Source organism: Streptomyces sp. NPDC048419, from assembly GCF_043200415.1.
GTDB lineage: Bacteria > Actinomycetota > Actinomycetes > Streptomycetales > Streptomycetaceae > Streptomyces.
Map to the genome: position 1 here is coordinate 1 of NZ_JBICXT010000029.1, position 57342 is coordinate 57342.

Here is a 57342-nt window from a genome sequence, read left to right on the forward strand (position 1 = left end):
CGGTTCCAGCTTCGGGCCCCGACGGGGAACTGACGCACCAGCAGCAGAAGTCACACACCTACTAACGATCAACTACTGGCGCAGGACACTAGCACGACCACCGTTCACCCCTCCTTCATCACAACGACCCGACGGACGCTCCCCTTTCATCTGGCGGACTCATAACCTGGCGCGCGGCCCGGAACTCCCTCCGGGCCGACGTCCCGTCATCGAAAGGCGATCCACGCATGCGCCTTCAACGGCTGCGCGCAGCAAGACGATTCGGCGCCCGATCCGCGGCTGTACTCCTGACCACGGCCGTGGCTCTGAGCGTTCCGTTCCCGTCCGCGGGGGCCGACGCCGCCGAACGCCCCTCCTCGCTCGTCGACCCCCTGATCGGCTCCTCGGGCGGCGGCAACACCTATCCCGGTGCCACGCTCCCGTACGGGATGATCGCCTGGTCGCCGACGAGCACCACCGGCGACCAGACGAGCACCGGGGCCGCCAACGGCTACGAGTACAACGCCACCCGCGTCCGTGGTCTGAGCCTGACCCATGTCAACGGCGCCGGCTGCAATCCCGGCGCGGCGGGGGACGTCCCGATCATGCCGTTCGTGGGCGACGTGACGTCCTCGCCGTCCGCGGACACCAAGGACGCCGTCTACGCGGCGAACTTCTCGCACGCGGACGAGAAGGCGGTACCCGGCCGCTACACGCTGGGCCTCGCCTCCGGCGCGAAGGCCGACCTCGCCGTCAGCAAGCGTGCGGGCGTCGCCGACTTCACGTTCCCGGCCGACCGCCCGGCCAATCTGCTCTTCCGCGTCTCCAACTCCCTGAACGGCAGCGCGGACGCGCACGTCGACATCGACGCCGCACACCGCAAGGTGACCGGCTGGGTGCTCACGGGCGCCTTCTGCGGCCGGCGCGCCAACGGCGGCGTCAACAACCGGAAGAGCTACTACAAGCTGTACTTCAGCGCCTCCTTCGACCGCGCCTTCGCCTCGACCGGCACCTGGCAGGACGGCGCGGTCTCCCCCGGCGCGACGTCCGCCTCCGGCGGCGAGGGCTACGCGACGGGCGCGGACCGGGCCGGCCGAGGCTCCGGCGGCTGGGTCGGCTTCGACACCAGCGCTGACAACGATGTCCACATGCGGATCGGCATCTCCTACGTCAGCCGGAAGGGCGCCGAGGCCAACCTGCGCGAGGAGATCCCCGCCCGCGCGAGCGTCGGGCAGGTGGCCGAGGCGGGCGCACGGGCCTGGGACCGCGAGCTGGACGTCGTCCGGGTGCGGGGAGGCAGTGCCGCCCGCCGCCAGACCTTCTACACCGCGCTCTACCACGCCCTCATGCAGCCGAACCTGATCAGCGACACCGACGGCCGCTACTGGGGCATGGACCAGGCCGTGCACCGCCTCGCGCACGGGCAGCGCGCCCAGTACAGCAACTTCTCGGGCTGGGACCAGTACCGGGCCCAGATCCAGCTGCTCGCGCTGCTGAAACCCACGGTCGCGGGCGACTTCGCCCAGTCCCTCTACAACTTCGCGCAGCAGAACGGCGGAGTCTGGGACCGCTGGGTGCACATCAGTGGTGCCACGCATGTCATGACCGGCGACCCCTCGGCGGCGACGCTGGCGACCTTCTACGCCATGGGCGTCCGCAACTTCGACTACCGGGGCGCCTTCGACTCCCTGGTCCGTCAGGCCACCGTGCCCAGCGCCGACGGGCTCTCGGACGCCGGCTGCCCCGGCCAGTGCGTCGGCCAACGCCCCAACCTCGCCCAGTACTTGAGCTCCCATTACGCCGCCCAGGACGTGTGCCACTGCTGGGGCGGGGCCGCCGAGACCCTGGAGGACGCCGTCGCCGACTCCGCGCTCGCCCAGTGGGCGAAGCTGCTCGGCCGGGACACCGAGACCAAGATCTTCACCGAGCGCGGCGCCTACTGGCGCAACGTCTTCAACCCCGGCACCGGGTACATCCAGGCACGGAGGCTCGACGGTTCGTGGGTGACGCCCTTCAGCCCGGGCAGCGACCTCGGATTCGCGCAGGGCACGAGCGCCACGTACACCTGGATGGTGCCGCAGGACGTCCAAGGCCTGGCCGACGCGATGGGTGGCCGCGAGGTGGCGGCCAACCGCCTCGACGGCTTCTTCCACAAGGCCGACGGCTCCTGGTCGGTGCGCGGCGGCGACGCACTGCGCTACGACCCCACCAACGAGCCCGGAATTCACGCCCCTTGGCTCTACAACGCCCTGGGGCAGCCCTGGAAGACGCAGGCGACCGTGCGGCAGATCGTCGACACCGTGTACGGCACGGGCCCCTCGGGCCTGCCCGGCAACGACGACCTGGGCACCATGTCCGCCTGGTACGTCTTCTCCGCGCTCGGCGTCTATCCGCAGGCACCGGGCACCGCACGGCTGCTGCTCGGTGCCCCGGTCTTCCCCTCCGCGGTGATCGACCGGCCCGGCCGCAAGGACATCGTGATCACCGCGCCGGACGCCGACGACACGCACATCTACGTCGACGCCGTACGCCTCGGCGGCCGGCCCCTGGACCGGTCGTGGACCGGACCGGGCCTGACGCTGTCCGGCGGCCGGCTCGACTTCCGGCTCGCTCAGCAGCCGAACACCCGATGGGCGACCGCCCCCGGCACCCTGCCCGCGTAGGAGACGCCAACGGCGCGGCCCCGATGATCGGGGTCGCGCCCGGCCCGTACGGGCGTTCCCTACGATGACCCGGTGACGAGTGACACCCCCACCCGGTCCGGCGTCGACGAGGACGCCCGCACGGCGGCCCGGCCCGGCCCCGCTCCCTGGGCGCAGCGGCTGCGCCGGTTCGGCCACACCGCAGGTGCCCGGACCGACACCCGCGCCAGGCTGGTCCCGCCGTTCCCCGAACCGGACACGTGGCTGTGGGAGTGGCTGGGCCTCGGTCCACGGCCCGCCCGGCGCCTCGCACGGTCCATGGGCCGGCTGGGACCACTGCTCGTGGCCGTTTTCGCCGGGGCGCTCCGCTTCTGGAACCTGGGCAGCCCGCGGGCGCTCGTCTTCGACGAGACGTTCTACGCCAAGGACTCCTGGTCGATGCTGCGGCTCGGCTACGAGGGCACCTGGCCGGACCGCAAGATCGCCGACCCGCAGATCCTGGCGCACCCCCAGGTGATCCCGCTCTCCGACGCCGGCAGCTTCGTCGCGCATCCGCCGATGGGCAAGTGGGTCATCGCCGTAGGGGAAGGACTGTTCGGCCTGGACCCGTTCGGCTGGCGGTTCATGACCGCACTGCTCGGCACCCTCTCGGTGCTCATGCTGTGCCGAATAGGGCGCCGCCTGTTCCGCTCGACCCTGCTGGGCTGCCTCGCCGGCGCGCTTCTGGCGGTGGACGGCCTGCACTTCGTGATGAGCCGCACCGCGCTGCTCGACCTCGTGGTCATGTTCTTCGTACTGGCGGCGTTCGCCTGTCTCCTCGTCGACCGGGACAGGGCACGGGCCCGGCTGGCGGCGGCCCTGCCCGTCGACGAGGACGGCTTCGCACGCCCCGACGCGCACACCGGCGAACACGCCGGAACGGGCCTGCGCCCGTGGCGCCTCGCGGCCGGCGTCCTGCTCGGGCTGGCCGCCGCGAGCAAGTGGAACGGCCTGTACTTCGTCGTCTTCTTCACGGCCCTGACCGTCCTGTGGGACGTGGGCTCCCGCCGCGTCGCCGGGGCCCACGGTCCCTACCGGGCGGTGCTGCGCAAGGACTTCGGCTGGTCGGTGCTGTCCATGGTCCCCGTCGCCGTACTGACGTACCTGGCGACCTGGACCGGATGGTTCCTGTCCGACAAGGCCTACGACCGTCACTGGGCGGACGGCCGGGGCGGCACCTGGTCCTGGATCCCGGCCCCGCTGCGCAGCCTGTGGCACTACGAACACGCCGTCTACCAGTTCAACATCGGCCTGCACACCCCGCACCGCTATCAGTCCAACCCCTGGAGCTGGCTGGTCCAGGGGCGGCCCGTCGCGTTCTACTACGAGTCGCCGAAGCCGGGGCAGGAGGGCTGCCACGCCGCCGCCGGCTGCTCGCAGGAGATCCTGGGCCTGGGCACCCCGCTGCTGTGGTGGGCGGGCTGTGCCGCGCTGGTCTACCTGCTGTTCCGGTGGGCGCTGCGCCGGGACTGGCGGGCGGGTGCCCTGCTGTGCGCGGTCGGCGCGGGATACCTCCCCTGGTTCAACTACCAGGACCGCACGATCTTCTCCTTCTACGCCGTGGTGTTCGTGCCGTTCCTGTGTCTGGCCGTGGCCATGATGGCGGGCGCCCTGCTGGGGCCGCCCGGGGCGGACGAGCGGCGCCGGCTGATCGGCGCGGTGGGCGCGGGCGCGCTGGTGCTGCTCATCGCCTGGAACTTCATCTACTTCTTCCCGATCTACACCGGCCAGACGATCCCGTACGCGGACTGGCACGCCCGGATGTGGCTGGACACCTGGATCTGAGGCCCGTCACACCAACTCCCCGGTCGCGCGGCCCAGATACGTGACCGGGCCGGGGTCCGGCACGTCGATCTCGTGGAAGCCGAGACGGTCGTAGAAGGCCCTGGCCGGGGTGTTGGCGGTGACCATGGTGAGGTGCACGGCCATGACGCCGCGGTCGTGCAGCGCCCGTAGGAAGGTCCGCATCAGTCCACGGCCGTGACCGCGTCCCTGCCAGGCGGGGAGCAGGTCGATGTGCAGGTGGGCCGGGTACGCGGCGACTTCGGGGACGATCATCCGCTCGGGGTGGTGCAGCAGCGGGATCATCGCCTCGTCCGGGGTGCGTGGGGGCCCGGCGGGCTCCGGGTAGCGGTCGGCGACCAGCGGCAGCCACTTCTCGCGGAAGGCCTCGACGAATCGGGGAGTGTCGGCGGTGCCGAGGATGTAGCCGACCGCATCGCCCTGCCCGTCGTCCAGCACGAAGGCCAGCTCCGGCTCCAGGTGGGCGTACGGGGCCGCGAAGGTCACCGGGAAGATGGTGGGGTCGGCGTAAAAGGGGCGGCTGTCCTGGCCGTTGTGGGCGGTACGGACGCAGATGTCGTCCAGGGCGTCGCGGTCGTCGGGGCGGTAGGGACGGATGGCGGGAGTCGTCATCGCAGCATCCTGCCCCGTTTGGGAGCGCTCCCACAAGAAGCTGGGAACCGGCGGGCCTCCCCGTGCGGGGGCCGTTCCATCGACCCCTCAGTCGGCCGGGTCCGAAGGGAACTCCATGGCCAGGGCGTCGGGTTCGACCGAGATGACGGCCTGGGCACGCGGTGGACGGGAGGTCACCTTGAACCGGGGCCAGACCTGGAGGCCGTGGGTTTGGGGATGGTTGCCGTGGGGGCGCTCATCGGGCGATCGAGGTCCGCGTGCCGTATTGCGCCGCGCAGGTGCGCTGCAGCCCCGTGGTGGCGCATTCTTGCTGTGTCGCCTCTGGGCGGCGTACGGACGAGGTAGGGCCGATGACTCGGAGTGCGGAGGACGCACAGCGAAGCCCCGGGCAGCTGGCCTCACTGCTGATCGACGTCTCGACCGAGGCGGTCGGTGCGGCAGAGGGTCACGCGGGAGGGGTCTATCTGCGCTCCGGCACGCCCGGGCTGCTGCGGCTGGCGGTGCTGACGGGGCTGCCGGGGCCGCTGTTCCGGCCGTGGTGGCGGATGCATGTGGACCGGCCGTTCCCGGTGGCGGACGCGTACCGGCTCGGTGTGCAGGTGGTGCTGCCGAACGCGACGGAGACGATGCGGCGGTATCCCCAGTTCGCCGCGGGCCTGCCGTTCCAGTTCGGGTCGCTGTACGTGCCGATCGTCGGCGGCACCACGACCTTCGGTGTGCTGACCGTGCTGTGTCCCTCCGCGACGGACGCGACCGAGCTGCTGCACCACCGCGACCGCATGGTGCGGCTCGCCGATGACCTGGGCGCCTCCATGCGGCGTCTGGAGGACGGCGGCAAGCCGTCGGTCGCCTGGGACGCCGAGCCCATGTGCGTACGGCCGCCCGGCACCCGCCCGCCCGCGGGGCGCGCCGGTGGCTTCGCCTGGGACCCGGTGACGGACGTCGTGACGGCGGACGAGCGGCTGCCCGCGCTGCTGGGGATGCCGGCCGACGACTTCGCCACCTCCGTGCAGGCGCTCGCGGACGCCGTGGCCCCGGCCGAGACGGAGCGGGTCCTGACCGCGCTCAGGGAGACGGCCACCGGTCGGCCACCGCCGCTGCCGCTGTATGTGCGGTCCGAGGACGGCGCGCTGCGGCTGGTGGAGCTGTGGAGCCCGTACGGCTCCCCCTCCCCGCCCGGCACCCCGTCCGGCGCGCACCCCGTCCGCGGCTTCGTCGTCGACCCCGGCCCCGGCGCGGCCGCCGACGCGGCGGCCGACCTGCTGCCCGAGGGCGTGCTCTGCCTGGACCGGCTGGGGCTGATCCTCTACGCCAACCCGCGCGCGGGACAGCTGCTGCGCCGGTCGCGGACGCAGCTGCTCAGCCGTCCGCTGTGGGAGGGCGTGCCCTGGATGAACCAGCCGGCCGTCGAGGACCATCTGCGCAGCGCGCTGCTCTCCCCGGGCCCGGTGCGCTTCCGTCTGGAACGGCCCGGCAAGGGCGGCGGGGAGGGCCATCCGGCCCCGTACGAGAGCGATTCGGCGTCGTACGAAGGCCCCTGGCTGGATGTGTGTGTCTATCCGGGCCGTGACGTGCTGACGTGCACATTCCGTCCGGCGAACCGGGTGGCGGACGGCGCCGCGGGGCTCGCGCCGCAGCCGGAACCGGTCGGGACCGCGTCCTCGGAGGCGCCGGCGAGCCCGTCGATGGCTCCGCTGTACCAGCCCATCGTGCTCGCCATCGCGCTGTCCGAGGCGGTCACCGCGCGTCAGGTGGCAGCGGTGGTGATGCGTGAGGTGCTGCCCGCGTTCGGCGGCCGCCGGCTCGCCATCTACCTGGTGCAGGAGCGCCACCTGTACCTGTCCTGGGAGAACGGCTTCCCCAAGGGGTTCCTCGAGCCCTTCGAGGGCGTGGGCCTGGACGCCCGGCTCCCCGGTGTGGAGACGCTGACCACGGGCCGGCCGATCTTCTTCGACTCGATGGAGCAGCTGGCGGCGGCCTATCCGGGAATCGCGCTGGACGCGGACGAGGGCGCTCGCGCCTTCCTGCCGCTGATCGCCTCGGGCCGGCCGGTCGGCTCCTGCATCCTGGGCTTCGACCGCCCCCGCAGCTTCAGCACCGAGGAGCGTACGGTGCTCACCGCGCTCGCCGGGCTGATCGCGCACGCGATGGAGAAGGCGCAGCGCTACGAGAGCGAGGCGGCGCTCGCGCGCGGGCTGCAGCAGGCCCTGCTCCCCCGCCGGCTGTCGGCCCACCCGCAGATGGAGACCACCGGGCGCTATCTGCCCGGCACCCAGGGGATGGAGGTGGGCGGCGACTGGTACGACGTCGTCGAGGCGGGGGACGGTCTGGCGCTGGTCATCGGCGACGTCCAGGGGCACGGCGTGCAGGCCGCGGCCACCATGGGGCAACTGCGCAGCGCGGTGCGGGCGTTCGCGCTCGGCGACCGTCCGCCCGACGAGGTGATGAGCGGTACCAACCATCTGCTCATCGACCTCGACCCCGGCCAGTTCGCGAGCTGCTGCTACATCAGGCTGGACCCGGCGTCGGGCCTGGCGCGCGTCGCCCGCGCGGGACACCCGCCTCCGCTGCTGCGTCACCCGGACGGCCACACCGAGGTGCTGGATCTGCCGGGCGGGGTCGTGCTCGGGGTGGATCAGCAGGCCCACTACCCCGTCTCCGAGCTGCAGATCGAACCGGGCTCCGTCCTCGCGCTCTACACGGACGGACTCGTGGAACGCCCCGGTGTCGACATCGACGACGGCATCACGGCCCTGCGCGTGGCCCTGTCGAAGGCCGGCGCCCCCGCCAACCGCCCGAGCCGCCGCACCCTGACCGGAATCGCCGACCGCCTCACGGCCATGGCCCGGCACACCCGGGACCGTCCGGACGACATCGCCCTGCTCCTGGCGACGCGCCGGGCGGCGGAGCGAACCGGACGGTGAGGCCGGCGTCTGCGGACGATGCCTGAACATGAACCTCTCGCCTCATAGGGCGCGGCAGTGTAGACATGGCACATGGTCCGTCTTCCGGACCGCTCCGGGACCCGGTCGCACCGGCGTCCCGGCGGTCCCCGTGCCCGCCGCGCGAGCGTTCGTGCCCACGGAGCGCACGGGCAGCGATCGACGCGGCGGCCGGCAGGGGCGTTCCCCCACCGGAAGGACCACTCGGGTGAAACGGAGCCGGGGCGCGTCGCGGCCCTGCGGTCGGCCCTGACCGGACGCAGCATCGCCCGGCAGGTGTTCGTCCTGCAGGTGGTGATCGTGCTGCTGCTGGTGGTCGCCGCCGTGGTGGCGCTGTATCTGCAGGCCCGGCACGACAGCACGCAGGAGGCCCGCAACCGCTCGGTCGCCGTGGCCCAGGCGTTCGCCAACGCGCCCGGCACCCGCGCGGCCCTGAGCGCCCCCGATCCGACGGCCGTCCTGCAGCCCCGCGCGGAGGCCGCCCGCAAGGCGACCGGCGTGGACTTCATCGTCGTCATGAACACCGACGGCATCCGCTACACCCACCCCAAACCGGACCGCATCGGCAAGAAGTTCGTGGGCACCATCGCCCCCGCGCTGGCCGGCGGGACCGTGGTCGAGGAGATCAACGGCACCATCGGGCGGCTGGTCCAGGCGGTCGTACCGATCAAGGCCCCGGACGGAAAAGTCGTGGGCCTCGTGTCGGCGGGCATCACCACCAACAACGTGGGCGGCGCCGCCAATCGCCAGCTCCCGCTCGTCCTGATGGCCGCGGCCGTGGGCCTCGCCCTGGCGACGGCGGGCACGGCGCTGGTGAGCAGACGGCTGCTGCGGCAGACGCACGGCCTCGGCCCGGACGAGATGACCCGTATGTACGAGCACCACGACGCGGTGCTGCACGCGGTGCGCGAGGGCGTGCTCATCGTCAGCGGCGAGGGCTGTCTGCTGCTCGCCAACGACGAGGCGCACCGGCTGCTCGACCTGCCCGTGGACGCGGAGGGCCGGCACGCCCTCGACCTCGGCCTCGACCCCGACACCGCGGAGCTGCTGGCCTCGGGCCGCGTGGCCACGGACGAGGTGCACCTGGTCAAGGACCGGCTGCTGGCCGTCAACCAGCGGCCCACCGACGTCCAGGGCGGTCCGCCGGGCAGTGTCGCCACGCTCCGCGACTCCACCGAGCTGCGCGCCCTGTCCGGCCGGGCCGAGACCGCCCGCGAACGCCTCAACATGCTCTACGACGCCGGCGTGGGCATCGGCACGAGCCTGGACGTCACCCGTACCGCGGAGGAGCTGGCCGAGCTCGCCGTGCCCCGGTTCGCCGACTTCGCGACGGTCGACCTGTTCGACGCCGTGCTGGGCGGCGGCCAGCCGGAGGGTGCGACGGCCGTGCGCCGTACCGCCTCACGCGGGGTCCGCGAGGACGCCCCGCTGTACAAGGTGGGCCGGCAGATCAGATTCGTCGACACCTCGCCGCAGGCCCGCAGCCTGCGCACCGGTCAGGCGGTGCTGGAGCCGCACCTGGCCTCGGCGCCCGGCTGGCACGCGCAGGACCTGGAGCGCACCGCGCAGGTCGTGGACTACGGCATCCACTCGCTGATCACGGTGCCGCTGCGCGCCGGGACCCTGGTCCTGGGCGTGGTCAGCTTCTGGCGCTCGGAGAAGCCGAACCCCTTCGACGCCGAGGAACTGGCCCTCGCCGAGGAGCTGGTGACCCGGGCCGCGGTCTCCATCGACAACGCCCGCCGCTACACGCGCGAGCACAGCATGGCCGTGACCCTGCAGCGCAGCCTCCTGCCCCGCACGCTGCCCGAGCAGTCCGCCCTCGACATCGCCTACCGCTATCTGCCCGCGCAGGCCGGGGTCGGCGGCGACTGGTTCGACGTACTGCCGCTGTCGGGCACCCGCGTCGCACTCGTCGTCGGCGACGTCGTCGGGCACGGGCTGCACGCCGCGGCCACCATGGGACGGCTGCGCACGGCGGTCCACAACTTCTCCGCGCTCGACCTGCCGCCCGACGAACTCCTCGCACTGCTCGACGAGTTGGTCGGCCGTATCGACCAGGACGAGACCACGGACAGCGACAGCGCCCCGGTCACCGGCGCCACCTGCCTGTACGCGGTCTACGACCCGGTGTCGCGGGTGTGCACGATCGCCCGGGCCGGCCATCCGCCGCCCGCGCTGATCCGCCCCGATGGCGGTGTCGACTTCCCCGACGTGCCGGCCGGGCCACCGCTCGGCCTCGGCGGGCTGCCGTTCGAGACCGCCGACCTCACGCTGGAGGCGGGCAGCCGCCTCGTCCTCTACACGGACGGACTCGTCGAGGACCGCGGCCGGGACATCGACGAGGGGCTCGAACTCCTGCGGGGCGCGCTGGAACGCGCCGGTGACTCGCCGGAGGAGACCTGCCGGTCGGTGCTCGATTCGCAGCTGCCGGCCAAACCCAGTGACGACGTCGCCCTGATCGTCGCCCGCACCCGGGCCCTGCCCGCCGAGCACATCGCCGAATGGCAGGTGCCCAACGACCCGGCGGCCGTCGGCGAGGTACGGGCGTCGGTCAGCCGCCGGCTCACCACGTGGGGCCTTGAGGAGCTGACCTTCGGCACGGAGCTCATCCTGAGCGAGCTGGTCACCAACGCCATCCGCTACGGCGCCGACCCCATCAACGTCCGCGTGCTGCTGGACCGCACCCTGATCTGCGAGGTCTTCGACAGCAGCAGCACCTCACCGCATCTGCGGTACGCGGCGATGACGGACGAGGGCGGCCGCGGCCTGTTCCTGGTGGCGCAGCTCGCCGAGCGCTGGGGTACCCGCTACACCCCCGACGGCAAGGTGATCTGGGCCGAGCAGCCGCTGCCCTGACGCGTCCCTGCCCTGTCTCACCCCTTTTGGTCCGTACCTGCTTCGTGCGTCCCTACGAACTTCTTCCGCGACGGGTGTCCTCCCTCGGCCTCAGCTGATAGGAAACCTTCCTATCAGTGTCACGCACGGCCAACTCCCCACCCCCCACCACGATTTGGAGACCCCGTGACGCACCACTCCGGCGACCCCGCACGCTCCCACCGCATCGCGCGCCGCACCGTCCTCGCGGCGGCCGCCGCCTCCCTGGCCGCCGTCCCCCTGCTCCGGCCGTCGCACGCCTCCGCCTCCGCCTCCGCGGCCGCGGCCTGCACCCCGCTCGACGACGCGGCGAAGAAGGAGATCGCCATGAAGCTGGTGTCGAGCGCGGAGAACTCCTCGCTCGACTGGAAGGCGCAGTACAAGTACATCGAGGACATCGGCGACGGCCGCGGCTACACCGCCGGGATCATAGGCTTCTGCTCCGGCACCGGCGACATGCTCGACCTGGTCCAGCTCTACACCGACCGCAAGCCCGGCAACGTCCTGGCCAAGTACCTCCCGGCGCTGCGCTCGGTGAACGGCACCGACTCGCACGACGGCCTGGACCCCAACTTCCCCCGGGACTGGGCCAAGGCGGCCCAGGACGGCGCCTTTCAGCAGGCGCAGAACGACGAGCGTGACCGGGTGTACTTCAACCCGGCCGTGAGCCAGGGCAAGTCCGACGGGCTCGGCACGCTGGGCCAGTTCGCCTACTACGACGCCATCGTGATGCACGGCGACGGCGGCGACCCCACCAGCTTCCGCAACATCCGCAAGCGCGCACTGAACAAGGCCAAGCCGCCGGCGCAGGGCGGCGATGAGACGACGTATGTCAACGCCTTCCTCGACGCGCGGGTGTGGGCGATGAAGCAGGAGGAGGCCCACAGCGACACCAGCCGGGTGGACACGGAGCAGCGGGTGTTCCTGCGCAACGGCAACCTGTGCCTGAACACACCTCTGAACTGGAAGGTGTACGGCGACAGTTACCACATCGGCTGACGCCGAGCCGGGTCTGCCGTACCGCCCCCCGCGCGGTACGGCAGACCGGGTCTACGGGAGCTGGCCGATGCGGTCCACGACGCCCAGCTCCCGCAGGGCACTCATCTCGTGGTACCAGCCGTGGTGGGTGGCCTTGCGACCGCGGTAGGTCACGGTGCTGCCGGTCAGGCGCATGCCCAGGTAGGCGTACGTCTTCGCGTCGAAGACGAAGGCGAAGTCGAACTTCGGGTACGCCACCGCGATTCCACGACGCCCCAGAGCGTCCACCGCCTGGCGGTCGATCCGGATGCCGGGAATCCTCGCGACGGCCTCGAAGGTCGCCGCCTCCAGACCGGGCGGCATCACGCGCGGCACCACGAAGAACTGACACGCGTTCATGAACGCCTCCCGGTAACCCTGCTCCGTGTCCGTGCCCATCCGGAGCCACTTGAGCAACTCGTCCGGGTCCGTCGGCCACTTCGCCAGATCGGCGTACCTGGTCGGCGGCACCATCACCTCGTGCTCGCCCAGCGGGGGATCGTTGTGGACCGTGCCGTGCTCCTCGCGCCGGGAGGGCCTGGAGCCGTCCACCGAGAGCCAGCTCTCGTCCGTCCAGGTCCTGGTTCTGCCGTCCTTCACATAGGTCCGTGTGACGTAGGTCCTGGTGTAGACGTACTGGTCGTCGCGCGGAACCGGCGTCCCGGCACCGCCCGCCCGGGACCTGTCCGCGGCCCTTCGCAGCAGCTGCGCCGCGCTCAGGTTGGTCAACTGCGGTGTGTCCGTGCCCGGTTCGTGCCGGGCTGTGACGACGACGCCTCCGGCGACCGCCGCCGCGGCCGTGCCGGCGACGGCCGCCCTGAGCATCAGCCGCCGGGACAGCGGGCGCGGACGGCCCTCCTGGACGATGGCGCGTTGCAGGCGGAAACGCGCCGCGGTGCGCGCCTCGTCCGTCAACTCGGGTACGTCGTCCGACAGTTCGCGCACCGCGGTGAGGTCATCCACGATCGGTCTCCTCGGTCTCCTCGTGAAGTGCGGTGGGATCCGACCCGCCCAGCGCCTGGCGCAGCTTGGCCCGCGCACGGTGCAGCCGCGAGCGCACCGTCCCGACCGGCACGCCCAGGGCCTGCGCCGCCTGCGTGTAGTCGAGATCGCCCCAGGCGATCAGCAGCAGCACGTCCCGGTGACGGGCGGGCAACCCGGCCAGCGCATCCGCGAGCCGGGCGCGGGAGTGCTCGGCGCTGACCCGCGCGGCCACCCGGTCGGCGAGGGGCTCGCCCTCGGTCTCAGAGGCACCGGCGACCCGCGCGAGGGCCTTGAGCCGGCGGGCCTCCGCCCGCCGGTGCTGGCCGACCAGATTGGTGACGATCCCGTACAGCCAGGGCCGCGCGTGCGGCCGTGAGAGGTCGTAGCGACGTCGCTGCTGGAAGGCGATCACGAAGGTCTCGGCCATCAGGTCGTCGGCCACCTCGACGCCGAGCCGTCTGGCCGCATAGCGATGGATGTCGTCGGCGTAGCGGCTGAAGAGCACCGCGAACACGTCGGGATCGTCCCAGGATCTTTCGACGACCGAGGCATCGGTCACGGCGTCGTCGTGGGCACCGGGGGCGGAATGTGCTCCGATGCTCGGCAGGGCGGTCACCGATCGCCTTTCAGGTTCATTGATGTACCTCGAGGTCGCGGGCATGGTCGACTCCTGTTGGCCGATGGCCGCGCTCGGGTTCCATCCTGCAGCTCATAAATTTGATTTATGAGCTCATAGACCGGACCCGCGTACCGACTTAGGCTTGCCTTAGTTTAGGCTTCCTGTTCGAGTCGATCTTTTCGCCGCTCGAAGGGAACCTGATCATGCCCCGCCCCCTGCGGGTAGCCATCGTCGGAGCCGGCCCCGCCGGGATCTACGCAGCCGACGCGCTGCTCAAGTCCGACGTGGCCGCCGAGCCCGGTGTGTCCATCGACATCTTCGAGCGCATGCCCGCGCCGTTCGGGCTGATCCGCTACGGCGTCGCCCCCGACCACCCCCGCATCAAGGGCATCATCACGGCCCTGCACCAGGTGCTCGACAAGCCGCAGATCCGCCTCTTCGGCAACGTCGACTACCCGAACGACATCAGCCTGGACGACCTGCGGGCCTTCTACGACGGCGTGATCTTCTCGACGGGCGCGACCGCCGACCGCGAGCTGCGCATCCCGGGCATCGACCTCGACGGCTCGTACGGCGCCGCCGACTTCGTGTCCTGGTACGACGGCCACCCGGACGTGCCGCGCACCTGGCCGCTGGAGGCCGAGAAGGTCGCCGTGCTCGGCGTCGGCAACGTCGCCCTGGACGTCGCCCGCATCCTCGCCAAGACGGGCGACGAGCTGCTGCCGACGGAGATCCCGCCGAACGTCCACGAGGGTCTGAAGGCCAACAAGGCGCTGGAGATCCACGTGTTCGGCCGCCGCGGCCCGGCGCAGGCGAAGTTCTCCCCGATGGAGCTGCGGGAGCTGGACCACTCCCCCAACATCGAGGTCATCGTCGACCCCGAGGACATCGACTACGACGCGGGCTCGATCGAGACCCGGCGCGGCAACAAGCAGGCCGACATGGTCGCCAAGACGCTGGAGAACTGGGCGATCCGCGACGTCGGCGACCGCCCGCACAAGCTGTTCCTGCACTTCTTCGAGTCGCCCACCGAGGTGCTCGGCGAGGACGGCAGGGTCGTCGGCCTGCGCACCGAGCGCACCGCCCTCGACGGCACCGGCAACGTCAAGGGCACCGGCGAGTTCAAGGACTGGGACGTCACCGCGGTCTACCGCGCGGTCGGCTACCTCTCCGACAAGCTCCCCAAGCTCCCCTGGGACATCGAGTCGGGCACGGTTCCGGACGCGGGCGGCCGCGTGGTCCAGGAGTCCGGCGAGCACCTGCAGTCGACGTACGTCACCGGCTGGATCAGGCGCGGCCCGGTCGGCCTGATCGGCCACACCAAGGGCGACGCCAACGAGACGGTGGCCAACCTGCTCGACGACTACGCGGGCGGCCGTCTGCAGACCCCCGCCTCGCCGGAGCCGGAGGCCGTGCAGGCGTTCCTGGGCGAGCGCGACGTCCGCTTCACCACCTGGGACGGCTGGTACAGGCTGGACGCCGCCGAGAAGGCGCTGGGCGAGCCGCAGGGCCGCGAGCGCGTGAAGATCGTCGAGCGTGAGGACATGCTTCGCGAGAGCGGCGCGTGACCGAGGGCCGGTCGTGCCACCCGGCACGACCGGCCTGATCACGGCCGCGGAGCGGAACCACCGCCGCCGTCCGGACGTTTCCACGGGGACGTACGACCACGGGGGCCGTGCGGGGACGAACGGGGTGGGCGTGGCTCGAGTACTGGTTATCGGCGGCGGAATCGCGGGCACGGCGACGGCACTCGCCCTGCACAAGGCAGGGTTCGACGTCGAGGTGCACGAAGCCCACCCGAACTCGGCCGAGGACCTGGGCGCGTTCCTCACCCTCGCGAGCAACGGCATGCGCGCCCTCGCACAGCTCGACGCCTCCGCCGCGGTCACCGCGCTGGGCTTCCCGCTGACCTCGATGCGTGTCCTCGACGGCACGGGCGCCGAGCTGGCGAAGACACCCATCGGCGAGGCCGGCGACCCACTGCTCCAGTACCGGTGCCTGCGCCGCGGCGACCTCAACTCCGCGCTCCAGGCGGAGGCGTCGGGCCGGGGCATCGGCATCCGCCACGGCGCCCGGCTGGCCTCCGTGGTGGAGGACGCCGACGGTGTCACCGCCCACTTCGCCGACGGCAGCAGGGCCACCGGCGACCTCCTGATCGGCGCCGACGGACTCGGATCCACCGTCCGCAACGCCACCGGCCCCGCCGTACAGCCCCTTTACGCGGGCCAGCAGGTCTTCTACGGCTACACCCGCACCGCGTCCCTGCCGGCCGGGGACGCGAGCATCACCATGATCCGCGGCAGCGGTGCCGCCTTCGGCTTCGCCGGGTCACCGGACGGGGAGACGTACTGGTTCGCCCGGGTTTCCGGCGAACCGCTGCCCGCCGGGCGGATCGCCCAGGGCACCGCCGCCGACTGGCGCGAGCTGCTCCTCCCCCTGCTGCGCAAGGACTCCACCCCGGCCGCGGACATCGTCGCCGCGACCGACGAGGACGTCCTGGTCACCAACGCCACCGAGATCCCCACCGGCAGCCCCTGGCGCGCCGGCCGCACACTGCTCGTCGGCGACGCGGCGCACGCGGCCTCTCCCGCCACCGGTCAGGGTGCGTCGATGGCGCTGGAGGACGCGGTGGTGCTCGCCAAGTGCCTGCGCGACGCACCGGGCACCGATGCGGCCCTCGCGCGCTACGAGGAGCTGCGCCGCCCCCGCGTGGAGCACAACATCACCGTCAGCGGCAACATCTCCCGGGGCGTGCCCTCGCCGTCCCCCGCGAGCCGGGCCGCGGCACCCTCCCGCCCGGGCGGGGACGAGATCGCGCGGTTGCTGGACTGGCGGTCGGACGCCTGGGCCTGACGCCCCCTAATACCGTCTCCAAGCGCTTTACGGCGCGAAATCGGCGAATTCGCCCCCCGGAACACCCCGATCCTATAATCTGCACCTTCTTCACCGAAGCTTCACAGGGGGGCAGATTCACATGCGCATACGCGTACTCGCCGCAACCGCCGCCGCGGGAACTCTCGCCGTACTGGCCGCCGTTCCGGCCCACGCCACCGAGTACTCCTCGGCACTGAAGATCAAGGGCGTCCAGTACGACGCACCCGGCAGAGACTCCAACAGCTGCTCGACCGGGAACACCAAGGACGAGTACCTGACGATCAAGAACTACTCGGCGCACACGACCGTGAACCTCAAGGGCTACGTGGTCAAGGACAAGGTCGGCAACCGGTTCACCTTCAGCCACAACCACTACCTGCAGCCCGGCGACTACGTGAAGCTCCGCGGTGGCCACGGCACCGAGTCGGACAGCAAGAACGTCGCGTACCGCAACAACTGCAACTTCATCTGGAACAACGACAAGGACACGATCTACCTCTACAAGCCGTCCGGCGCGGGCGCCGACTCGCACGCCTACACCAAGGCCGCGAACGACCGTGACGGGAACGGATACATCACGTTCCACGGGTGACGGCCGAGGAGCGGGCGAGCAGCACACGCCCGCTCCCTCCCGCGCACAGCGGCCCGGCCACCATGCAGACCAGGCTCAGCGCGAGCAGGGCGGGACGGGTGCGGTCGGGGTCGTCCTCCGCCAGTGAGCCGAGGACTCCGACGCCTAGCGCGAGGGCACACACTCCGGGGGCCTGGGCGTCGGCGCGGCCGGTGTCCCAGGGGACGACGGCGGCCCAGAACCCGGGGCGGATCAGCAGACCCGCCCCGATGCCCCGCCAGGACGAACCCAGCACCGCCAGAGGCGGCTTGGACCAACCGGGCAGGGGTGCCGCACGCACGGCGAGCGGCGCCCCGGGCGCGTGGTGCTGCCAGGCCGGCAGCGCGAGGGCGGCCACCGCGAGCAGGCCCAGCGTGAACACCCGACCCAGGCTGAACAGCACCGGGACGATGGAACCGCCCTTGGCGATGTAGAGCCCCTTCGCGTTGAGCAGGCTCACCGCGAACAGGCCGATCAGGACAACGGCCGGCGGATACAGCAGAGTTCGGGCCTCCTGCCAGAGGCGGGCAGGCTGATCGCCGTATCGCCCGCGCAGTTCAGCGCGGAGCGAGGTCGCGCCTGGCCACCAGGGCCAGCACCACTACCAGCAGGGTGAGGGCGCCGACCTGTACCAGCGCTCCGCCGAGGAAGGCGGTGGGGACGGGCACGCCGAGCCAGAGATACAGCGCCGCCACCCGTACGGCCAGGAGCAGCAGGCCGAGCGCGGCCAGGGCGGCGGCACCGCCCGAAGCGCCGCTGTCCGTACGGCGATTGCGCAGCAGCAGCCAGGCGAGGGCGCCGAGGACGAAGCCGGTGGCCGGCGCCCAGGCCGCGTCCGCCATGGCGGGCAGGAGCACGAGCGATCCGCCCATCACCACGCTGCACGCGGCGAGGACGAGGCCCGGAGTGCCGACGGGCAGCGTGGCCGGCGGGGCGTCCCGGTGGTAGGCGGCGCACAGGGCGAGGGCAGGCAGCCAGGCCAGCAGCGCGGTGGCGAGGGCGAACCAGGGGTCCGCCGCCACCCGTTCGCTCACCAGCGGCCCGAACAGCGGCCACAGCGAGGGCAGCGCGGCGAGCAGGACGGCGGTGCGGGCAAGGGCCCGGTGGTCGTGCAGCAGGGCGAAGAAGCCGACGATCCACAGCAGCGGCAGGACCCACTCGGCGACCGCGACGACGCCGAGCGGGCCGCCGCCGGTGAATCCCGACATAAACATGTCCCACTGGCCCCTGCCGTGGGTCGACGACCAGGTCAGGTTGAGTACCCGGTCGGCCACCGCGGCGGCAGCCTGGAGGAGCACGGCGAAGAGCGCGAAGTGGCGGACGACCGAGCCGAGCAGCGCGTACGGCCGGGGGGCTCCGGCGACGGCGAGCCTGCTGCGCAGTGCGAGGGCGGCGACACTCGCCACCTCGCCGAGCGTGGGCCTGCTCTGGTCCTGGGTGTCCCGGTCGACGTCCCACAGGTAGACCTCGACCATCTCCTCCTCCCGGGCCCTGCGGTAGTAGGCGGGGAGCAGGCGCAGCACGCCGCGGTACCGGGTTTCGAGCAGCGTCGTCATGCGAGACCTCCCGCGAGTCCGGGGTCGGTGGTGGGGTGGGCGGCCGCTCCGGCCGCTCCGGGGGCTCTGCGGCCCTCGGCGATCCGCTGCTTGGCGGCGCTCGCACCGGCGGCCATGCGCTCCGCCTCCGCGTCGAGGGCCGCCGTCCCCTCGCCGGTCAGGCGGTAGTAGCGCCGCAACCGGCCCTCGTGCACCTCCTCGCGGTCCAGGACGATGAGTCCGTCCGCGGTGAGCCGGTCCAGCACGCCGTACAGGGTGCCGACGCGCAGTTGGACCGTGCCGTCCGACAGGTCCTCGACCTCGCGCAGAATCCCGTAGCCGTGCCGGGGCTGGTCGGCCAGGGCCGTGAGGACGAAGAACGCCGCCTGTGTCATGTTCCTCGATGCCATACGGCCATTATATATCGGTTGCCGATATATAGCGCGTCACGGAGTCACCGGACGTGTCGGAGTGCTCGCGTTACGTGCGGCAGGGGGTGGGCGGTGCCGGCCGGACTCCGGCACCGCCTGACACGGCGCGAACAGGCCCCGCCCCGAAGCGGATGGTGGGCGGGTCCTGTTCGCGGCCGCCATTGTGGCCGCACCCCGGTCCGGCGGAACACGCGTGAACTGTCATGTCCTGGAGCAGATCGATCACACCCCGTGTGCGCCACGCACATTCCGTGTGCAGACCCCGTGTGATCTACACCGACCCGCGCGGACAATACTGGTGTCCGCACGTGCCCCCGTTCTCAGATGGACTCATGCGCATCTCCCCCAGTGTCCGACCGGCCCCCTCCCCCAACCTGTGGCTGACGCGCGGCCGCCATGAAGGAAGCGACGCCCCCGACGTCGTACGAGCGACCCTGCGACGGCTCGAGGACAGAACCGTCCTCGACGACCAGCACGAACTGCCCGGGCCCGACGGCGACGACGGCCCCGAGCGGATCTTCGAGGCACGCTGGAAGGCCGCCGGGACGGTGACCGTGCGTGCCCGGCTCACCCTTGCCCGTCCCTCGGAGGGCGGCCAGGACTGGGTGCTCGCGGCCGAGGCGGAACGCCCGTGGAACGAGGAGTGGCCCTCGCCCGCCACCATGTTCTGGCCCGACGAGCCCGACGTCCCCTGGGACCACGAGCCCGCCACCGGGCTGCGGCTCCGCCGCGCGGCCCACCTCCCCACCGAGGACAAGGAGATCCGGCGGCTGCTGCGCGGCTGTGTACGCGGCGGCTGGAGCATCAACGTCGTCGTGCACGAGGCGATGACACCGGACGAGGCAGGCCGCCGGCCGCTCGGTGCGCTGCTGCCGCCGAGCCTGCGGCACCGCGTGCTGGAGCACCGCGCCGCGCCCGAGCAGCTTCGCATCGTCAACCGCGCCCTGCGCGAGTTCGGGGTGCAGGTGCCGCGCGGCGGGGCCGCGGTGCTGCCCACGGATCCGGCACCGCCCGGCTTCGACCCGGACGATTTCTCCGTACGCACCGTCTTCCTCGACGGCAAACGGCCCACGGAGCTCGTCGACGCCCTGTCCCGGTTCGCCGCGCTTCCCCCGCCGCTGCCGGACGGCGGCGACGAGGCCGTACGGGAGCTGCGGGACGACTGGGACCTGATGACCCTGGAGGAGCAGCTCGACCACGAGCGCAGGATGGTGGCGATGTACTCCGAGGCCCTGGAGGCGATGACGAAGTCGCGGGACCTGTACCGCGAGGCCGCCGAGCGCGCCCACGAGGCGCTGACCGTGCTGCGCGAGAACGGCGCCGACGTTCTCGCGCAGCCCGAGCCCCAGCCCCAGCCGCCCGCCCCCTCGGCGGGCTCGCCGTTCCAGCAGCTGACGCGCACGTTCGAGCGGTTCAAGGGCAAGGCGCTGCGGCCGGCGTCCACCGCTGACGCCAAGCCCGAGGGAGACGACCGGCCGGAGCCGGCCGACAGCTGAGGCACGCGCGGCTTCGCGGGGCGGACGTGTCAGCGGGCGCTGTCTGGATACGCGGACGGGACGGCACCACAGCCCGTCCCGGAAGGTCCCGACGCCATGGGCAGCAGCCAGCACCTCCAAAGCGGCCGAGACGGCACGAGCGAGCCCCGGCATCGCTCCGACGTGACCCTGCGGGTCAACGGCAAGCCGCACACGCTCGCCATCGACCACCGTCGCGTCCTGCTGGACCTGCTGCGCGAGGATCTGGGGCTGTTCGGCGCGAAGAAGGGCTGCGACCACGGTCAGTGCGGGGCCTGCACCGTCCTGGTGGACGGGCGGCGGCTCAACAGCTGTCTGCTGCTCGCGATGACGCTGGACGGCTCGCAGGTCACGACGATCGAAGGGCTGACCGGCGACGGCGAACGGCCGCACCCGCTCCAGCAGGCCTTCCTCGACCGTGACGCCTTCCAGTGCGGCTACTGCACCCCGGGCCAGATCTGCTCCGCCGTAGGCATGCTCGGCGAGGCCGAGGCGGGCCACCCGTCCCGTGTCACCGACCCCGGTGTCCCGTCCGGTGCGCCGGTGGCGCTGGACCGGGACGAGATCCGGGAGCGGCTCAGCGGGAACCTGTGCCGCTGCGGCGCCTACCCGCACATCGTCGACGCGGTCGAGGACGTGGTCCCGTGAAGCCCTTCGACTACGTCCGCGCAACCGGCGTCGAGGACGCCTGCGCCGCCCTGGCCGCACGGCCCGGCGCCCGCTTCCTCGGCGGCGGCACCAACCTGGTCGACCTGATGAAGCTGGGCGTGGAGGAGCCCGGCGCCCTGGTCGACATCACCCGGCTCCCGCTGGACACGGTGGAGGAGCTGCCGGACGGCTCGCTGCGGGTCGGCGCAATGGTCCGCAACAGCGACCTCGCCGCCCATCCCGCCGTGCGCGACCGCTTTCCCGTGCTGTCGCAGGCCCTGCTCGCGGGCGCCTCGGGCCAGCTGCGCAACGCGGCCACCACCGGCGGCAATCTGCTGCAGCGCACCCGCTGTCCCTACTTCCAGGACGTCTCCAAACCGTGCAACAAACGCGCGCCGGGCAGCGGTTGCGGCGCCCGGGACGGCGTCCACCGCGACCACGCGGTGCTCGGCCACAGCGAGCAATGCATCGCCACCCACCCGTCGGACATGGCCGTGGCCCTGGCGGCCCTCGACGCGCGGATCGAGCTGTACGGCCCCGACGGCGCGCGCGGCGTCGCGGCCGCCGACTTCCACCGGCTGCCCGGCGGCAGGCCCGAGCGGGACACCGAGATCCTCCCCGGCGAGCTGATCACGGGCGTGGTGCTCCCGGCGGCCACGAGCGGGCTCCCCTCGCGGTACTGCAAGGCCCGCGACCGCGCCTCGTACGCCTTCGCGCTGGCCTCCGTCGCCGCGGTGCTGCGGGTGACGGACGGCGTCGTCGACCGGGCCGGGATCGCCTTCGGGGCACTGGCCCACCGGCCCTGGCGGGCCCGCGTGGCCGAGGAGGCGCTGCTCGGGGCCGCGCCCACGTCGGCTGCCTTCGAGCACGCCGTGGACCTCGAGCTGTCCGCCGCCCGGCCGCTGCGCGACAACGCCTACAAGGTGCCACTCGCCCGCAATCTCGCCCTGGACGTCCTGACCCGGCTCGCCGCACCCGCCAGGACCTGAACCGGCATCCCGAGGAGAACGACATGGTCAGCACCGTCGTGGGCGCTCCGGCCGAGCGCCGGGAGGGTCTGGAGAAGGTCACGGGCGGCGCCCGCTACGCCGCCGAACACGCGGTACCCGGCCGCGCCTACGCCTGGCCGGTGCCCGCCACCGTCGCGCGGGGCACCGTGACCGCCGTCGACACCGCCGCCGCCCTGGAGGGGCCCGGCGTCCTCGCGGTCCTCACCCATGAGAACGCCCCGCGCATCGCCGAGCCGGACGACGCCACACTCGCCGTCCTGCAGAACCCACGTGTGCCGCACCGCGGTTGGTTCGTGGCCCTGGTGGTGGCCGAGACCCTGGAGGACGCGCGGGCCGGCGCCGCCGCGGTCCGGGTGTCGTACGACGTGGAGGAGCACGACGTCTCGTTGAGCGTGACGCATCCCGAGGCGTACGCGCCCGAGCAGGCCAACGGCGGCTATCCCGGCAGCACCGAACACGGCGATCCCGAGGGCGCGTTCGCCGCCTCGGCGGTCCGCGTCGACTGCGACTACCGGGTCCCGCCCCTGCACAACCACCCCATGGAGCCGCACTCCACCACCGCGTGGTGGGACGGCGACCGGCTCGTGGTGCACACCTCCAGTCAGGGCTCCACCGTCGTACAGGCCACGCTCGCCGGCCTGTTCCAGCTGCCCGAGGACCGAGTCACCGTCGTCGCCGAGCATGTCGGCGGGGGTTTCGGCTCCAAGGGCACGCCGCGTCCCGACGTGGTGCTGGCCGTGATGGCGGCACGGCAGACGGGCCGGCCGGTGACGCTCGCGCTGCCGCGCCGCCGGCTGCCCGCCGTCGTCGGGCACCGGGCGCCCACGCTGCACCGGGTCCGGGTCGGCGCCGGATCCGACGGCCGCATCACCTCCCTGATCCACGAGGTGACGACCCACACGTCCCGCGTCAAGGAGTTCGTGGAGCAGGCGGCGGTGCCCGCACGGACCATGTACGCGGCGCCGAACCTGCGTACGGTGCACCGCGTGGCAGCGCTGGACGTGCCCACGCCGTCGTGGATGCGTGCCCCGGGCGAGGCTCCCGGCATGTACGCGCTGGAGTCCGCCATGGACGAGCTGGCCTGCGAACTCGGCATGGATCCCGTGGAGTTGAGGATCGCCAACGAGCCGGACACCGAGCCCTGGAGCGGCAGGCCGTTCAGCAGCAGGCATCTCACGGAGTGTCTGCGCGAGGGTGCGCGCCGCTTCGACTGGTCGCACCGGGCTCCCCGTTCGGACGGGGAGCTGCGCATCGGGACGGGCGTGGCCGCCGCCACGTATCCCGTCCTCGTGCAGCCGTCCACGGCGGCGGCCCGCGCGCTGCCCGACGGAAGCTTCCTCGTACGGATCAACGCCACGGACATCGGCACGGGCGCGCGCACCGTGCTGGCCCAGATCGCCGCCGACGCCCTCGGCCGGCCCCTCGAACAGGTCCGGATCGAGGTGGGCCGCAGCGATCTGCCCTCCGCCTCACTGGCCGGAGGCTCGTCCGGCACCGCCTCGTGGGGCTGGGCGGTGCACGAGGCCTGCACCCGGCTGACGGCCGAACTGGCCGACCGCACGGAGCCGTTGCCCGACAGCGGTCTGGAGGTCCGCGCGGACACCACGGGAGAGGCCGACGCCGAAAGCCCCTGGGCACGTCACGCGTTCGGGGCACACTTCGCCGAGGTGGCCGTCGACACGGTGACCGGTGAGGTCCGGGTAAGGCGTCTGCTGGGCGTGTTCGCCGCCGGGCGCATCCTCAACGCCCGTACCGCGCGCTCCCAGTTCATCGGCGGCATGACCATGGGACTGGGCATGGCGCTCACCGAGGGCAGCACCATGGACGCCGCGTTCGGCGACTTCACCGAGTCCGACCTGGCGTCGTACCACGTGCCCGCGCACGCGGACGTGCCGGACGTCGAGGCGCACTGGATCGACGAGGACGATCCGCGTCTCAACCCGATGGGCAGCAAGGGGATCGGCGAGATCGGCATCGTCGGGACGGCGGCCGCGATCGGCAACGCCGTCCACCATGCCACCGGCGTCCGCTTCCGCGAACTGCCGCTCACCCCGGACCGCTTGCTGCCCGGGATGCGGTCCTGGGCGGCCTAGCAGCCGCCCAGGACCATCGCGTCGCTACCACCGGTTCGTCACTCCGGCCGGCCGGCCGTGGCCAGCGGGCGCCGGGCCGGCGCGCTCGCGTCCGGCTGGTTGGAGGCGAGGCGTACGACCAGCGCCGTCAGCGCCGCCAGTGCCGCCGCCACGGCGGCCAGGCCCGCGACCCAGCTCGGTGCGAGCGTGAGGTCCATGGCCCGGGACAGCCATGCCGAGTGGAAGCGGCCCTGGTAGAGCTGGGCCGCGGCGAGGATCGCCGTCACCACCATCGCGACCGCGAGGGCGGGCGGGACGGGCCGCAGGGTCACCACCACGGCGAGCAGCGCGCACAGCGCCGACACCGCGACCGAGGAGGCGTAGAGCGCGACGGGCTCGCCCTCCTGGTACATCGGGAACCACAGCATCGCGCACAGGAAGAGTGCGCCCGCCACGATCAGGCCCGGCCACGACAGCCGCTCGACGGGGTGCTTCGGCATACGGGCCGGCCGGTGCGGCAGGGTGTCGGAGCCGAAGGACGGCGGGACCAGGGGCACGGGCGGCGGGAAGGCGCCACCGGGGCCCCAGCCGGTCTCGCCACTCGGCTGATCGGACGGGGGTTCCGGATCGGGCAGGGTGGCGAGGGCTTCGCGTTCCTCGCTCAGCTTGCCGATGAGTTCCACGAGTTCCTCGACCGGGCGTGCGGAGGCGGCCGCCCGTGCGGCCTCGCGGCCGAAGTGGCGCTCCGTCTGCGTGCGGTGCAGCAGCGCCATCAGCCGGGTCACCTCCTCCACCGGACGGTTCTCGGCCGCCGCGCGGATGGCTTCGTCCGCGCTCGCGGCGTCGCGCGGCGGACGCGTCAGCAGGGTGACCAGCCGGGTGACGTCCTCGATCGAGCGGTCGGTGCCGACCGCGCGCAGCGCGTCGACCGTGGCCTTGGCGTACTGCGGGGACTCCTCCAGCAGGGTGATCAGGTCGGCGACCTCCTCCAGCGGACGGTCGGCGACCGCGGCGTGCACCAGGGCGCTGACCGGGTCCTCGTTCGTGGCGGCTATGGAGGGGTCGTTCGGCTTGGATGATGACGAGCGGATGCTCATTGACTCTCCTCCATGGAAGAGATGGAAGGTACGCCGGCTCTCGCGTCTCCCGACCCGAGTCACGACGTTGCAGTGCAGTGCCATTACTAGGCGGTAGTGCCACCGCGTGCCACCGGGGTGGGCCACGGGTATGAACCCGAGGTACGTACGTAGCGCGGATGCGGGAATCCGGGAGAAGGAGCGCGCCGTGCGGCCCGCCGGATGTGGAGGACCTGTGAATCCGAGCACGACGGTGATCGTCATCACACTCGCCCTCGCGGCGGTCGTCCTCGGCGTGGCCGTCACCCTGTTCGCGAGACTGCTGCGGACCCGGCGCGACCTCAGGCGTGCCGGCCTTCCCACCGGGCCACGCTGGGTCTTCTGGGGCGCTGTCCTTTACTTCTTGCTGCCGACCGACCTCCTGCCCGACCCGATCTATCTGGACGACATCGGCGTCCTCCTCCTCGCTCTGCGCACACTGCACGGCTCTGTCAGCGGGCCGAATCGTCACGAAACCTCCCTCTGATCACGCAGAGTAAGGAAACCAACCACCCGTTCGATTCGTATAACTGACTGGAAGGGCAAGGCAGTCGGCGGGCCGGGCAACGCCCAGAGCGGGGCGTACCGGGTCCGCGCAGCACTGACGAGGGAGAGACGATGCAACCGTTCGCGCTCAACTACGCACGTCCGGCGGTGGAGTTGGAGGCCACGACTCCGTATGTGTACGACCCCGGGCTGCAGTTGAACGTACTCATGGACGGCCGGCTCGCCGCCGGTGACCACGCCCTGCTCAGAGAGCTGGGGACGACGACGTCCACCGCCGGTTCCAAGACACACTTCGACGACTGAACACAAAACAGCCGAACATGACTGTCCTGATCCTGACCTGTGAAGAGGATGTGACCGCCGACATGGTGGTCGTGCATCTGAACGCGTCCGGGGTCCCGGTGGTCCGCCTGGATCCCGCGGACCTGCCCGGAGGCGTCGCGCTGTCCGGTGAGTACGTGCACGGGGCCTTCCGCGGCCATCTCCAGTCCGCAGGCCGCCTGGTGAGCATCGCCGGCCTGCGTTCGGTCTGGGTGCGCAGGCCCGGCGAGGCCGCCGCCCGCGCGGCCGAGTCCTCCGCCTGGCTGACCGAGGAGTCCGCCCAGGCGCTCTACGGCATGCTGCGCGGCTCGGACGCCCGCTGGATGAACCACCCCGACGCGGCCCGCCGGGCCCGTCACAAGCCCTGGCAGCTCCGTCACGCCCAGCGCTGCGGGCTGCCCGTACCGGCCACCCTCATCACGACGTTCCCGCAGGCCGCGCGCGAGTTCGCCGACCGCTACCCCGATCTGGTGGTCAAGCCGGTCTCCGGGGCACATCCGCAGGACCCGCCCCGTGCGGTGCCGACCAGCCGGGTCGCGCCGGACACGGACTTCTCCGCCGTGGCCCACGGACCCACGCTGCTGCAGCGCCGGGTCGGCAAGCAGGCCGACATCCGGCTGACCGTCGTGGGCGACCGGTTGCTCGCGGCCCGCAAGGCGGCCGACGAGGACGCGGACCCCGACGATCCCGCCTCGGTCGACGTGCGCTTCGCCTCCTCCGGCATACCCTGGCGCGAAACGGACGTCCCGCCCCGTGTCGCCGACGCCGTCCGCACCTATCTACGGGACGCCGAACTGGCCTACGGCGCCTTCGACTTCGCCGAGGACGCCGACGGGACCTGGTGGTTCCTGGAGTGCAATCAGTCGGGGCAGTTCGGCTTCGTCGAGGTGGAGACGGGACAGCCGATCGCCCGGACCGTCGCGGAATGGCTCGCCCGCCCCGGCCCGGAGGAAAAGGCGCACGTCAACGGCGCGAACAGCACGGTGTGTTGAGGACGTCCGAACGGAGGTCAGGCGGGCAGCGAACCGGGCAGCAGCGCCGTACGCTGCCAGCCCGCTCCCGGAGCGGTGCGGTGCTCGGGGGACGTTGCGATGCCGAAGGACTGCAGCGGCCGCATGGCGTACTCCAGTTCCCGGCTCACCCGCTCGGCCTCCCGGCGAGTCTGAGTGGGGACGTCGCCGCGCTCTGCGACGAGGCGGTCGTAGATGGGGGAATCCTGGAACACCGACGTGCCTTTCGTATGGCGGCCCATGCGCATGGGCACGGCTGTCGAGTGTAAGCGCCGCGGCAGGCAGTGGCGTGAATTCGCAGGAGCCCTTGACGCAGGGACGGCTCTACGGATACCCGGCCCCGGGAGCGTTCCGGTCGGTCAGGCGCCCGTCGTGGAGCCGGGCCGCATGATCATCAGGACCGTGACGGTCGCCCACAGCAGGTTGAACACGCCGGTGAACATGGCGAGTCGCGCGGTGCTCGACCGCTCGACGGGCCGGTGTGCGTCCAGTTGGGCGAGCAGCTCCTCCTGGCGGGGCAGGACGAAGGCGATCAGCAGGCCGGCGGCGAAGGTGGTCAGCACGATGGAGGCGATGAGCCATCCGCTGCCGAGGACGCCCATCGCCCCGGCGGTGGCGAACCCGAGGGCCGGGACCGCGATGCCGATGCCGGAGTAGATCCGGCAGATGCGGTGCAGCAGGCGGACCGTGCCCACCGCCGTCGCGTCGGAGCCGGCACGCCGTGCCGCCGGCGGCACCATGCTCGCCGCGACCGTGACGGGGCCGACGGCCACGATGGCCGCCAGGACGTGGAGGGCGAGCAGGACCTTCGTCATCGGGAGGGAGCCTTTCGGGTGTGCGATCAGCGGTGCGCGGCTCACGCTAGGGATCTTCGAAGTGATCGCACAGAGGCGGAAATGACAGATTCCAACGGGTTCTCGCCATATGGGTAATCAGCTATTTCAGACTCCACCCCAGCTCACAGAGCTGGCGGGAATTCGTCTATCGTGGCTCTCATGCACACAGTGGCGATCCTCGTACTCGACCATGTGGTGCCGTTCGACATGGCGGCTCCGATGGAGGTGTTCGGCCGCACGCGGCTGCCCGACGGGCGCCGCCCGTACCGGGTGCGGCTGTGCGCCGAGTCGCCGGAGGTCCGCGCGGACGGTTTCGAGCTCCGGGTCGGCCATGGTCTAGAGGCACTGGCGGACGCCGACACCATCGTCGTCCCGGGGTGCTCACAGCTCGTCGAGGAGTTCTCCCCGCGCGCGCTCGCGGCCCTGCGGGAGGCGGCGGAGGACGGCACCCGGATCGCGTCGGTGTGCGCGGGCGCCTTCGTGCTGGCCGAGGCCGGGCTGCTGAACGGCCTGCGCGCCACGACGCACTGGGTGGCCGCGCGCGAACTGGCGCGCCGCTACCCCGAGGTCGAGGTGGAACCCGACACGCTGTATGTCGACAACGGGCAGATCCTCACCTCGGCGGGCGCCGCCGCGGCGCTGGACCTGTGCCTGCACATGATCCGCGGCGACCTGGGGTCGGCCGTGGCGGCTGACGCCGCCCGGCTCTCCGTGATGCCGCTCGAACGCGAGGGCGGTCAGGCCCAGTTCATCGTGCACGAGCAACCGCCCGTGCCGCGCGGCTCGACGCTCGAACCGGTCCTGGAGTGGATCGAGGACAACCTGGCCGGCGAGATCACCCTGGGCATGCTGGCGGCGCGGTCGGGGATGAGCGAGCGCACCTTCAGCCGGCGCTTCCGTGAGCAGACGGGGACGACGCCGCTGCAGTGGCTGCTGCGGGCACGCGTACGCCGGGCCCAGTATCTGCTGGAGAACAGCGACCGCCCGGTCGAACGGATCGCGCAGCAGGCGGGGTTCGGATCGCCGACGGCGTTCCGTGAGCGGTTCCGGCGGGTCGTCGGCACCACTCCGCAGACGTACCGCACGGCGTTCCACGGGAAGACGCGGGTCCCGGCCGCGCGCTCCTGAGCCGGCCGGTCAGACGGCCAGCGACAGGCCGCCGCCCCTGCCCGTCGTCCGCCGCGAGGCGATCAGCAGGGCGTCGGCCTCGACGATCGCGTCCTCGATGCTCGCGGCTCCCATCATGACGCACAGGGCGCGGCTGACGTCCGCCAACTCCTGTGCGGTCTGCGGCTTCTCACGCTCCGCCTGCGCGATGCGCAGCGACGCGTATCTGGTGAGCAACGTTCTGACGACCTTCGGGTCCGGAACGAGCACGAAGCGCCCCTCTCTTGGTTTCCGCACCTCGTATTCCCGGGCAGGGCCGGACCATTCGCATCTTCCGCGCCCAGGGACTCAATTGACGAAATACCGCCGCTCGACCCGATTCCCGGCGGGCCGCGAGGCGTTGAACAGAGCGTAACTCCCCCAGCACGAACGGTGAAGTCCATGACTCCCTCCGGCCGTCTTCTCTGCGCTCTCTACCTCGCCACCAGCGGCGGACTGGCCTGGACCACGGTCCTCGAATTCCTGTACGGCTCCCGGTGGGTGGCGTTCCTGTTCGCCGCGGCGAGTCTCATTCCGGTCATGGCCGTCGTCCGCGAGACCCTGATCCGCGATCTGCGCGCGGCCGCCGCAGCACCCCGCCGCCCCGCCCGCACGCCCGCCGACGACGTCATCCACGCGGAACTCGAAGCGGCCTGCTGCGAACGCTGGTGGACCAGTCTCGGCATCCACCACGACACGACCTGCCCACACCGGAGCAGGCGCAGCAGCGCGGCCTGACAGCTGTCGAGCAGCGGTTGGTCAGGCGACCTGGCCGCCGTGCAGGTCCGTGTACGCGCCGCCGCCACGCAGGAGTTCCTCGTGCGTGCCGGTCTCCAGGATGCGGCCGTCGCCCATGACGACGATCCGGTCGGCACCGCGCACGGTGGACAGGCGGTGGGCGACGACGAACGTGGTGCGGCCGCGCAGCAGCCGGGCGAGGGCCTGCTGGACCAGAGCCTCGGAGCGGGTGTCCAGGGCCGAGGTCGCCTCGTCCAGGATCAGGACCTTGGGGTCCCGGATGAGGGCGCGGGCGATGGCGAGGCGCTGGCGCTGCCCGCCGGACAGCCGGGCGCCGCGCTCGCCGACGAGGGTGCCGAGGCCCTGCGGCAACCGCTCGACGAACTCCAGGGCGTTGGCGTCGCGCAGTGCCGCGCGCACCGTCTCCTCGTCGGCCTCGTCCATGCCGTAGGCGACGTTCTCCCGGATCGTGCCGTCGAAGAGGATCGACTCCTGCGGCACCACCGACACGAAGCGCCGGTAGGTGCGCAGGTCGAGGGTGCTCATGTCGGTGCCGTCGAGCAGCAGCCGGCCGGAGTCGGGCGGATGAACCCGATGACGAGGTTGAGCACCGTCGACTTGCCGGCGCCGGACGCGCCCACGAGGGCGATCGTCTCCCCCGGCGCGACCGAGAGGGTGAAGTCGCGTACGGCGGGGCGGCCGTTGTCGTCGTAGGCGTGGGCGACGTCCTCGAAGGTGACGGCGCCAGGCACCGAGGTGACCTCCGACTTGCCCTCGTTGTCCTCGAGTTCGGGCGCCTGGAGCACCTCGCCGACCGAACGGACCGACTCCAGGCCCTTGGTGATGACCGGGGCGAGGCCGGCGAGCGTGGTCGTGGAGTTGGTGAGGGTGGTCAGGAAGGCGCTGAGCATGACGACGTCGCCGGGGGTGACGCCCCAGGCGCCGTAGTACGAGACCATCGCGCCGCCGGCTAGGACGAGCACGCCGACCACGTTGAGGACGACCCAGGCCAGCGAGCCGAAGCGGCCGTTGACGAGGTCGAGGCGCATGCCGGAGGTCAGCAGCCTGCTGAGGGTGCCGTCCATGCGGCGCAGCGCCTTGCCCTCCAGGCCGTGGGCGCGGGTGACCGGGATGAGGCGGGTCATCTCCGACACCCGGGACGACAGGGTCTCCACCTCGTGCCGGAAGCGCTCGTTGTGGGTGCGCAGCCGCGCTCTGAGGCGGGCCACGACGAGTGCGGCGGCGGGCACGACGACCAGGAAGACGGGCACGAACTCCGGTGTGCGTACGGCGATGATGACGAGGCCGCCGGTGAGCACGGTGATGGCGCCGAGCCCGCTCTCGGCGGTCTGCTGCACCATCTGCTCGACCGTCTCGACGTCACGCACGACCTTGGCCTGCAGGACGCCGGCGCTGACGCGCGAGTGGTAGCCGATGGACAGTTGCTGCATGCGCGTGCACAGCGCGGAGCGCAGCGTGGTCCCCATGCGGCGCACGCTGCCGTACAGCAGGCGGACGTACAGCACGTGCAGCGGGTAGTTGACCAGCAGGATGAACAGGATGACGCCCGTGCTCAGCCAGAGCCTGCCGATCGGTGCGTGCTCGACGACCGTGTCGATGATGGACGCGGTGATCAGCGGCAGCAGCCAGACCGGGCTGTGCTTGACGGTGAACACGCCGACCGCCGCGATCAGGTGGCGGCGGTCGGCGCGGAACAGGTATCCGAGGGTGCGGATCGGGTGTTCGTCGCGGTAGCGGTGGTCGAGGGGTCTTTCCGGCGACGACGCCATCGGCGGGGTCCTCCGTGGTGACCGTGTGTCGTGTCAGACGGCGTCGAGCTGCGCGATCTCCTCGCCGGTGAGGGTGAGTTCGGCCGCGGCGAGGGAGTCGAGGATCGTCTCCGGGCGGCTGGCGCCCGGAATGGGCACGACCACCGGCGACTTGGCGAGCATCCACGCCAGGCAGACGCGCTGCGGGCTCACCCCATGGGCCTCGGCGATCCGCGCGAACGGCGCGTAGGCGGAGCCGAGTTCACGGGCCCGGGAGATGCCGCCGAGCGGGCTCCAGGGCAGGAAGGCGATGCCGAGTTCGTCGCACAGTTCGAGCTCCGGCTCGCTGGAGCGGTAGGCCGGGGAGAACTGGTTCTGCACGGAGACCAGGCGCCCGCCGAGGATCTCGTTCGCCTGCCGGATCCGCTCGGGGCTCGCGTTGGAGATGCCCGCCATACGGATCTTGCCCTCGTCCAGGAGGTCCCGGATCGCGCCGACGGACTCGGCGTAGGGCACCCTCGGGTCGGGGCGGTGGAACTGGTAGAGGCCGATGGCCTCCACGCCGAGCCGGCGCAGGGACGCCTCGCAGGCCTGCTTGAGGTACTCGGGGCTGCCGTCGAGGGTCCAGCTGCCGTCGCCGGGACGCAGATGGCCGCCCTTGGTGGCGACCAGGACGTCCTTGCCGCGGTCGTGGGAGGCGAGGGCCTTGGCGATCAGGGTCTCGTTGTGACCGACCTCGTGGGCGTCGCGGTGGTAGGCGTCCGCGGTGTCGATCAGCGTCACGCCGGCGTCGAGGGCGGCTTGGATCGTGGCGAGGGAGCGCGCCTCGTCCGGGCGTCCCTCGATCGACATGGGCATTCCGCCCAGTCCGATCGCGCTGACTTCGACGTCACCGATACGGCGGGTGTGCATGGGCTCGTGACCTCTTTCCGCTGTCGCGGGACCGAATCATGTTCGGCCCGCCGCACGGGGCGTACGGCGGTGCCGGACCGCATTCCAGCCTGAACCCCCTTCGGGCCGCAGGTCCAATAGAGGAAAGAGAACGCATTCAGCAGCCGGGCAACTGAATCGCCCAGCACGCCGAATCGGCTTGCGCGGTCGGCCGGTCGGTGTGCGAGGCTCGCCTGCGACCAGCCGTCACTCCGGGCGGCACAGTGGAGAGGCGGCGGCATGCGCATCGGACTGCTCGGCACCGGCCCCTGGGCGGCGATGGCTCACGCCCCCGCGCTGAGCGAGCACACGGGAGTGGACTTCGCCGGGGTGTGGGGCCGCCGTCCGGAGGCGGCCAAGGACCTCGCCGACCGGCACGGCACGCGCGCCTACGACGACGTCGACGCACTCCTCGCCGACGTGGACGCAGTGGCCGTGGCCCTGCCCCCGGCCGTACAGGCGGACCTCGCGGTACGGGCGGCGCGGGCGGGATGCCATCTGCTCCTGGACAAGCCGCTCGCGACGACGGCGGAGCAGGGGCGGGCCGTGGTCGACGCCGTGCGGGAGGCTCAGGTCGCCTCGGTCGTCTTCTTCACCAGCCGCTTCGTGACGGAGACCGAGGCGTGGATCGCCGCCCAGGCCGAGGCGGGCGGCTGGTTCACCGCGCGGGCGCAGTGGCTGGGCTCGCTGTACGGCAGCGGCAGCGACAGCCCGTTCGCCGCCTCGCCGTGGCGGCGGGAGAAGGGCGCGCTGTGGGACGTGGGACCGCACGCGCTGTCCGTGCTGCTGCCCGTCCTCGGGGACGCCCGCCGGGTGACGGCCGCGGCGCCCGGGCCCGGCGACACCGTCCATCTCGTCCTCGACCACGCCGGCGGTGCGTCGAGCAGCCTCACCCTCAGCCTGTCGGCTCCCGCCGCGGCGGCGGGGACCGCCGTCGAACTCCGCGGCGAGACGGGCGTGGCCGTACTCCCCACCAGTTCCGAGGGAGCTGTCACCGCCCTGGTCCACGCCGCCGACGCGCTTGTGAGCGCCGCCGGCACCGGCCGCGCGCACCCTTGCGACGCGGCCTTCGGGCTGCGGGTCACGGAAATCCTGGCCGAGGCCGAGACCTTGCTGGACGGCCGCGTCGGCTGACACGGCCGCGGCGGACAGCGCGGCGTACCCTCCCGTGCCTGCCCCGCACCTCCGGCATGCGGTCACCGCCGCGCCGTAGGAGCGTGGTGGTGTGGGAAAGGTGGCCGATCTGCCAGCGCGCCGGGACCGCACCCGGCGGGGGTGGCTGCGGGGCGCGCCGCCGCCCTGGTGGGTGAAGGCGCTGCCGGTGCTCCTGATCGCGGGCGTGTGCACGGCGGCGCTGATCAGTCCCGATCCGCTCGACATCGGATTCCTGCTGGGGGCGATCCCGCCACTGGCCGTCCTGTCGTACGGTCCCTGGTCCACCGCGATCCTCGGCGCCGTCGTGGTCGTCGTGCTCAACGTGCCGGCCTTCCAGCTCAACGACCCCGGCAACACCGACCTGTTGACCATCGTCTTCGTGGCGGTGCTGAGCGTGTTCGTGTCCTACGTGCGCAGTCACCGCGACGCCCAGCTGGACCTGGAGCGCACGGTCGCCGAGGCGGCGCAGCGCGCGGTCGTGCCTCCCCTGCCGGAGCGCGTCGGCGCGGTCCGCTGTGCCGGGCTCTACCGGGCCGCGCAGCGCGGGACCCTGGTGGGCGGCGACTTCTTCGACGTGCGTGAGGGACCGTACGGCGTGCGGGCCGTGCTCGGCGACGTCCAGGGGCACGGGCTGTCGGCCGTCTCCACGGTGGCCTCCCTGCTCGGGGCCTTCCGCGAGGCGGTGCTCGACCAGCCGGACCTGGAGTCGGTCGCCGGCCGCCTCGACCGCAGGCTGCTGACGGACTCCGCGTCCTCGCGGTACGCCGAACTGTTCGCGACCGCCGTGCTGCTGGAGTTCTCCCGGGACGCGCGCTCCGTGCGGATGGTCTCCTGCGGGCATCCGGCGCCCCTGCTGCTGCGCGGCCGGGAGGTCACCGAGGTCGAGCTCGCCACATGGACGCCGCTCGGGCTCGGCCTGTCCGACGGCGGCCGGCCCGCCGGGCTGACGCTGCGGCTGGAGCCCGGCCACAGTCTGTTCCTGTCCTCCGACGGCGTCAGCGAGGCCAGGGACGACACCGGCACCTTCTACCCGCTGCCCGCCCGTCTCGCGGACCTGGCCGACACCGACCCGGCGGTGCTCGCCGAACGGGTCTGGACGGATCTCGTGCGGTACTGCCCCGCCGTCGTCGACGACGTGACGATGCTGGTCCTCACGCCCGGGTCACCGGACGGCCGCTGACGTCGTCCTGGGCGGCGGCCTGCTCGTGCTCGCCCTCGGCGTCGATGTGCGGCATGATCCGGTCGAGCCAGCGCGGCATCCACCAGGCGTGCGGGCCCAGCAGCGTCATCACGGCCGGGACCATCAGCAGCCGTACGACGGTCGCGTCGATCAGCACGCTCACCGCCAGGCCCAGTCCGAGCATCTTGACCACGACGTTGTCGCTGACGATGAACGCCGCGAAGACACTCACCATGATCAGCGCCGCACAGGTGATCACCCGTGCCGTGATCTCCAGGGCATGGGCGACCGAGGCCTTGGCGTCGCCGGTGCGCAGCCACGCCTCGTGGACACGGGAGAGCAGGAAGATCTCGTAGTCCATGCTCAGTCCGAAGATGATGGCGAACATCATCATCGGTACATAGCTCTCGATGGGCACCTTGCCGTTGACGCCCAGCGCGGGCCCGCCCCAGCCCCACTGGAAGACGGCCACGACGACGCCGTACGAGGCCCCGATCGACAGGACGTTGAGGACGGCCGCCTTGATCGCGACGAGCAGGCCCCGGAAGACGGCGAGGATGATCAGGAACGCCAGGCCGACCACGACGGCGATGATCAGCGGCAGCCGGCTCGACACGATGTCGCGGAAGTCGACCTGGGCCGCCGTCGTGCCGGTGACGTAGCCCTTGGCGTCCGTGCCGGAGACCGCGGCGGGGAGTGTGGTGTGGACCAGGCGGTTCGTCAGGTTCGTGGTGGTCGCGCTCTGCGGTGACTGCTGCGAGTAGACCGTGCCGATCAGGACGTCACCGTCCTGCGTCGGCGTCAGCTGGGTGACGGTCGAGGCACCGGCGACGGCGTTGAGTTTCTTCTGCGCCGTGGAGGAGAGGTCGGAGCGCTGGGAGGACGGCACGGAGGTCTGGTCGATCACGACGGTCAGCGGACCGTTCGAGCCGGGGCCGAAGGCGGTGGTCATCAGGTCGTAGGCGCGCCGGTCGGTGAAGGACTTGGGGTCGGCGCCGTCGCCGATGTGCCCGAGCTGGATGGAGAACACCGGGATCGCGAGGACGACGACGACCGCGACACCTGCCGCCAGGAACTGCCAGGGCCTGCGTTCCACGCGCTGGGCGTAGCGGTGCCAGGTGCCCTGCGGCGCCTCGCCGGGCGCGGCGTCGGTCTCCGCGACGGGCTTGCGCACATGGAGGCGGTCGATGTGCCGGCCGATCAGCCCGAGCAGGGCCGGGACCAGGGTGAGTGCGGCCACCACCGCCGTGACGACCGTCACCGCGGCGGCGAGGCCGAGCTTGCCGATGAAGCTGACGCCGGAGGCGTACAGGCCCGCGAGCGCGATGATGACCGTGGTGCCGGAGACGAGGACCGCCCGGCCGCTGGTGGCGGTGGCGTGGCCCGCGGAGTGCACCGGATCGGCGCCGTCCATGATGTTCTGCCGGTGCCGGGTGATCAGGAACAGGGCGTAGTCGATGCCGACGCCGAGGCCGATCATCGTGGCCAGGGTCGGCGAGACGGTGGCGAAGTCGAAGGCGGCGGCGAGCAGGCCGAGGATCGCGAGCCCGCCGACCGCGCCCACGAGCGCCGTCAGCAGGGGCAGTCCGGCGGCGATCACGCTGCCGAAGCCGATCAGCAGGACGACGATGGCGACGCCGAAGCCGATGGCTTCGCTGACGCGGTCGTCGGCGTGCGGCCGGGCCAGCTCGCCCAGCGGTCCGCCGTACTCGACCTGCGCGCCGGCCGAACGCAGCGGCTGCACGGCCGTGTCGACACCGTTCAGGTAGTTGTCGCCCAGGGTCGAGGGCTGGATGTCGAAGCGGACGGTGATGTAGGCGGTCTTGCCGTCGGAGGAGAGAGGTCCGACCTTCGAGGCGGGGGTGGACAGCGGGTTCTGCACGGACAGGACGTGCGGCAGCTTCTGCAGGTCACCGACCGTGGTCGAGATCTGCGAGCCGAGCCCGGTCAGGGATTTCTGTCCGTCGTGCAGCACGATCTGGCTGCCGTAGCCGCCGGCCGCGGGATCGTGCTTCTTCAGTACGTCCAGCCCCTGCTGGGACTGCACGCCCGGCAGGGAGAAGTTGTCGGAGTACTCACCGCCGATTCCTTCCCCGGGGACGGCGAGGTGTTCTCTCATTGCACGCCCGCCCCATCGCCCCGGCATCTCGGACCGGGCACCGCCCTTCCGGATGCACACGGCGCCCGGGCGTTGAATGGTGTTAGCAGAAGCGTTCCGGACCCGAGGAGCAGAGATGATGCCGACGCCAGAGCCCGACGCGTCCGGGCCGTCCGAGGACCGCGCCACCCCGGACGACCTGCTCCACACCCGTACCGGCACCGACGTGTCGCCGGAGGACCTCGTTCTTGCCACCGGCAGGGACATCAACCCGCGCAACCTCGAATGGGCCAGGCGCAAGCTGGAGGCGGAAGGCCCCGCCGCCCTCGAAAAACTCCTGCCGTAGCCGCTTCGTCTCCCCCCGGAGCCCGGCGCCGATCAGACCGTCGCGCCGGGCTCCACGCACAGCACGGGCACCTTCTGAACCACGTTGTTGACGAAGCCGCCACGGTTCCAGTGCTGGTCCAGCGGCTGGGTGTGCCCTTCGGTGTCGGTGGCCCGCGCGCTCAGCACGTGCTCGCCGGGCACCGCGGTCCAGTCGAAGCGCCAGTGGCGCCACGACCAGCGGCGTCCGCCGTCGGCCTCCAGCTCGGCCGCGTGCCAGCCGCGTCCCGCGTCGGTGCTCACCTCGACCCGGGTCACGGGCGCCCGCCCGGACCAGGCCCGCCCTTCCAGCGGCACCGGTCCGGGCCGCACCACCCGGGCCCGCGACATGAAGTCCGGGAAGCCGGGCGGGACCACCAGGGCGCGCGGCGCGATCCGGGTGACCGGCTCGCCCTCGTCCGCGGGGTCCTGCCGCAGCCGGTAGGCGACGGTCTGCTGGAATCCCGAGAACTGCGCGTCGGTGACGGCGACTTCGCGCAGCCACTTCACATGGGCCATGCCGTACCAGCCGGGCACCACCAGCCGCAGCGGGTGGCCGTGCTGCGGCGGCAGCGGGGCGCCGTTCATCGCGTACGCCACCAGTACCTCGGGCTCGGTGCCCGTCGCCACGTCCACCGGCAGGGACCGCTGGTAGTCCTGTTCGACCCCGCGCTCCACGCCGTGGTCGGCGCCGGTGAAGACCACGTCGACGGCGCCCGCCTCGACACCGGCCTCGGCGAGCAGCAGCCGCAGCGGTACGCCCGTCCACTCCGCGGTGCCCACGGCCTCGACGAGCCAGGGCTGGCTCACCGGGCGGGGCGTGAGCAGGGCCCGGCCGTTGCCCGCGCACTCCAGCGTCACGCGTGTGGTCACCTGGGGATACGACCGCACTGTGGCCAGGTCCAGGTGCAGCGGTCGGCGGACCCGGCCCCCGACGCTCAGCGTCCAGGGCGCGTCCTCGGGGACGTACGGCATGTCGTAGTGCGTCAGTACGTAGTGCAGTCCCGGCGGGGTGACGTCGTAGCGCAGCGCCTCGAGCGGGATGCCGTGGTTGCGCGTGGCCAGCGCCAGTTCGTCCTGGCCGATGCCCTCCTCGGGGGCGGCCAGCCTGGCGGGGGCGCTCGTGTCGGCGAGTCGATGGCCCATGGCCGCATTATCGCGCCGGGCGGGCGGCCCGGCACCTTGTGGTCCGGCGGGGACAACTCCTGTCCGGTCCTGGGGAGTTCGATCAAGAAGTTTCCGATCATTGCCCGGCCGTTGCCCGTTCACCCTTTCGAGATGGGCCTTCGGGCTGACAGACTCCGGAGGTGCCCGACTTCGACATGCTTGTGATCGGATCCGGCCCGGGTGGCCAGAAGGCCGCCATCGCCGCGGCCAAACTCGGCCGCCGGGTCGCCGTCGTCGACCGCCCCGACATGGTCGGCGGGGTCTCCATCCATACCGGAACCATCCCCTCCAAGACCCTGCGCGAGGCGGTGCTGTACCTGACCGGACTCACCCAGCGCGATCTCTACGGGCAGAGCTACCGGTTGAAGGAGGACATCACCGTCGCCGACCTGACCGCGCGCACCCAGCACGTGGTCAGCCGCGAGGTCGACGTCATCCGCAGCCAGCTCTCCCGCAACCACGTCTCTTTGTTCGCCGGCACCGGCCGCTTCGTGGACCCCCACACCATCGCGCTGCGCGAGGTCACCGGCAACGAACGGCTGCTCAGCGCGGAGCACGTCGTCATCGCCACCGGCACCCGCCCGGCACGGCCCGACAGCGTCGAGTTCGACGGCCGTACGATCATGGACTCCGACAACGTCCTCGCCCTCGAACGCGTCCCTCGCTCCATGGTCATCGTCGGCGCCGGCGTGATCGGCATGGAGTACGCCTCCATGTTCGCCGCGCTGGGCAGCAAGGTGACGGTGGTCGAGAGGCGCGCCGGGATGCTCGACATGTGCGACGTCGAGATCATCGAGTCGCTCAAGTACCACCTGCGGGACCTCGCCGTGACCTTCCGGTTCGGCGAGACCGTCGCGGCCGTCGAGCGTCATCCGCGCGGCACGCTCACCATCCTGGAGAGCGGCAAGAAGATACCGGCGGACGCCGTGATGTACTCGGCGGGCCGGCAGGGCCTGACCGACGAACTCGACCTGGAGAAGGCCGGGTTGACCGCCGACAAGCGCGGCCGGATCACCGTCGACGAGCACTACCGCACCGAGGTGCCGCACATCTACGCGGTCGGTGACGTGATCGGCTTCCCCGCGCTGGCGGCGACGTCGATGGAACAGGGCCGGACGGCGGCGTACCACGCCTGCGGCGAGCCGTGCGGGCAGATGCAGGACCTGCAGCCCATCGGTATCTACACCATTCCGGAGATCAGCTTCGTCGGCCGGACCGAGGACCAGCTCACCGAGGAGAGCGTGCCGTTCGAGGTGGGCATCTCCCGCTACCGCGAACTCGCGCGCGGTCAGATCGTCGGTGACTCGCACGGCATGCTGAAGCTGCTGGTGTCCCCCGAGGACCGCAGACTGCTCGGCGTGCACTGCTTCGGCTCCGGCGCCACCGAGCTGATCCACATCGGGCAGACCGTGATGGGCTGCGGCGGCACGGTCGACTATCTCGTCGACGCGGTCTTCAACTACCCGACGCTGGCGGAGTCCTACAAGGTCGCCGCCCTTGACGCCACCAACAAGCTCCGGCAGATCGACCACATCGGAGACTGACGCCCCGGCCCGGCGCCCGCGTCAGCGGTCCTGCTCGGCGTCGGGCAACTCCGCGTCGTCCGGCACGACATGGACGGCCGCCTCCTCGGCACCGGCGGCCCCGGCGTCGATGCCCACGTCGAAGGCGACGGACTCCTTCGTGGTGTCGGCGTGGGCGCCCTCGTCCGGCGCGACCAGGCGGCCCGCGCGGTCCGCACCGGCCTCGGGGTCGACGGGTTCACCCTCGCCCCGGGGCAGGTCGCCGATCTCGTCTCCCGGCGGCGGTGTCACGTCCGGGACTTCCTCCGCGAGCCGTTGGTCGAGGGTCTCGCCGTCGTGCTGTTCGGCGGCCGTGGTGCCGTACTTGGTGACGCCGAGCGGCTTCTCCGGCGGCGAATAGCCCTCGTCGAGCATGTCGTCGTAGGAGCGTTCACCGATGGCGTCCTGGAGGTCGAGCGGCGCCGCGTCCGCCTGCTCCTCGTTGGTTCCGGTGGGCTGGTAGGCGTCGTCCGCCATCGGTTCGGGGCTCGTGCCTTCGCTGCCCATGACTGTCTCCTTCGCGCGCTCGGTCAGGTCGTCCTCGTACGGTGTCCTGATCCGCGTTTCCCGTTGCGCGCGGTCCAACCTCGGCCGTCCCGGGCAGGCCGGGGAGATTACCTCCTGGTCAATCTTGAATGCGCTGAGTGGGGGGCTATCATCACTCGCACACACGCTGTTACTGCCCGGCAACGCACCGGCCGTGCGGGTTCCACCATGTCGTTCTCCGCCCCTGGCCCGAGGCCAACCCTCGTGCGCCCGGGGCGAGTTCAACCCCCCACCCCCTACGTCGTCCGGGCCGCGGTCGTCCCTGACGTCGTGCAAGACGGAAAGCAGCGCACATGAGCAACATCAGGGGCAGAGGGCTGCAGGCCAATGCCCTCGGTACGTTCGACACCGTGGTGATGGCCGTCGCCGGCAGCGCCCCGGCCTACTCCATCGCCGCTACCACGGCCGTCCTCGTCGGCGCGGTGGGCCTGGCCAGCCCGGCCGCCCTCCTGTACTGCGCGATACCCATGCTGGGTATCGCGCTCGCTTTCAGCTATCTCGGCCGGATCGACGTGAACGCGGGCGCCAGTTACTCCTGGGTGGGGCGGACGCTCCATCCCTTTCTCGGTTTCATCAGCGGCTGGGCGCTGGTGATCTCGGCGACCATCTTCATGGTGGCGGGCTCGCTGCCGGCCGGTGCGATGACCCTCTCCCTCTTCGACGACGGCCTCGCCGACAACACCGCACTGTCGACGGTCGTCGGCGCCGCCTGGTTCGTGCTCATGCTTCTCGTCGTGCTGGGCGGCGCCCGCCTCACCGTGCGCGCCCAGCTCCTGATGTCCGGCGTCGAGCTCACGATCCTGGCGCTGTTCGCCGTGCTCGCGCTGTTCCACACCGGCAACGCCGGCACCTTCGACTGGTCCTGGTTCGGCTTCAGCCACTTCCACGGGACGGCGGGCTTCGCCTCGGGCGCTCTCGTCGCCGCCTTCTACTACTGGGGCTGGGACGTCACCAGCAACCTCAGTGAGGAGACCCGCAACAGCCGTCGTACGACGGGACTTGCGGGCCTGATCGGAGTCGGCATCGTCTTCCTGCTGTTCGAGGTGTTCACCGTCGCGGTGAACGTCATCCTCAGCTCGCGTCAGATCGAGGAGAACGACGCGAACGTGCTGGGCGCGCTCGGCGAGGAGATCTGGCCCGGCTGGGGCGGCAGGTTGCTGATCGTGGCGGTGATGCTGTCGACCATCGCCACCCTGGAGACCACCCTCATCCAGGTCACACGCTCCCTGTTCGCGATGGGCCGCGACCGTACGATGCCGTCCGCCCTCGGGCGCGTGCACCGCACCTGGAACACCCCGTGGGTGGCGATCACGGTGGTCGGCGGGGTGGCACTGGCGATGTTCATCGCCTCCAACGCCCTTGGCTCGGTGGGCGACATCCTCTCCGACGCGATCTCGGCGATCGGCCTGCAGATCGCCGTCTACTACGGCCTCGCGGGACTCGCGGTGGTCGTCGCGTACCGCAAGATGCTGCTGAAGTCGGCCGCGGACTTCCTGCTCGGCGGGCTGTGGCCGCTGTTCGGCGCCGTGTTCATGTTCTGGATCTTCGTCGAGTCGCTGGGCGAGCTCGACCCGGCGGCGATCGCCATCGGCATCGGCGGGCTGGCCGTCGGCCTGGTCCCGATGTTCTGGTACTGGAAACAGGGCAGCGACTACTACCGGCCCGCCCGGCTCGACGCCACGAGGACCGTCGCGGCCGAATACGTGCCCGACGACCAGCCGGCCACGAACTCACGTGTCCACGAGGGTCTCTCCACCGACTTCTGAGGGAGACCCCGATGGCACGCGACAGATTCGCCCCCGACTTCGACCCGGACTGCGGGGACGCGGCCCTCACCGACGCCTGCCACGACATCGTCATCGGGCGCTGGCAGGGACTGCGGGACCTGCTGCGGGTCACCGGCCCCAGCTGGCTCGCCCGCGGCCATCGCGTCCGGCTGCTCGCCCAGGCCTGTGCGGGCAGTTCGACGGTGGAGTCGTGGCTCGCGGCCGAACCCCGCAGCGGCGACGCGCTGGTGCTGCGCGCGGCGACCGAGACGGCACGCGCGTTCAACCTGGCGATCGCCGCGGGCCGGGGCGTGCCGATCGACCAGCGCCGTATCGACGCGGCGGTGACGGCGTGCCTGCTGGCCGCGGAGGCGTACCTGGACGACCCGACGCCGTGGATCTCGCTGATCTCGGTGGCCCGGCTGTACTCCGCGGGGGTGCGCCGGCAGGAACTGGGGCGCTGGTGGGACGAGTTGCACCAGCGCGATCCTTACAGCGTGGAGGGCCATCTCCAGGTGCTGCACTACTACTCGGCGCGCTGGCACGGCACACACGGCCTGATGTACGACTTCGCCCGCGACGCGGCCGGCGTGGCACCACCGGGCTGCGCGCTGCCGGTACTGGTGCAGTACGCAAGGGTGGAAGAGTATCGCTACGCCCTCGACGCGGCGCACGGCAGCCGCTCCGCGGTGGGCCTCGGCCAGCACTGGAACCACGACGGCGCGGTCAGCGACCTGCGCCGGACCTGGCAGCGCTGGATCATGGGCGGAACGCACAACGGCATCGCACCCGGCGAGCTGCGCGACCTCAACTACCTGGCACACGCCGCCTGCCTGGGCGGTGTCACGGACGTCGCGGGACCCATGCTGCGGATGCTGGGCCGGCGCGCCACGCGAACTCCCTGGTCGTACACGGGAGATCCACAGCAGCAGATCATGAAAGCCCGCAAGGAGCTGAAGTTACGCGGCTGATTGGACGGCGGGCCTACTCGGCGGGCTGCTCGGCGACCGGGGCCAGGCCCGCCGTCCACTTTTCCTCGATCCGGCCGAACTTCCACACCAGCAGGGCCACGGCCCAGGTGGCGAAGAACAGGCCGACGATGACGAAGCCGACGGTGTTGAGGTCGAGGCCGGCGACCCAGTCCCAGAAGAAGCCGTGCAGACCTAGCTTCTCGGCCAGCAGGCCGAGGAGTTCGACGCTGCCGATGAGCAGGGCGACGGCGACGGAGAGCCCGGTGATCGTGAGGTTGTAGTAGACCTTGCGGACCGGCTTGGAGAAGGCCCAGCCGTAGGCGAAGTTCATGAACGTGCCGTCGATGGTGTCCAGGAGCGACATCCCGGCGGCGAACAGGACCGGCAGGCACAGGATCGCGTACCAGGGCAGGCCGGAGGCGGCCCCGGAGCCGGCGAGGACGAGCAGCGCGATCTCGGTGGCGGTGTCGAAGCCGAGGCCGAAGAGCAGGCCGAGCGGGTACATCTGCCAGGGCTTGTCGATCGACTTCATCACGCGGCCGAGCAGGCGGTTCATGAAGCCCCGCTTGTCGAGCTGCTCCTCGAGCGCGGCCTCGTCGAAGTGGCCGGAGCGCATCTGCCGGAAGACCTTCCAGATCCCCGCCATTATCACGATGTTGATGATCGCGATGAGGTAGAGGAACGTCCCGGAGACGGTCGTGCCGATCAGGCCGGTGACGTCGTGGAGTTCGGAGCCGTCGTCGCGGACCGGTCCGGCCACGGCCTTGATGCCGAAGGAGAGCAGCAGCGCCAGCGCGAAGACGACGCTGGAGTGCCCGAGCGAGAACCAGAAGCCGACCGACAGCGGCCGCTTCCCCTCGCCCATCAGCTTGCGGGTGGTGTTGTCGATCGCCGCGATGTGGTCCGCGTCGAAGGCGTGCCGCATGCCGAGCGTGTACGCGGTGACCCCGATGCCGATGCCGAAGGATTTCTGGCCGATGCTGTAGTGCTCGGGTGCGACGATCCCGACGAGCGTGAACCAGCCGATCACGTGCAGGGCGATCACGAAGACGGCCATTCCCGTGAGCCTGGTCCATTCCTCCCGCGTCATCGACCTGCGGGCGCGGTGCCATGCGGTGTCCTGGGTGGTGGCCGTCATGAGTGCCATCATCACGTACCTGCACATCATGTGCAGTAAATGCCATGGCAGATCTTCGTCATGGAAACGAAAAGACCGCGGACTTCCCCGTTCAGGGGGTTGTGTTCGGTCCGTCCGGGCGGCTGCGGCGCTGCTCGACCATCTCCCGGGTCAGCTCCTCCGTCTCCGGCTCGGAGAGCCGCTCGAAGCCGTCCCCGGTGATCACTGACACGATCGGGAAGATGCGGCGGTTGATGTCGGGGCCGCCGGTCGCGGAGTCGTCGTCGGCCGCGTCGTAGAGCGCGTGGAGGGCGGTCAGTGCCGCCTCCCGCCGGTCCATGCCCTTGCGGAACAGCTTCTTCAGCGCGCCCCGGGCGTACGGCGATCCGGAGCCCTCGGCGTGGAAGTCCTCCTTCTCGTAGAGGCCGCCGACGACGTCGAAGCTGAAGATGCGGCCCCGCTCCCCCTCCGGGGCCGACACGTCGTAGCCGGTGAGCAGCGGTACCACGGCCAGGCCCTGCATGGCCTGGTCGAGGTTCTGCCGGATCATCCCCGCCAGCCGCCGCGCCTTGGCGTTGAGGGTCATGGGGATGCCCTCGATCTTCTCGAAGTGCTTCAGCTCGACCTGGTACAGCTTCACCATGTCCAGCGCGAGGCCCACGGAGCCGGCGAAGGCCACGGCGGTGTGGTCGTCCGCGGGATGCACCTTCTCCAGGTCGCGCTGGGCGATGAGGTTGCCCATGGTGGCCCGGCGGTCGCCCGCGATCATCACGCCGTCGCGATAGGCCAGGGCCAGCACGGTGGTGCCGTGCGGGAACCGACCGTCCCGGGCGCGCACTCCGTCGGGGAACGGAGGGCGGGTGGGCAGCAGTTCCGGGCGGTGCGCCGCCAGGAACTCCGTGAAGGACGAGGTCGCCGGGGTGAAGAACTCCTCCCCCAGCCGGCCGTCCGAGTCGCTCGCCGTCATACCACTCCCCCTTCGCGTCCATCCGACAACCGGAGTCCTACCTGAAGCGGGGCCGCCGGAAACGCCCTCGCCGGGTGCGAGGGCGTTCGCGTCAGCGGACGTTGGGGGTGCGGTGGGGCGGCTGTGCGGGGGCCGGGCCGGACGGCGACCGGGGGACCGCGCGGACCGCCGGGTCGCCGTCGCGCAGCGTCAGCGCGTCTCCGTGGTGGCGGATCGTCAGCGGTGGGCCGGACTGCAGGGTGTACGTCGCCTTGTCCGGGCCGATCTCCACGCGCAGCCGGCGGCCGAGGAGCTGGAGGGAGAAGGCCAGCCTGCTGAACTTCTCCGGCAGGCGCGGCGCGAAGCACAGGGAGTCCCCGTCGCGGCGCAGTCCGCCGAAGCCCGCGACGAGGGCCATCCAGGTACCGGCCAGCGACGCGATGTGCAGTCCGTCGCGGGTGTTGTGCTCCAGGTCCGCCAGGTCCATCAGCGCGGCCTCGGCCGTGTAGTCGTAGGCGAGGCGCATATGGCCGGCCTGGGCGGCGATGACGGCCTGCACGCACGCCGAGAGCGAGGAGTCCCGGACGGTCAGAGGTTCGTAGTAAGCGAAGTTGCGGGCGATGTGCTCGTCGTCGAAGTAGCTGCCGCAGGTGTACATCGCCAGCACCAGGTCGGCCTGCTTGATCACCTGCTTGCGGTACAGGTCGAAGTACGGGTAGTGCAGCATCAGCGGGTAGTGGTCGGGTCCGGTGCCGGCGAAGTCCCAGCGCTGGTAGCGGGTGAATCCGGCGTGCTGCTCGTGCACCCCGAGCTCGTCGTTGTACGGGATGTGCATCGCCTCGGCGGCGTCCCGCCAGGCCGCGCTCTCCTCGTCGTCGACGCCGAGCCGCGCCGCCTGATCCGGGTGGCGTTCGCAGACGTCGGCGGCGGCCAGCAGGTTCGTGCGGGCCATGAGGTTGGTGTACGTGTTGTCGTCGGCGATCGCGCTGTACTCGTCCGGGCCGGTGACGCCGTCGATGTGGAAGGTGCCCGCGTGGTCGTGATGACCGAGCGAGCGCCACAGCCGGGCCGTCTCCACCAGCAGTTCGGCACCCGCCTCGCGCTCGAAGTGCGTGTCGCCGGTTGCCGCCGTGTAGCGCACGACGGCGTCGGCGACGGCGGCGTTGATGTGGAAGGCCGCGGTGCCGGCCGGCCAGTACGCCGAGCCCTCCTGGCCCTCGATGGTGCGCCAGGGGAACGCGGCGCCGCTCAGGCCGAGTTGGGCCGCGCGGTCCCGGGCGGCGTCCAGGGTGCTGTGCCGCCAGCGCAGCGCCTCGGAGACGGCCTGGGGCGCGGTGTAGGTGAGCAGGGGCAGCACGAACGTCTCGGTGTCCCAGAAGGCGTGGCCGTCGTATCCGGAACCGGTCAGGCCCTTCGCGGGGATCGCGCGCTGCTCGGCGCGGGCGCCGGCCTGAAGGACGTGGAAGAGGGCGAAGCGTACGGCCTGCTGGATCTCCTCGTCGCCGTCGACCTCGACGTCCGCGCGCGCCCAGAAGTCGTCGAGGTAGGCGCGCTGGTCCTCCAGGAGGCCGTCCCAGCCGCTGTGCCCGGCCGCCGCCAGAGCCGCCTCGACCTGGTCGCTCATCGCGGGCCGCGAGCGGGCGGCGGACCAGCCGTGGGCGACCAGCTTCTCCACCCGCAGGGTCTCGCCGGGCTCCAGCACCGAGGTGACCGTCAGCCGGGCCACGTCCACGTTGCTCTCGCTGGCGGTCGTGGTGCGGTCCGGGCCGGTGACCTGGTGGTCGGCGGCCACCGCCACACGCAGCCCGCTGCGCCTCGTGCTGTGCACCAGGCGCAGCCGGTGGCCGACGGCGACGTCCTCCTCGGCCTCCAGCGGCGAGCTCAGCGCCTGGGCCGCGCGCGGGTCGCCGTTCGACCCGGGAAGGCTCTCGTTGGCGACGAGTTCCGACTGGATCACCACCCGCGAACGGCTGTCGACGGCCTCCACCTCGTAGGCGATCGCGGCGACGGCCCGCTGGGTGAGCGAGACCAGACGGGTGGAGCGCACGCGGACGGTGGAGCCTGCGGGCGAGGTCCACTCACAGGTGCGTTCCAGCACGCCCCGCCGCAGGTCGAGCACCCTCTCGTGGGAGACCAGGCGGCCGTAGCGCAGGTCGAAGGGCTCGTCGTCGACGAGCAGCCGCAGCACCTTGCCGTTGGTGACGTTGATGACGGTCTGGCCCGACTCGGGGTAGCCGTAGCCGGCCTCCGCGTAGGGCAGCGGGTGCACCTCGTGGACGCCGCTCAGATAGGAACCGGGCAGGCCGTGCGGTTCGCCCTCGTCGAGGTTGCCGCGCCAGCCGACGTGGCCGTTGGAGAGCGCGAAGACCGACTCGCTCTGCGCGAGGACGTCCAGGTCGAGCCGCGTCTCGCGCACGGCCCAGGGTTCGACGGTGTACGACCGGTGGGTGATCACGAACGGTCCCCCAGTTCGTCGAGGTCCTTGACCACGATGTCGGCGCCGTGAGCGTACAACGCGTCGGTCTGGCCGACCCGGTCGAGGCCGACGACGTAGCCGAAGCTGCCGGAGCGGCCCGCGTCCATGCCCGCCAGGGCGTCCTCGAAGACGGCCGCCCGGGACGGCTCGACGCCGAGGTCCCGTGCGGCGGCGAGGAAGGTGTCGGGGTGCGGCTTGCCCGGCAGCCCCCGCTCGGCGGCCACGACACCGTCGATCCGTACGTCGAAGAGCTGCTCCGCCTTGATCGAGCGGAGCACGTCCCGGGTGTTGGCGCTGGAGGAGACGATCGCGGTGCGCAGCCCCTGTTTCCGTACGGCCTCGATGTAGCGCATCGTGCCCTCGTACGCCTCGACGCCGTCGGTGCGGATCTTCTCCAGGACCAGGGCGTTCTTGCGGTTGCCGACCCCGTTCACCGTCGCCGCGTCCGGCGGGTCGTCGGGCTTGCCCTCGGGCAGTTCGATGCCGCGGGAGGCGAGGAAGGTGCGGACCCCGTCGGCGCGGGGGCGCCCGTCGACGTACTCGTCGTAGTCGGCGGCGGAGTCGAAGGGCCGGAAGTTCTCGCCGTCGCGCTCGCGCAAGAAGGCGTCGAACGTCTCCTTCCAGGCGGCCGCGTGCACGACGGCCGTCCGTGTCACGACCCCGTCGAGGTCGAAGAGGCAGGCCTGGATGGATTCAGGGAGACCGAGCTGCGTCATACCGAACCGGTTCCCCGCAGGCAGGTCGTTCAACATCGTGACGCCCGCCACACGGGTCAGTCGTGCGGGAACGAGTGGTGCTCGTGGGAGACCAGCCAGCGGTTTCGCTCCTTGCGAAGGCCGAAGGTCAGCCGCAGCCGCAGGGTGGGGTGTTCGGCCAGTTCCTCGGGTGTCCCGCAGCGCAGCAGGGCGTGCGCGTAGGCGACGTCGCTGCCGGCGGTGACGTCGAGCGTCTCGATGTCGAAACAGGCGCCCTGGGCCTGCCACTGGAAGAACGGCGGCCAGGTCGCGCGGTAGGCAGCGAGGCCGTGCAGGCCCTCGTGCGGCGGCGGGACGTCGTACATCACGATGTCCTCGGCATGGTCGGCGATGACCGCGTCGAGGTCGCCGCGGTGGACGGCTTCGGCCCACCTCTCGACCAGTGTGCGGATCTGCGCTGCGTCGTCGGGCACGGCACCGCTCCTTCCCTCACCGGGGACATGTCCCCTGTCAAGGGACGACTCCCCGCTGCCCCGTGGTTCATCACTCAACCGGCCGGGTGACACACTCTGCCCTGTGCCGCTGACTCTCGACGATCTCCTCGGCCGTGCCCGCTCCCTGCCCCGCGACGGGCGGCGCGCGGTCCTGGGCATCGCCGGCAGCCCGGGCGCGGGCAAGACCACGCTCGCCGAGAACCTGGTGCGCGAGCTGAACGGCAGCGGCCCGCCGTGGGTCGCGCACGTCCCCATGGACGGCTTCCACCTCGCCGACGCCGAGCTGGAGCGGCTCGGCCGCCGGGACCGCAAGGGCGCACCCGACACCTTCGACGCGGCCGGGTACGCGGCGCTGCTCCGGCGTCTGCGCGAGGACGAGTACGGCGATGTGGTGTACGCGCCCGGTTTCGAGCGGGTGCTGGAGCAGCCGATCGCCGGAGCTGTCGCCGTGCCCCCGGCCGCCCGCCTCGTGGTGAGCGAGGGCAACTACCTCCTGCTCGAGGCGGGCGTGTGGCCGCGGGTCCGCGCGGGGCTCGACGAGGTGTGGTTCTGCGAGCTGGACGAGCCGGAGCGGCTGCGCCGGCTGATCGCCCGGCACGAGCGGTTCGGCAAGGGGCACGAGGAGGCGGTGGAGTGGGTGATGCGCAGCGACCAGCGCAACGCCGAACTGGTCGCCGCGGCCCGGGAACGGGCGGACCTGCTGGTGCCGATGGGCGAGCTGACCCTCAAGTACTGACCGCGCGCACCGTCAGCTCCGGCTCACCCCACCCGTCCACGGGCCCGATCACCGCGGTGAAGTCGGCCGTACGGACAGTCAGTTGCTCACCCGTACGTTCCACCGACACCGTGAGCGGCCCCTCGGAGCCGTATCGCACGGCGAACACGTGCAGATCCTCCGGCGCCTCCGCGATCGGGCCCGCTTCCAGCGCGGTGGAGCTGACCAGGTGGCGCCAGCCCTCGTCGGGGTTGCCGTAGCCGCGCGGATCGGCGGCGAGCGCGAACGCCGCCTGTTCCTGGGTGAGTTCGCAGCGGGCGTCGAAGTGCTCCGCGCCCTGCGCCTCGGGGTGGGTCAGCCGCAGCGCGCCCGCCGAGGCCACCGCGCCCTCGGACGTCCGGCGCACCCGGTCGCCGTCGTCGGCCGCGTACGGCAGGCCGGCGAGCAAGTACGGCTCCCCCGGCAGCCGTTCGACGGCCACCGTGGTCCACAGGCTCGTGCCGTCGGTGACGTAGAGGGACCGCACGTGGCGCAGGACGTGGTCGCGGCCGACCACCGGCTTGGTCACCAGCTTCGCCGTCAGTCCACCGGTGCGCAGGTCGCGGACCCGGACCTCGCCCATGGGGCGGCAGAACACGAACCCGTTGAGCACGGGGCCGAAGCCGTGCTGACGGTTCACGGCGGCGGGCAGATAGTAGGTGCCGGCCGCCTCGACGACGGAGGGAGTCATACGGTCGTCGAAGGCCATCGAGACGGTCCCTGACCGGAGTTGGTGGCGCGCCGGCTCGGCCCGCGGCGTACGGTGCCAGCGCGTGGGGTCCTGGATCTGCCACACCAGCATCCAGGCGAAGTGGCCGTCGACGCCGCCGTCGGGCTTGACCGCGTGGCGTGCCCAGCGGGTGTCGCCCCGGTAGCGGCCGAGGTCGGAGCCGATACGGCGGCCGAAGTAGCGCAGCCCGAGGACCGACTCGAAGCCGGAGTGCTGCTCGCTGTAGCGGGGGCCGCCGTTGTCGAAGCCGCCGTTCGTGAGGCGGGCGTCGAGGTAGCGGGCGAGCACGTCGCCGTCCTCGGCGAACATCTCCTCGCCGCTGACCCGGTGGGCCTGGGCGAGGAAGGAGAGCGAGATCGGGCCGTAGTTGTTGTCGTAGGCGCCGCGGTGCTCCGGGGGCAGCAGGGCGCCACGGTCGGGCACCCGGTGGGCGCGGATCTTCCCGGCGTACAGACCGAGTGCCCGTGAGCGGACCGACTCCCCGTCCTCCGGCGGGAGATGGCGGGCCAGCATCAGGCCGCCGACGACGCAGCCGATGGCCTGGTTGCCGGCTTCCTGCGGGTTGAAGAAGGTGGCCTCGGTCAGCCGGCGCCAGTATCCCCGTGCCACGTCGAGAAGTTGGGTGCGCTGCTCCGCGTCGACCAGGCCGTCCGGCGCGTCGAGGATGTTGACCGCCTGGAGCAGCGCCCACACCGTGCTCGGCCAGTCGCCGATCGGGTGGGCGCCCGCCTCCAGTACGTAACGGGCGTACGGAAGAACGGAGTTGACGAGTCGCAGGTTCGGGTAGCCGGGGTTGTCCTCGGTGTAGACGCGCTCGCGCAGATGGAAGGCGAGGCTGCGGCGCACCGCCTCCGGCAGCCGCGGGTCCCTGGTCCGCTGCTGGGCGAGCACGAGGAGGGACGTGAGGCCGAGGGAGGTGTCGCCGATGTCGTCGACGCAGTCGGGGTGTTCGAGGTTGCCCTCCGGCGTCATCCGCCGCAGGGCCTGCTCGACGACGCCGGCGAGGACGGCGTCGTAGGCCTCGGGACCGTCCGGCAGGTCGTGCAGGGGGCCGCGCTGATGGGGAAGGTGCACGGGAGGGGACGCGAGGCGCACGGGGATCAGCCCTTCATGCCGGAGGTGGCCATGCAGGTGGCCACGGCGTGGGTCGTAGGGGTCACACGAAAGGCGCGGACCGGCGGGCGCGCAGTGCGACGGTCAGCGTATGCGGGCCGGACCCACCGATGTAGAGGCGGTTCCCGGCCGTCGCGTCGGTGCCGCCCACCACGGTGTAGTCCTGACCAGGGTCGTATCGCAGTACGTCGCCCCGGTCCGGCCCCGCAAGCGGTTCGCCCGCCTCGACCTCGGCCTCGACCCGGATCTCGTCGTCACCGGCCCGATAGGTCATCGGCCCGGCCGTCAGGCACCAGCGTCCGTCGCCCATCGGTACGGCACCCTCCGGCACGCCGCCGGGTCGGAAGGTCAGTTCGAGGGACCAGGGCACTCGTGGTCCGCTGATGTCGATCCGCAGATCGGCACCGTCCTCCCTCAGGTCCACCTCGACGCGGGTCGTGTGCGAGACCTCGTCCCGAGGCCGGTCCGGGAAGGCCATCGCGGCCGAGAAGCGTCCCTCGTCCGCCATCCGGTAGGCGCCGTCGTCCCGGCGCCGGTCCGGCGGGAGCGGCTGGTAGTAGGCGGCCGTGAGGGTTTCGGTGAGGCGGTACCGGTGGTCGGCGAGCTGTTGCATGCCCGCGGCGCGGAACGGGCCCAGGTCGAAGAACCCCCGCGAGAGCCTGACCGCGTCGAGGACGGCGTCACCGGCGAACAGGCGCAGGAAGGTGGGATTGCAGGCGAGACCCGACCGGATGCGCCGGTGCTCGGGCACGTCGGAGCCGCCGTAGACCACCGTGTGCGCGGTGGCGGAGGCCCGAGCCGCCAGACGGGCGGTGGTGATGTACCGGTCGCGCGGAAGTGCCCGAGCAGCCGGGGCCGGCAGGGCGCGGCACAGGGCCGGGGTGAGGAGGGTCTCGGCGAGCAGGCCGGGGTCGTCGATGCCGCCGGCGGCCGCCAGCCGCGCCGCCCGGCTGAAGTCGCCCCGGCCGGTGCGGATCGCGAGCAGCCGGTAGTGCGGCAGGTAGGGCGCCAGCGGGAACGGGTGGTTCTGGTCCTGCCGCCGCGAGTGGACGGTCTCCACCGTGCCGTCAGGCCTGATGAGGTCCAGGGTCGTGGCGAGGTTGCGTTCGACGGCGTCCAGCAGGTCGGCGCGGCCCAGCACGTCGGCCAGCAGGAGCAGCGAAGGGTTGGACACGTGGGCCGCGTAGTTGGCGCTCCGTTCCGAGTACAGGCCCTCCGCGTCGATGTCGACGCCCTCGGAGAGCCACTCCTCGATGCGGTCGAGCAGCCGGTCGTCGGGGAACGACCGGTGCAGCCGGGCCAGCGCCGCGGACAGCTCCCAGCGGTGGTTCGGGGTGTGCACCCCACCGGTCAGGAGACTGCCTGTGGCGGCGCCGGCGATCTCGGCGAGGGAGGCCGTGACGTCGCGCAGTTCCGGCCCCGCGCCGGCGGCGAGGACGTGCGCGTCGCACACGTCGTTGACGGTGAACGCGGAATCCGGCGGTGACTGCACGTTGTCTCCGCCGGCGAAGAGGCCGGTGGTGGTCTGCGCGGCCCTCAGTGAGCGGAGGTGGGTCATCGCGGCGGCGACGGCCTGACTGCTGCCGTGCAGTGCCGAGTCCGTGGAGCGGTACGCCGCGACCAGGGTCTTCACCCGGCGTGCCAGAGCGCGGTGGGTCGACCCGGCGGGTTCCTCGTCGGGGTGGGCCGCCGCCGGGGCGGCCAGCCGGTCGGCGGCGCGGGCCGCCGCGCGGACGAACTCGTGGTCGAGCGGGGTGGGCACGGTCAGTCCTTCAGTCCGGCGTTGATGTCGGCGCCCATCACGTAGCGCTGGAAGACCAGGAAGATGACGATCAGAGGGATCATGGAGATGACCGACGCGCCCAGCAGGACCGACCAGTTGATGTTCTGCGCGCCGACGATGCTCTGGATGCCGATCTGCACGGTGAACTTGTTGGGGTCGTTGAGCATCAGCAGCGGCCAGATGTAGTCGTTCCACCGCCACTGGAAGGACAGGATGGCGAGGGTCAGCATGATGGGCCGGGAGAGCGGCACCATGATCCGCAGGAAGATCGACAGTTCGCGGGCGCCGTCGATGCGCGCGGCTTCCACGAGTTCGTCGGGAACCGTCAGGAAGAACTGGCGGAACATGAAGCATCCGGTCGCGGTGAGCACGGCCGGGAGGATGATGCCGCCGAAGGAGTTGTAGAGGCCGAGGTTGCGGACCACCAGGAATTCCGGGGCGAGCATGACCTCGGACGGCAGCATCGTGGTGGCCAGGATGCAGACGAAGAAGACCTTGAGCCACTTGTTGTCGTACTTGGCCAGGGCGTACCCGGTGCAGCAGCTGGCTCCCACCGTGAGGACCGTCGTGATCACGCACACGATGGTCGTGTTGATGAAGTACTGGGAGAAGTTGGCACTGCGCCACGCCGTCAGGTAACCCGACAGCGTGGGGTTGTGCGGAACCAGCGTCAGCGGATAGGAGAACAGGTCCGAGGCCGGCTTGAGGGAGCTGAGGATGAACCACAGCACCGGCAGCCCGTAGAGGCACGCCAGGATCCACAGCAGCGTCGTCGCGGACACCGCCTGCCGGAGCCCACCGCTGCGCGCCCCGCGGGGCCGCTTCTTGGGGACGGCCCGTCCACGATCGGCGTCGACCGGGCGTGACATGTCTGTGGTTGTCATCGGTTCTCCACCCGCCGGTTGACGATCAGCTGGATGATCGCGACGGCCATCAGGATGAGCATGAGCACGAACGACGCGGCGCTCGCGTAGCCGATCTGGCCCCGTTGGAATCCGGTCTGATAGATGTACTGAACAAGCAGGTTGTTCGACGTGCCGGGTCCGCCGTTGTTGAGGGAGACGAACAGCGGGTATTCCTTCATCGCGTTGATCGTGTTGAGCAGGATGACGATGAACGAGGTGGGCGCGATGCTCGGCAGCGTGATGCTGATGAACTGGCGCCACGGCCCGGCACCGTCGAGCGAGGCCGCCTCGTAGTACGACACCGGCACGTTCTTGATCGCCGCGATGAACAGCAGCATCGAGAAGCCCGTCCAGGCCCAGGACGCCGCCATCACCACCACCAGCAGCGACAGGTCGGCGTTCGACTGCCACGGAACGGCGTGCCCGCCGAGCTTCTCGATGACGTAGTTGACCAGTCCGAAGTTCTCGCCGAACAGCCACCGCCACAGGACACCCACGACGATGGGCGACAGCAGCCACGGGATGAAGAAGAGGACGCGGGCGACCGACGCTCCCTTGGCGTGCTTGCTCACCACCACGTTGGCGACGAGCAGCGAGAGCGCGAAGTTCAGCGGGACGAAGAGCACGGTGTACAGCAGCGTCCGCGTCAGCGCGTCGTAGAAGGTGGAGTCCCCGAACAGGTTGTGGTAGTTGTCCAGTCCGACGAACTGGAACGCCCCCACGCCCGTGTAGTTCGTGAAGGAGTAGACGAGCCCGATCACCGCCGGCCAGACGAAGAACAGCGCGAAGAGCACGACGTTGGCCGCGATGAGGACGAGCGGCGCGACGGTGTAGCTGTTGCGTCTCCTGGGCGGGCTCACGGACACGTCCGAGGCGCGTTTTGTCATCTTCCTGACTCCGTGCTGGTGGAATGGGTTCCTGTGGGCTCAGGCCCTGAGCCCGGCATCACGTGGGCGCCCGAGGGCCGGGCGGCGGAGTCTTGCCCGCCGCCCGGCCCTGAGGCCTACGATCCGCCGCCGACCTGCTGGTTGTAGCCGGCCACGATGTTGTCCAGTGCCTTGCCGACCGACTGCTGGCCGTTGATCGCCTTGCCGAGCTCCGTCTTGGTCGGGTCGGTGGTCAGGCTCTTGCCCTTGAGCACCCAGTTCGTCTGCGCGGTGTTGAAGTAGCCCGAGATCGGCGCGTAGAGCGGGATCTCCTCGTTGTAGAGCTTGAACGCCGCCTGCGCCGCCTCGGACTTGAAGGGGTACGTCGGGTTCAGACCGCTCTCCACGGGCAGGAACCCGGACGCCTCGCACAGCTCGCGGTAGTGGTCCGGCTCGTACAGCCACGACATGAACTTCTTCGCGGCGGTGGACGCGGCGCCGTTGTTGTTGAACCCGACCATCATGCCGCCGCTGTTGACGTCGCTGGCCTGCACCGGCTGGGCGGGAGTCGGGACGCTCGCCCACTCGAACTTCTTGATGCTGTCCGCGAAGGCGGGAACCTGCCACACGCCGGACCAGTAGGCGACCACGTCACCGCTCTGGAACATGGCCGACGGGTCGGCGCCGCTGGTCCACACCGACTTCGGCATGGTCTTGTCGTCGTTCAGTCCGACGAAGTAGTTCACGGCCTTCTTGGTCGCGGCGTCCACCGAGAACTTGCCGGAGGAGTCCGCGTGGACGTACTTCCCGCCCATCTCGTACACCATGGCGCGGAGCCGGGACGGCGACTGGTCGAACGTCAGGGAGTACTTGGCGCCGGTCTTCTCCCGGACCTGGTCCGCGGCCTTGATGAAGTCGGTCCACGTCCAGGTCTTGTCGGGCGAGGCCGGGACGGAGACACCGGCCTTCTTGAACAGCGTCTTGTTGATGAACAGGCCGGACGCGGTGACGTCCGAGGGGATGGACAGCACCCTGCCGGACGAGTCCTTGGCGAGGAAGTTGGCGTTGATGTTGTTGGTCTTGTCGTTGGCGACGGAGCTGAGGTCGATCAGCTTGTTCGACCAGATCGGGTCCAGCGCCGGCACGTCCGCCACGTCCGGCAGCGAGTTCGCCTGCGCGGCGTTGTGCAGCTTCGTCGGGTAGCCGTCGTAGGGGATGTTGACGAGCTTGACCTTGACGCCGGTTTCCTTCTTGTACTGCGCCACCAGCTTCTTCCAGCCCGCGTCCTGCCCCGGAACCGTGGAGATCCAGAACGTCAGCGACTTGGAGGTTCCGCCCGAGCCGGATCCCGAGCCGCCGCAGGCGGAGAGCAGAAGGGCACCTGCCGTGGCCACGGCAGCGAGGGGAACCACGCGGCGTATGCCACCGCGGCCGAGTCGGCGGGAGCGCCGCACACCCACACTGATCATCTTCGATCCCTTTTCGTCATTGGGGATGGAGCACGGCGCCGACCGAGGCGGCACGGGTGCATTTTGCAGGAAATTTCGCTTTCCGGGGGCGCGGCCTCGCCCGGCCGCATCGCTCCTTGACGGATGGGATCCCCGGCCATGAGGGCCGTCGTCGCACAAGCTCACCCTCGTGCGGCTGCCGTACTTCGCGTACGGGCGGGACGCCAACCCAAGCCGGCGTCCCGACCGACTTAGAAAGCGCTTGTCCGGACATTGGCAGACCGAGTCGGAAGCCGTCAATCCTTCGCCCGCGCGGCCTCGGTCACGGTTTGGACTCCCCGGGCGACCGCGAGCCGGGTTGCACCGACGACCGTGCCGAGGTCACCGACGGTGCTGCTGACCACTTCGGTGGGCCAGCTCAGCCGCGCGAGTTCGGCCCGTACACCGGGAAGTATCTGCGGATCGGCGGCGGTGCTGCCGCCCAGGACGATCAGCCCCGGGTCCAGTACGGCGGTCACGGCGGCGGCGAGCCGGCCGACGTCCGCGGCATGGCGGGCGAGCACGGCACGGGCCGTCTCCCGGCCCTCCCCGGCGAGGGCGAAGAGCTGCTCGGCGGTGCGGGGGCAC

General features: G+C 71.4%; 49 protein-coding genes and 1 pseudogene (1 of these 50 only partly in view). 24 read left to right on the forward strand and 26 right to left on the reverse strand.

Translation table 11 applies throughout. The features are described from left to right. Nucleotides 1-227: 227 nt before the first annotated feature. Nucleotides 228-2642, forward strand: a complete 2415-nt coding sequence (locus ACGFYN_RS39055) for a GH92 family glycosyl hydrolase (protein WP_393870736.1) — start codon at nt 228-230, stop codon at nt 2640-2642. Nucleotides 2643-2714: 72 nt separating this feature from the next. Further along, nucleotides 2715-4445 carry a dolichyl-phosphate-mannose--protein mannosyltransferase gene (locus tag ACGFYN_RS39060; RefSeq protein ID WP_393870737.1) on the forward strand — a complete coding sequence of 577 codons (1731 nt, stop codon included), beginning with the start codon at nt 2715-2717 and terminating at the stop codon, nt 4443-4445. A gap of 6 nt (nt 4446-4451) precedes the next feature. Here the strand turns inward: ACGFYN_RS39060 and ACGFYN_RS39065 are convergent, their stop codons facing one another. Then, nucleotides 4452-5075 carry a GNAT family N-acetyltransferase gene (locus ACGFYN_RS39065; protein ID WP_393870738.1) on the reverse strand — a complete coding sequence of 208 codons (624 nt, stop codon included), beginning with the start codon at nt 5073-5075 and terminating at the stop codon, nt 4452-4454. Between the two features lie 350 nt (nt 5076-5425). Here ACGFYN_RS39065 and ACGFYN_RS39070 point away from each other — a divergent pair, with 350 nt between their 5' ends. The 3 genes from ACGFYN_RS39070 to ACGFYN_RS39080 all read left to right on the forward strand — a co-directional run bounded on the left by ACGFYN_RS39070 (nt 5426) and on the right by ACGFYN_RS39080 (nt 11893). Then, nucleotides 5426-7999: a SpoIIE family protein phosphatase gene (locus tag ACGFYN_RS39070; protein WP_393870739.1), complete on the forward strand. Its 2574-nt coding sequence runs from the start codon at nt 5426-5428 to the stop codon at nt 7997-7999. A gap of 72 nt (nt 8000-8071) precedes the next feature. After that, nucleotides 8072-10876 (forward strand): SpoIIE family protein phosphatase, encoded by a 2805-nt coding sequence (locus ACGFYN_RS39075; protein ID WP_393870740.1) that lies wholly within the window; start codon nt 8072-8074, stop codon nt 10874-10876. A 165-nt stretch (nt 10877-11041) separates the two neighbouring features. Further along, on the forward strand, nt 11042-11893 hold the full coding sequence (locus tag ACGFYN_RS39080) for a chitosanase (protein ID WP_393870741.1): 852 nt from the start codon (nt 11042-11044) through the stop codon (nt 11891-11893). Nucleotides 11894-11944: 51 nt separating this feature from the next. Here the strand turns inward: ACGFYN_RS39080 and ACGFYN_RS39085 are convergent, their stop codons facing one another. Continuing rightward, nucleotides 11945-12874 carry a CU044_5270 family protein gene (locus ACGFYN_RS39085; protein WP_393870742.1) on the reverse strand — a complete coding sequence of 310 codons (930 nt, stop codon included), beginning with the start codon at nt 12872-12874 and terminating at the stop codon, nt 11945-11947. Continuing rightward, nucleotides 12867-13556 carry an RNA polymerase sigma factor gene (locus tag ACGFYN_RS39090; RefSeq protein WP_393870743.1) on the reverse strand — a complete coding sequence of 230 codons (690 nt, stop codon included), beginning with the start codon at nt 13554-13556 and terminating at the stop codon, nt 12867-12869. Before ACGFYN_RS39090 ends, ACGFYN_RS39085 begins: the two co-directional genes overlap by 8 nt. 161 nt (nt 13557-13717) lie before the next feature. Between ACGFYN_RS39090 and ACGFYN_RS39095 the strand changes: the two genes are divergently transcribed. From ACGFYN_RS39095 to ACGFYN_RS39105, 3 genes are all read left to right on the forward strand, one after another. Further along, on the forward strand, nt 13718-15082 hold the full coding sequence (locus ACGFYN_RS39095; RefSeq protein ID WP_393870744.1) for an FAD-dependent oxidoreductase: 1365 nt from the start codon (nt 13718-13720) through the stop codon (nt 15080-15082). A 124-nt stretch (nt 15083-15206) separates the two neighbouring features. Next, nucleotides 15207-16367 carry an FAD-dependent oxidoreductase gene (locus ACGFYN_RS39100; protein WP_393870811.1) on the forward strand — a complete coding sequence of 387 codons (1161 nt, stop codon included), beginning with the start codon at nt 15207-15209 and terminating at the stop codon, nt 16365-16367. 121 nt (nt 16368-16488) lie between these two features. Next, a complete protein-coding gene (locus tag ACGFYN_RS39105; protein WP_393870745.1) occupies nt 16489-16980 on the forward strand; it encodes a lamin tail domain-containing protein in 492 nt (163 codons plus the stop codon). On the opposite strand, the gene ACGFYN_RS39110 is transcribed toward ACGFYN_RS39105, so the two are convergent. The 3 genes from ACGFYN_RS39110 to ACGFYN_RS39120 all read right to left on the reverse strand — a co-directional run bounded on the left by ACGFYN_RS39110 (nt 16964) and on the right by ACGFYN_RS39120 (nt 18928). Then, nucleotides 16964-17458 carry a hypothetical protein gene (locus ACGFYN_RS39110; RefSeq protein ID WP_393870746.1) on the reverse strand — a complete coding sequence of 165 codons (495 nt, stop codon included), beginning with the start codon at nt 17456-17458 and terminating at the stop codon, nt 16964-16966. The genes ACGFYN_RS39105 and ACGFYN_RS39110 overlap by 17 nt on opposite strands. Before the next feature lie 97 nt (nt 17459-17555). Beyond that, nucleotides 17556-18554, reverse strand: coding sequence for a hypothetical protein (locus tag ACGFYN_RS39115; protein WP_393870747.1), 999 nt, complete (start codon nt 18552-18554; stop codon nt 17556-17558). Next, nucleotides 18551-18928: a PadR family transcriptional regulator gene (locus ACGFYN_RS39120; RefSeq protein ID WP_393870812.1), complete on the reverse strand. Its 378-nt coding sequence runs from the start codon at nt 18926-18928 to the stop codon at nt 18551-18553. The genes ACGFYN_RS39115 and ACGFYN_RS39120 overlap by 4 nt, the downstream gene beginning before the upstream one ends. A 368-nt stretch (nt 18929-19296) precedes the next feature. Between ACGFYN_RS39120 and ACGFYN_RS39125 the strand changes: the two genes are divergently transcribed. The 4 genes from ACGFYN_RS39125 (at nt 19297) to ACGFYN_RS39140 (ending at nt 24229) form a co-directional block, all read left to right on the forward strand. Beyond that, a complete protein-coding gene (locus ACGFYN_RS39125) occupies nt 19297-20460 on the forward strand; it encodes a hypothetical protein (RefSeq protein ID WP_393870748.1) in 1164 nt (387 codons plus the stop codon). A gap of 96 nt (nt 20461-20556) precedes the next feature. Next, entirely contained in the window at nt 20557-21126 is a 570-nt protein-coding gene (locus ACGFYN_RS39130) for a (2Fe-2S)-binding protein (protein ID WP_393870749.1), read from the forward strand. Continuing rightward, nucleotides 21123-22115 (forward strand): FAD binding domain-containing protein, encoded by a 993-nt coding sequence (locus tag ACGFYN_RS39135; RefSeq protein WP_393870750.1) that lies wholly within the window; start codon nt 21123-21125, stop codon nt 22113-22115. The genes ACGFYN_RS39130 and ACGFYN_RS39135 overlap by 4 nt, the downstream gene beginning before the upstream one ends. A gap of 23 nt (nt 22116-22138) precedes the next feature. Next, on the forward strand, nt 22139-24229 hold the full coding sequence (locus ACGFYN_RS39140) for a xanthine dehydrogenase family protein molybdopterin-binding subunit (protein ID WP_393870751.1): 2091 nt from the start codon (nt 22139-22141) through the stop codon (nt 24227-24229). A gap of 38 nt (nt 24230-24267) precedes the next feature. On the opposite strand, the gene ACGFYN_RS39145 is transcribed toward ACGFYN_RS39140, so the two are convergent. Next, on the reverse strand, nt 24268-25305 hold the full coding sequence (locus ACGFYN_RS39145) for a hypothetical protein (RefSeq protein WP_393870752.1): 1038 nt from the start codon (nt 25303-25305) through the stop codon (nt 24268-24270). 214 nt (nt 25306-25519) lie between these two features. On the opposite strand from ACGFYN_RS39145, the gene ACGFYN_RS39150 reads away from it, so the two are divergent. The 3 genes from ACGFYN_RS39150 (at nt 25520) to tgmB (ending at nt 27143) form a co-directional block, all read left to right on the forward strand. Then, on the forward strand, nt 25520-25810 hold the full coding sequence (locus tag ACGFYN_RS39150; protein WP_393870753.1) for a YkvA family protein: 291 nt from the start codon (nt 25520-25522) through the stop codon (nt 25808-25810). Nucleotides 25811-25941: 131 nt separating this feature from the next. Then, on the forward strand, nt 25942-26133 hold the full coding sequence (tgmA, locus tag ACGFYN_RS39155) for a putative ATP-grasp-modified RiPP (protein WP_393870754.1): 192 nt from the start codon (nt 25942-25944) through the stop codon (nt 26131-26133). A gap of 17 nt (nt 26134-26150) precedes the next feature. Next, the gene (gene tgmB, locus ACGFYN_RS39160) at nt 26151-27143 is read left to right on the forward strand and encodes an ATP-grasp ribosomal peptide maturase (protein ID WP_393870755.1); all 993 of its coding nucleotides are present in this window, start codon (nt 26151-26153) and stop codon (nt 27141-27143) included. Nucleotides 27144-27160: 17 nt separating this feature from the next. Here tgmB and ACGFYN_RS39165 read toward each other — a convergent pair whose 3' ends face one another. Together ACGFYN_RS39165 and ACGFYN_RS39170 are read right to left on the reverse strand one after the other, a co-directional pair. Next, nucleotides 27161-27376, reverse strand: a complete 216-nt coding sequence (locus ACGFYN_RS39165; protein WP_393870813.1) for a hypothetical protein — start codon at nt 27374-27376, stop codon at nt 27161-27163. 144 nt (nt 27377-27520) lie between these two features. Further along, nucleotides 27521-27976 (reverse strand): DUF2269 family protein, encoded by a 456-nt coding sequence (locus ACGFYN_RS39170; protein WP_393870814.1) that lies wholly within the window; start codon nt 27974-27976, stop codon nt 27521-27523. Nucleotides 27977-28156: 180 nt separating this feature from the next. Here ACGFYN_RS39170 and ACGFYN_RS39175 point away from each other — a divergent pair, with 180 nt between their 5' ends. Beyond that, complete coding sequence (locus tag ACGFYN_RS39175) at nt 28157-29125, forward strand: GlxA family transcriptional regulator (RefSeq protein WP_393870756.1); 969 nt, start codon at nt 28157-28159, stop codon at nt 29123-29125. Between the two features lie 9 nt (nt 29126-29134). Here ACGFYN_RS39175 and ACGFYN_RS39180 read toward each other — a convergent pair whose 3' ends face one another. Continuing rightward, complete coding sequence (locus ACGFYN_RS39180; protein WP_393870757.1) at nt 29135-29341, reverse strand: DUF5133 domain-containing protein; 207 nt, start codon at nt 29339-29341, stop codon at nt 29135-29137. 204 nt (nt 29342-29545) lie between these two features. On the opposite strand from ACGFYN_RS39180, the gene ACGFYN_RS39185 reads away from it, so the two are divergent. Then, nucleotides 29546-29881, forward strand: coding sequence for a hypothetical protein (locus ACGFYN_RS39185; protein WP_393870758.1), 336 nt, complete (start codon nt 29546-29548; stop codon nt 29879-29881). A 21-nt stretch (nt 29882-29902) separates the two neighbouring features. Here the strand turns inward: ACGFYN_RS39185 and ACGFYN_RS39190 are convergent. Then, nucleotides 29903-31671, reverse strand: a pseudogene (locus ACGFYN_RS39190) (ABC transporter ATP-binding protein). Nucleotides 31672-31704: 33 nt separating this feature from the next. Beyond that, nucleotides 31705-32562 (reverse strand): aldo/keto reductase, encoded by an 858-nt coding sequence (locus ACGFYN_RS39195; protein WP_393870759.1) that lies wholly within the window; start codon nt 32560-32562, stop codon nt 31705-31707. A gap of 258 nt (nt 32563-32820) precedes the next feature. On the opposite strand from ACGFYN_RS39195, the gene ACGFYN_RS39200 reads away from it, so the two are divergent. Further along, nucleotides 32821-33714 carry a Gfo/Idh/MocA family protein gene (locus tag ACGFYN_RS39200; RefSeq protein ID WP_393870760.1) on the forward strand — a complete coding sequence of 298 codons (894 nt, stop codon included), beginning with the start codon at nt 32821-32823 and terminating at the stop codon, nt 33712-33714. 91 nt (nt 33715-33805) lie between these two features. Further along, complete coding sequence (locus ACGFYN_RS39205) at nt 33806-34915, forward strand: PP2C family protein-serine/threonine phosphatase (protein WP_393870761.1); 1110 nt, start codon at nt 33806-33808, stop codon at nt 34913-34915. Here ACGFYN_RS39205 and ACGFYN_RS39210 read toward each other — a convergent pair. Further along, nucleotides 34887-37034 (reverse strand): MMPL family transporter, encoded by a 2148-nt coding sequence (locus tag ACGFYN_RS39210; protein ID WP_393870762.1) that lies wholly within the window; start codon nt 37032-37034, stop codon nt 34887-34889. The two genes, ACGFYN_RS39205 and ACGFYN_RS39210, sit on opposite strands and share 29 nt — an antisense overlap. A 118-nt stretch (nt 37035-37152) precedes the next feature. Here ACGFYN_RS39210 and ACGFYN_RS39215 point away from each other — a divergent pair, with 118 nt between their 5' ends. After that, nucleotides 37153-37359, forward strand: a complete 207-nt coding sequence (locus ACGFYN_RS39215; RefSeq protein WP_393870815.1) for a hypothetical protein — start codon at nt 37153-37155, stop codon at nt 37357-37359. Nucleotides 37360-37391: 32 nt separating this feature from the next. Here the strand turns inward: ACGFYN_RS39215 and ACGFYN_RS39220 are convergent, their stop codons facing one another. After that, entirely contained in the window at nt 37392-38522 is a 1131-nt protein-coding gene (locus ACGFYN_RS39220; RefSeq protein WP_393870763.1) for a sulfite oxidase, read from the reverse strand. 161 nt (nt 38523-38683) lie between these two features. Between ACGFYN_RS39220 and sthA the strand changes: the two genes are divergently transcribed. Then, nucleotides 38684-40087 (forward strand): Si-specific NAD(P)(+) transhydrogenase, encoded by a 1404-nt coding sequence (gene sthA / locus ACGFYN_RS39225; RefSeq protein WP_393870764.1) that lies wholly within the window; start codon nt 38684-38686, stop codon nt 40085-40087. A 21-nt stretch (nt 40088-40108) separates the two neighbouring features. Here sthA and ACGFYN_RS39230 read toward each other — a convergent pair whose 3' ends face one another. Beyond that, nucleotides 40109-40612 (reverse strand): DUF5709 domain-containing protein, encoded by a 504-nt coding sequence (locus ACGFYN_RS39230; RefSeq protein ID WP_393870765.1) that lies wholly within the window; start codon nt 40610-40612, stop codon nt 40109-40111. Nucleotides 40613-40944: 332 nt separating this feature from the next. Between ACGFYN_RS39230 and ACGFYN_RS39235 the strand changes: the two genes are divergently transcribed. Continuing rightward, nucleotides 40945-42417 (forward strand): APC family permease, encoded by a 1473-nt coding sequence (locus tag ACGFYN_RS39235; RefSeq protein WP_393870766.1) that lies wholly within the window; start codon nt 40945-40947, stop codon nt 42415-42417. Between the two features lie 11 nt (nt 42418-42428). Further along, the gene (locus tag ACGFYN_RS39240) at nt 42429-43388 is read left to right on the forward strand and encodes a hypothetical protein (RefSeq protein ID WP_393870767.1); all 960 of its coding nucleotides are present in this window, start codon (nt 42429-42431) and stop codon (nt 43386-43388) included. Between the two features lie 13 nt (nt 43389-43401). Here ACGFYN_RS39240 and ACGFYN_RS39245 read toward each other — a convergent pair whose 3' ends face one another. The 5 genes from ACGFYN_RS39245 to ACGFYN_RS39265 form a co-directional block, all read right to left on the reverse strand. Next, nucleotides 43402-44526, reverse strand: a complete 1125-nt coding sequence (locus tag ACGFYN_RS39245; protein WP_393870768.1) for a HoxN/HupN/NixA family nickel/cobalt transporter — start codon at nt 44524-44526, stop codon at nt 43402-43404. Nucleotides 44527-44617: 91 nt separating this feature from the next. Beyond that, nucleotides 44618-45472 carry a proteasome subunit beta gene (prcB, locus tag ACGFYN_RS39250; RefSeq protein WP_393870769.1) on the reverse strand — a complete coding sequence of 285 codons (855 nt, stop codon included), beginning with the start codon at nt 45470-45472 and terminating at the stop codon, nt 44618-44620. A gap of 91 nt (nt 45473-45563) precedes the next feature. Continuing rightward, on the reverse strand, nt 45564-47906 hold the full coding sequence (locus ACGFYN_RS39255; RefSeq protein WP_393870770.1) for a glycoside hydrolase family 65 protein: 2343 nt from the start codon (nt 47904-47906) through the stop codon (nt 45564-45566). Next, nucleotides 47903-48643: a beta-phosphoglucomutase family hydrolase gene (locus ACGFYN_RS39260; RefSeq protein WP_393870771.1), complete on the reverse strand. Its 741-nt coding sequence runs from the start codon at nt 48641-48643 to the stop codon at nt 47903-47905. The genes ACGFYN_RS39255 and ACGFYN_RS39260 overlap by 4 nt, the downstream gene beginning before the upstream one ends. A 56-nt stretch (nt 48644-48699) precedes the next feature. Further along, nucleotides 48700-49095, reverse strand: a complete 396-nt coding sequence (locus ACGFYN_RS39265) for a YybH family protein (RefSeq protein WP_393870772.1) — start codon at nt 49093-49095, stop codon at nt 48700-48702. 103 nt (nt 49096-49198) lie between these two features. On the opposite strand from ACGFYN_RS39265, the gene ACGFYN_RS39270 reads away from it, so the two are divergent. Further along, entirely contained in the window at nt 49199-49852 is a 654-nt protein-coding gene (locus tag ACGFYN_RS39270; RefSeq protein ID WP_393870773.1) for a nucleoside/nucleotide kinase family protein, read from the forward strand. Here the strand turns inward: ACGFYN_RS39270 and ACGFYN_RS39275 are convergent. The 6 genes from ACGFYN_RS39275 to ACGFYN_RS39300 all read right to left on the reverse strand — a co-directional run. Continuing rightward, complete coding sequence (locus ACGFYN_RS39275) at nt 49842-51674, reverse strand: hypothetical protein (RefSeq protein WP_393870774.1); 1833 nt, start codon at nt 51672-51674, stop codon at nt 49842-49844. The genes ACGFYN_RS39270 and ACGFYN_RS39275 overlap by 11 nt on opposite strands. 82 nt (nt 51675-51756) lie before the next feature. Further along, nucleotides 51757-53475: a hypothetical protein gene (locus tag ACGFYN_RS39280; RefSeq protein ID WP_393870775.1), complete on the reverse strand. Its 1719-nt coding sequence runs from the start codon at nt 53473-53475 to the stop codon at nt 51757-51759. A 2-nt stretch (nt 53476-53477) separates the two neighbouring features. Beyond that, nucleotides 53478-54380 carry a carbohydrate ABC transporter permease gene (locus ACGFYN_RS39285; RefSeq protein ID WP_393870776.1) on the reverse strand — a complete coding sequence of 301 codons (903 nt, stop codon included), beginning with the start codon at nt 54378-54380 and terminating at the stop codon, nt 53478-53480. Then, nucleotides 54377-55288, reverse strand: coding sequence for a carbohydrate ABC transporter permease (locus ACGFYN_RS39290; RefSeq protein WP_393870777.1), 912 nt, complete (start codon nt 55286-55288; stop codon nt 54377-54379). The genes ACGFYN_RS39285 and ACGFYN_RS39290 overlap by 4 nt, the downstream gene beginning before the upstream one ends. A 116-nt stretch (nt 55289-55404) precedes the next feature. Further along, a complete protein-coding gene (locus tag ACGFYN_RS39295; protein WP_393870778.1) occupies nt 55405-56736 on the reverse strand; it encodes an ABC transporter substrate-binding protein in 1332 nt (443 codons plus the stop codon). Between the two features lie 275 nt (nt 56737-57011). Continuing rightward, nucleotides 57012-57342 carry the 3' end of an ROK family transcriptional regulator gene (locus tag ACGFYN_RS39300; RefSeq protein WP_393870779.1) on the reverse strand. 803 nt of this gene lie beyond the right edge of the window, so the window shows 331 of its 1134 coding nt (coding positions 804-1134); the start codon falls outside the window, past its right edge; the stop codon is at nt 57012-57014.

Coding starts and splice junctions, on each gene's coding strand:
- ACGFYN_RS39055 (WP_393870736.1), top strand. CDS start 228: ATGCGCCTTCAACGGCTGCGCGCAGCAAGACGATTCGGCGCCCGATCC.
- ACGFYN_RS39065 (WP_393870738.1), bottom strand. CDS start 5,075: ATGACGACTCCCGCCATCCGTCCCTACCGCCCCGACGACCGCGACGCC.
- ACGFYN_RS39070 (WP_393870739.1), top strand. CDS start 5,426: ATGACTCGGAGTGCGGAGGACGCACAGCGAAGCCCCGGGCAGCTGGCC.
- ACGFYN_RS39075 (WP_393870740.1), top strand. CDS start 8,072: ATGGTCCGTCTTCCGGACCGCTCCGGGACCCGGTCGCACCGGCGTCCC.
- ACGFYN_RS39090 (WP_393870743.1), bottom strand. CDS start 13,556: ATGCCCGCGACCTCGAGGTACATCAATGAACCTGAAAGGCGATCGGTG.
- ACGFYN_RS39095 (WP_393870744.1), top strand. CDS start 13,718: ATGCCCCGCCCCCTGCGGGTAGCCATCGTCGGAGCCGGCCCCGCCGGG.
- ACGFYN_RS39105 (WP_393870745.1), top strand. CDS start 16,489: ATGCGCATACGCGTACTCGCCGCAACCGCCGCCGCGGGAACTCTCGCC.
- ACGFYN_RS39115 (WP_393870747.1), bottom strand. CDS start 18,554: ATGACGACGCTGCTCGAAACCCGGTACCGCGGCGTGCTGCGCCTGCTC.
- ACGFYN_RS39120 (WP_393870812.1), bottom strand. CDS start 18,928: ATGACACAGGCGGCGTTCTTCGTCCTCACGGCCCTGGCCGACCAGCCC.
- ACGFYN_RS39125 (WP_393870748.1), top strand. CDS start 19,297: ATGCGCATCTCCCCCAGTGTCCGACCGGCCCCCTCCCCCAACCTGTGG.
- ACGFYN_RS39130 (WP_393870749.1), top strand. CDS start 20,557: ATGGGCAGCAGCCAGCACCTCCAAAGCGGCCGAGACGGCACGAGCGAG.
- ACGFYN_RS39140 (WP_393870751.1), top strand. CDS start 22,139: ATGGTCAGCACCGTCGTGGGCGCTCCGGCCGAGCGCCGGGAGGGTCTG.
- ACGFYN_RS39145 (WP_393870752.1), bottom strand. CDS start 25,305: ATGAGCATCCGCTCGTCATCATCCAAGCCGAACGACCCCTCCATAGCC.
- tgmA (WP_393870754.1), top strand. CDS start 25,942: ATGCAACCGTTCGCGCTCAACTACGCACGTCCGGCGGTGGAGTTGGAG.
- tgmB (WP_393870755.1), top strand. CDS start 26,151: ATGACTGTCCTGATCCTGACCTGTGAAGAGGATGTGACCGCCGACATG.
- ACGFYN_RS39170 (WP_393870814.1), bottom strand. CDS start 27,976: ATGACGAAGGTCCTGCTCGCCCTCCACGTCCTGGCGGCCATCGTGGCC.
- ACGFYN_RS39175 (WP_393870756.1), top strand. CDS start 28,157: ATGCACACAGTGGCGATCCTCGTACTCGACCATGTGGTGCCGTTCGAC.
- ACGFYN_RS39185 (WP_393870758.1), top strand. CDS start 29,546: ATGACTCCCTCCGGCCGTCTTCTCTGCGCTCTCTACCTCGCCACCAGC.
- ACGFYN_RS39195 (WP_393870759.1), bottom strand. CDS start 32,562: ATGCACACCCGCCGTATCGGTGACGTCGAAGTCAGCGCGATCGGACTG.
- ACGFYN_RS39200 (WP_393870760.1), top strand. CDS start 32,821: ATGCGCATCGGACTGCTCGGCACCGGCCCCTGGGCGGCGATGGCTCAC.
- ACGFYN_RS39210 (WP_393870762.1), bottom strand. CDS start 37,034: ATGAGAGAACACCTCGCCGTCCCCGGGGAAGGAATCGGCGGTGAGTAC.
- ACGFYN_RS39215 (WP_393870815.1), top strand. CDS start 37,153: ATGCCGACGCCAGAGCCCGACGCGTCCGGGCCGTCCGAGGACCGCGCC.
- ACGFYN_RS39220 (WP_393870763.1), bottom strand. CDS start 38,522: ATGGGCCATCGACTCGCCGACACGAGCGCCCCCGCCAGGCTGGCCGCC.
- ACGFYN_RS39230 (WP_393870765.1), bottom strand. CDS start 40,612: ATGGGCAGCGAAGGCACGAGCCCCGAACCGATGGCGGACGACGCCTAC.
- ACGFYN_RS39235 (WP_393870766.1), top strand. CDS start 40,945: ATGAGCAACATCAGGGGCAGAGGGCTGCAGGCCAATGCCCTCGGTACG.
- ACGFYN_RS39240 (WP_393870767.1), top strand. CDS start 42,429: ATGGCACGCGACAGATTCGCCCCCGACTTCGACCCGGACTGCGGGGAC.
- ACGFYN_RS39245 (WP_393870768.1), bottom strand. CDS start 44,526: ATGACGGCCACCACCCAGGACACCGCATGGCACCGCGCCCGCAGGTCG.
- prcB (WP_393870769.1), bottom strand. CDS start 45,472: ATGACGGCGAGCGACTCGGACGGCCGGCTGGGGGAGGAGTTCTTCACC.
- ACGFYN_RS39260 (WP_393870771.1), bottom strand. CDS start 48,643: ATGACGCAGCTCGGTCTCCCTGAATCCATCCAGGCCTGCCTCTTCGAC.
- ACGFYN_RS39285 (WP_393870776.1), bottom strand. CDS start 54,380: ATGACAACCACAGACATGTCACGCCCGGTCGACGCCGATCGTGGACGG.
- ACGFYN_RS39290 (WP_393870777.1), bottom strand. CDS start 55,288: ATGACAAAACGCGCCTCGGACGTGTCCGTGAGCCCGCCCAGGAGACGC.
- ACGFYN_RS39295 (WP_393870778.1), bottom strand. CDS start 56,736: ATGATCAGTGTGGGTGTGCGGCGCTCCCGCCGACTCGGCCGCGGTGGC.